45 protein-coding genes and 3 pseudogenes are annotated in these 47,833 nt (G+C 44.4%); 18 read left to right on the plus strand and 30 right to left on the minus strand.

Annotated elements, in window-relative coordinates; translation table 11 throughout:
• The first annotated feature begins 269 nt into the window (after positions 1-269).
• Complete coding sequence (locus tag F6J99_RS04135) at positions 270-1,508, plus strand: DUF445 family protein (RefSeq protein ID WP_293111829.1); 1,239 nt, start codon at positions 270-272, stop codon at positions 1,506-1,508.
• Positions 1,509-1,591: 83 nt separating this feature from the next.
• On the opposite strand, the gene F6J99_RS04140 is transcribed toward F6J99_RS04135, so the two are convergent.
• The gene (locus F6J99_RS04140) at positions 1,592-2,590 is read right to left on the minus strand and encodes a glycosyltransferase (protein ID WP_293111830.1); all 999 of its coding nucleotides are present in this window, start codon (positions 2,588-2,590) and stop codon (positions 1,592-1,594) included.
• 789 nt (positions 2,591-3,379) lie between these two features.
• Here F6J99_RS04140 and F6J99_RS04145 point away from each other — a divergent pair.
• Both F6J99_RS04145 and chlP read left to right on the plus strand, forming a co-directional pair.
• Positions 3,380-5,176, plus strand: coding sequence for a serine/threonine-protein kinase (locus tag F6J99_RS04145; protein WP_293111831.1), 1,797 nt, complete (start codon positions 3,380-3,382; stop codon positions 5,174-5,176).
• A 383-nt stretch (positions 5,177-5,559) separates the two neighbouring features.
• On the plus strand, positions 5,560-6,783 hold the full coding sequence (gene chlP / locus F6J99_RS04150) for a geranylgeranyl reductase (protein WP_365972581.1): 1,224 nt from the start codon (positions 5,560-5,562) through the stop codon (positions 6,781-6,783).
• 135 nt (positions 6,784-6,918) lie between these two features.
• On the opposite strand, the gene F6J99_RS04155 is transcribed toward chlP, so the two are convergent.
• The gene (locus F6J99_RS04155) at positions 6,919-7,656 is read right to left on the minus strand and encodes a response regulator transcription factor (protein WP_070394338.1); all 738 of its coding nucleotides are present in this window, start codon (positions 7,654-7,656) and stop codon (positions 6,919-6,921) included.
• A 331-nt stretch (positions 7,657-7,987) separates the two neighbouring features.
• Positions 7,988-8,809 carry a fatty acid desaturase gene (locus F6J99_RS04160; RefSeq protein ID WP_293111833.1) on the minus strand — a complete coding sequence of 274 codons (822 nt, stop codon included), beginning with the start codon at positions 8,807-8,809 and terminating at the stop codon, positions 7,988-7,990.
• Between the two features lie 76 nt (positions 8,810-8,885).
• Between F6J99_RS04160 and F6J99_RS04165 the strand changes: the two genes are divergently transcribed.
• Positions 8,886-10,121 carry a methionine gamma-lyase family protein gene (locus tag F6J99_RS04165; protein WP_293111864.1) on the plus strand — a complete coding sequence of 412 codons (1,236 nt, stop codon included), beginning with the start codon at positions 8,886-8,888 and terminating at the stop codon, positions 10,119-10,121.
• Between the two features lie 77 nt (positions 10,122-10,198).
• Here F6J99_RS04165 and F6J99_RS04170 read toward each other — a convergent pair whose 3' ends face one another.
• From F6J99_RS04170 to F6J99_RS04190, 7 genes are all read right to left on the minus strand, one after another.
• Positions 10,199-11,464: a tetratricopeptide repeat protein gene (locus F6J99_RS04170; RefSeq protein ID WP_293111834.1), complete on the minus strand. Its 1,266-nt coding sequence runs from the start codon at positions 11,462-11,464 to the stop codon at positions 10,199-10,201.
• A 151-nt stretch (positions 11,465-11,615) separates the two neighbouring features.
• Positions 11,616-13,295, minus strand: a complete 1,680-nt coding sequence (locus F6J99_RS04175) for a S8 family serine peptidase (protein WP_293111835.1) — start codon at positions 13,293-13,295, stop codon at positions 11,616-11,618.
• Positions 13,296-13,603: 308 nt separating this feature from the next.
• Positions 13,604-13,792, minus strand: a complete 189-nt coding sequence (locus F6J99_RS04180) for a hypothetical protein (protein WP_293111836.1) — start codon at positions 13,790-13,792, stop codon at positions 13,604-13,606.
• 115 nt (positions 13,793-13,907) lie between these two features.
• Positions 13,908-14,810, minus strand: coding sequence for a reverse transcriptase domain-containing protein (locus F6J99_RS04185; RefSeq protein WP_365972567.1), 903 nt, complete (start codon positions 14,808-14,810; stop codon positions 13,908-13,910).
• Positions 14,755-15,141 carry a reverse transcriptase domain-containing protein gene (locus F6J99_RS45410; protein WP_365972569.1) on the minus strand — a complete coding sequence of 129 codons (387 nt, stop codon included), beginning with the start codon at positions 15,139-15,141 and terminating at the stop codon, positions 14,755-14,757. Before F6J99_RS45410 ends, F6J99_RS04185 begins: the two co-directional genes overlap by 56 nt.
• Positions 15,098-15,241 carry a reverse transcriptase N-terminal domain-containing protein gene (locus F6J99_RS45415; protein WP_365972583.1) on the minus strand — a complete coding sequence of 48 codons (144 nt, stop codon included), beginning with the start codon at positions 15,239-15,241 and terminating at the stop codon, positions 15,098-15,100. Before F6J99_RS45415 ends, F6J99_RS45410 begins: the two co-directional genes overlap by 44 nt.
• A 71-nt stretch (positions 15,242-15,312) precedes the next feature.
• Complete coding sequence (locus F6J99_RS04190) at positions 15,313-15,537, minus strand: reverse transcriptase N-terminal domain-containing protein (RefSeq protein WP_365972571.1); 225 nt, start codon at positions 15,535-15,537, stop codon at positions 15,313-15,315.
• A 787-nt stretch (positions 15,538-16,324) separates the two neighbouring features.
• Here F6J99_RS04190 and F6J99_RS04195 point away from each other — a divergent pair.
• From F6J99_RS04195 to F6J99_RS04205, 3 genes are all read left to right on the plus strand, one after another.
• A complete protein-coding gene (locus F6J99_RS04195) occupies positions 16,325-16,957 on the plus strand; it encodes a DUF4340 domain-containing protein (protein WP_293111837.1) in 633 nt (210 codons plus the stop codon).
• A gap of 147 nt (positions 16,958-17,104) precedes the next feature.
• Positions 17,105-18,421 carry a transposase gene (locus F6J99_RS04200; protein ID WP_293111838.1) on the plus strand — a complete coding sequence of 439 codons (1,317 nt, stop codon included), beginning with the start codon at positions 17,105-17,107 and terminating at the stop codon, positions 18,419-18,421.
• Between the two features lie 73 nt (positions 18,422-18,494).
• Complete coding sequence (locus F6J99_RS04205) at positions 18,495-19,292, plus strand: stomatin-like protein (protein WP_293111839.1); 798 nt, start codon at positions 18,495-18,497, stop codon at positions 19,290-19,292.
• A 284-nt stretch (positions 19,293-19,576) separates the two neighbouring features.
• Here F6J99_RS04205 and folP read toward each other — a convergent pair whose 3' ends face one another.
• The 4 genes from folP to F6J99_RS04225 form a co-directional block, all read right to left on the minus strand.
• Positions 19,577-20,422 (minus strand): dihydropteroate synthase, encoded by an 846-nt coding sequence (gene folP / locus F6J99_RS04210; protein ID WP_293111840.1) that lies wholly within the window; start codon positions 20,420-20,422, stop codon positions 19,577-19,579.
• Between the two features lie 145 nt (positions 20,423-20,567).
• Entirely contained in the window at positions 20,568-21,293 is a 726-nt protein-coding gene (tpiA, locus tag F6J99_RS04215; protein ID WP_293111841.1) for a triose-phosphate isomerase, read from the minus strand.
• A 259-nt stretch (positions 21,294-21,552) separates the two neighbouring features.
• Positions 21,553-23,703, minus strand: a complete 2,151-nt coding sequence (locus tag F6J99_RS04220) for a polyribonucleotide nucleotidyltransferase (protein WP_293111842.1) — start codon at positions 23,701-23,703, stop codon at positions 21,553-21,555.
• 27 nt (positions 23,704-23,730) lie between these two features.
• Complete coding sequence (locus F6J99_RS04225; RefSeq protein ID WP_293111843.1) at positions 23,731-24,021, minus strand: hypothetical protein; 291 nt, start codon at positions 24,019-24,021, stop codon at positions 23,731-23,733.
• A gap of 505 nt (positions 24,022-24,526) precedes the next feature.
• Between F6J99_RS04225 and F6J99_RS04230 the strand changes: the two genes are divergently transcribed.
• Positions 24,527-24,673 (plus strand): hypothetical protein, encoded by a 147-nt coding sequence (locus F6J99_RS04230; protein WP_293111844.1) that lies wholly within the window; start codon positions 24,527-24,529, stop codon positions 24,671-24,673.
• Positions 24,674-24,990: 317 nt separating this feature from the next.
• Here F6J99_RS04230 and F6J99_RS04235 read toward each other — a convergent pair whose 3' ends face one another.
• The gene (locus tag F6J99_RS04235; protein WP_293111845.1) at positions 24,991-25,434 is read right to left on the minus strand and encodes an Hsp20/alpha crystallin family protein; all 444 of its coding nucleotides are present in this window, start codon (positions 25,432-25,434) and stop codon (positions 24,991-24,993) included.
• Positions 25,431-25,709, minus strand: coding sequence for a hypothetical protein (locus tag F6J99_RS04240; RefSeq protein ID WP_293111846.1), 279 nt, complete (start codon positions 25,707-25,709; stop codon positions 25,431-25,433). The genes F6J99_RS04235 and F6J99_RS04240 overlap by 4 nt, the downstream gene beginning before the upstream one ends.
• 225 nt (positions 25,710-25,934) lie before the next feature.
• Between F6J99_RS04240 and F6J99_RS04245 the strand changes: the two genes are divergently transcribed.
• Complete coding sequence (locus F6J99_RS04245) at positions 25,935-26,123, plus strand: hypothetical protein (protein ID WP_293046753.1); 189 nt, start codon at positions 25,935-25,937, stop codon at positions 26,121-26,123.
• 213 nt (positions 26,124-26,336) lie between these two features.
• On the opposite strand, the gene F6J99_RS04250 is transcribed toward F6J99_RS04245, so the two are convergent.
• The 6 genes and pseudogenes from F6J99_RS04250 to F6J99_RS04275 all read right to left on the minus strand — a co-directional run bounded on the left by F6J99_RS04250 (position 26,337) and on the right by F6J99_RS04275 (position 29,702).
• Complete coding sequence (locus tag F6J99_RS04250; protein ID WP_293111847.1) at positions 26,337-26,897, minus strand: hypothetical protein; 561 nt, start codon at positions 26,895-26,897, stop codon at positions 26,337-26,339.
• A gap of 240 nt (positions 26,898-27,137) precedes the next feature.
• Positions 27,138-27,404 (minus strand): annotated as a pseudogene (locus F6J99_RS04255) (transposase); the annotation flags it as partial.
• An 11-nt stretch (positions 27,405-27,415) separates the two neighbouring features.
• A pseudogene (locus tag F6J99_RS04260) lies at positions 27,416-27,526 on the minus strand (transposase); the annotation flags it as partial.
• A 181-nt stretch (positions 27,527-27,707) separates the two neighbouring features.
• On the minus strand, positions 27,708-27,983 hold the full coding sequence (locus F6J99_RS04265) for a hypothetical protein (RefSeq protein WP_293111848.1): 276 nt from the start codon (positions 27,981-27,983) through the stop codon (positions 27,708-27,710).
• 623 nt (positions 27,984-28,606) lie between these two features.
• Positions 28,607-28,798 (minus strand): hypothetical protein, encoded by a 192-nt coding sequence (locus F6J99_RS04270; RefSeq protein ID WP_293111849.1) that lies wholly within the window; start codon positions 28,796-28,798, stop codon positions 28,607-28,609.
• Positions 28,799-29,354: 556 nt separating this feature from the next.
• Positions 29,355-29,702, minus strand: a complete 348-nt coding sequence (locus F6J99_RS04275) for a hypothetical protein (protein ID WP_293111850.1) — start codon at positions 29,700-29,702, stop codon at positions 29,355-29,357.
• A gap of 571 nt (positions 29,703-30,273) precedes the next feature.
• On the opposite strand from F6J99_RS04275, the gene F6J99_RS04280 reads away from it, so the two are divergent.
• Positions 30,274-30,528 carry a restriction endonuclease gene (locus tag F6J99_RS04280; protein WP_293111851.1) on the plus strand — a complete coding sequence of 85 codons (255 nt, stop codon included), beginning with the start codon at positions 30,274-30,276 and terminating at the stop codon, positions 30,526-30,528.
• A 2-nt stretch (positions 30,529-30,530) separates the two neighbouring features.
• Here F6J99_RS04280 and F6J99_RS04285 read toward each other — a convergent pair whose 3' ends face one another.
• From F6J99_RS04285 to F6J99_RS04295, 3 genes are all read right to left on the minus strand, one after another.
• Complete coding sequence (locus F6J99_RS04285) at positions 30,531-32,168, minus strand: acetolactate synthase large subunit (protein WP_324611088.1); 1,638 nt, start codon at positions 32,166-32,168, stop codon at positions 30,531-30,533.
• A 471-nt stretch (positions 32,169-32,639) separates the two neighbouring features.
• Positions 32,640-32,834 (minus strand): hypothetical protein, encoded by a 195-nt coding sequence (locus tag F6J99_RS04290; protein ID WP_293111852.1) that lies wholly within the window; start codon positions 32,832-32,834, stop codon positions 32,640-32,642.
• Between the two features lie 121 nt (positions 32,835-32,955).
• On the minus strand, positions 32,956-34,323 hold the full coding sequence (locus tag F6J99_RS04295; protein ID WP_293111853.1) for an NAD-dependent succinate-semialdehyde dehydrogenase: 1,368 nt from the start codon (positions 34,321-34,323) through the stop codon (positions 32,956-32,958).
• Positions 34,324-34,866: 543 nt separating this feature from the next.
• Here F6J99_RS04295 and F6J99_RS04300 point away from each other — a divergent pair.
• The 3 genes from F6J99_RS04300 to F6J99_RS04310 all read left to right on the plus strand — a co-directional run bounded on the left by F6J99_RS04300 (position 34,867) and on the right by F6J99_RS04310 (position 37,686).
• Positions 34,867-36,474 carry an adenylate/guanylate cyclase domain-containing protein gene (locus F6J99_RS04300; RefSeq protein ID WP_293111854.1) on the plus strand — a complete coding sequence of 536 codons (1,608 nt, stop codon included), beginning with the start codon at positions 34,867-34,869 and terminating at the stop codon, positions 36,472-36,474.
• A gap of 684 nt (positions 36,475-37,158) precedes the next feature.
• Positions 37,159-37,518 (plus strand): hypothetical protein, encoded by a 360-nt coding sequence (locus F6J99_RS04305; protein WP_293111855.1) that lies wholly within the window; start codon positions 37,159-37,161, stop codon positions 37,516-37,518.
• A gap of 21 nt (positions 37,519-37,539) precedes the next feature.
• Positions 37,540-37,686 (plus strand): hypothetical protein, encoded by a 147-nt coding sequence (locus F6J99_RS04310; protein WP_293111856.1) that lies wholly within the window; start codon positions 37,540-37,542, stop codon positions 37,684-37,686.
• A gap of 135 nt (positions 37,687-37,821) precedes the next feature.
• Here the strand turns inward: F6J99_RS04310 and F6J99_RS04315 are convergent, their stop codons facing one another.
• From F6J99_RS04315 to F6J99_RS04325, 3 genes and pseudogenes are all read right to left on the minus strand, one after another.
• Positions 37,822-38,031 (minus strand): HAMP domain-containing protein, encoded by a 210-nt coding sequence (locus tag F6J99_RS04315; protein WP_293111865.1) that lies wholly within the window; start codon positions 38,029-38,031, stop codon positions 37,822-37,824.
• Between the two features lie 102 nt (positions 38,032-38,133).
• Positions 38,134-38,310: pseudogene (locus F6J99_RS04320) on the minus strand (DUF3365 domain-containing protein); the annotation flags it as partial.
• A 119-nt stretch (positions 38,311-38,429) separates the two neighbouring features.
• Positions 38,430-38,612 carry a hypothetical protein gene (locus tag F6J99_RS04325; protein WP_293111857.1) on the minus strand — a complete coding sequence of 61 codons (183 nt, stop codon included), beginning with the start codon at positions 38,610-38,612 and terminating at the stop codon, positions 38,430-38,432.
• Positions 38,613-38,760: 148 nt separating this feature from the next.
• On the opposite strand from F6J99_RS04325, the gene F6J99_RS04330 reads away from it, so the two are divergent.
• The 4 genes from F6J99_RS04330 (at position 38,761) to hetR (ending at position 41,543) form a co-directional block, all read left to right on the plus strand.
• A complete protein-coding gene (locus F6J99_RS04330) occupies positions 38,761-38,982 on the plus strand; it encodes a hypothetical protein (protein ID WP_293111858.1) in 222 nt (73 codons plus the stop codon).
• A 20-nt stretch (positions 38,983-39,002) separates the two neighbouring features.
• On the plus strand, positions 39,003-39,626 hold the full coding sequence (locus F6J99_RS04335; RefSeq protein WP_293111859.1) for a PhnD/SsuA/transferrin family substrate-binding protein: 624 nt from the start codon (positions 39,003-39,005) through the stop codon (positions 39,624-39,626).
• 474 nt (positions 39,627-40,100) lie between these two features.
• Positions 40,101-40,346, plus strand: a complete 246-nt coding sequence (locus tag F6J99_RS04340; RefSeq protein ID WP_070393434.1) for a hypothetical protein — start codon at positions 40,101-40,103, stop codon at positions 40,344-40,346.
• A 297-nt stretch (positions 40,347-40,643) separates the two neighbouring features.
• Positions 40,644-41,543 (plus strand): heterocyst differentiation master regulator HetR, encoded by a 900-nt coding sequence (gene hetR / locus F6J99_RS04345; protein WP_070393435.1) that lies wholly within the window; start codon positions 40,644-40,646, stop codon positions 41,541-41,543.
• Positions 41,544-41,759: 216 nt separating this feature from the next.
• Here hetR and F6J99_RS04350 read toward each other — a convergent pair whose 3' ends face one another.
• Entirely contained in the window at positions 41,760-42,524 is a 765-nt protein-coding gene (locus F6J99_RS04350) for a TIGR00297 family protein (protein WP_293052596.1), read from the minus strand.
• Positions 42,525-43,315: 791 nt separating this feature from the next.
• On the opposite strand from F6J99_RS04350, the gene F6J99_RS04355 reads away from it, so the two are divergent.
• Positions 43,316-43,747, plus strand: coding sequence for a VOC family protein (locus F6J99_RS04355; protein ID WP_293111860.1), 432 nt, complete (start codon positions 43,316-43,318; stop codon positions 43,745-43,747).
• A 309-nt stretch (positions 43,748-44,056) separates the two neighbouring features.
• Here F6J99_RS04355 and F6J99_RS04360 read toward each other — a convergent pair.
• Positions 44,057-47,833 (minus strand): Calx-beta domain-containing protein (locus tag F6J99_RS04360; protein WP_293111861.1); only part of this gene is annotated, 3,777 nt, incomplete at its 5' end.

The raw sequence follows: 47,833 nt of genomic DNA on the forward strand, positions 1-47,833 counted from the left end.
TCCCTATTCCCTATTCCCTATTCCCTATTCCCTATTCCCTATTCCCTATTCCCTATTCCCTATTCCCTATTCCCTATTCCCTATTCCCTATTCCCTATTCCCTATTCCCTATTCCCTATTCCCTATTATATACTCCCTAAACCCCCAAGGCCGTCGTACTTCACCTATTTAATAAATGCTATTACTAGTGTAAACTTCTGACTTTTTCCATCATACTTTAAACTTGCCGATTACCTGCTTTTTAAGTTCTACACAACTCGATTTTTGTTTTGGATCTGTTTAACTTGTTCTTGTTGTTTGTTCCTCCTATAGCTGGGGGAATTATTGGCTATTTCACCAATGATTTAGCCATAAAAATGTTGTTCCGTCCCTACAGACCAATTTACCTCGGTAAGCGTCAGCTACCTTTTACACCAGGTTTAATTCCCCGCAACCAGGAACGGCTGGCTAAGCGAGTGGCTGACACTATTATGGGGTCTTTGCTGACGCCAAAAGAGTTACAGCGTTTGGCAAAGCGTCTGCTGCATACTGAACGTGTGGAAGCAGCGATCTTGTGGCTATTAAACTTAGCGCTAGATCAAGTCCGGTCGGATAAGCAACAGAAAACAGCTCATATTCTTGCTGGGATTCTCCGAGACTTGATCGGGGAATCGTTGCCACGTATGCTAAAAGTCTTAGCCCGTCGTAAGGATTTTCTAGAAGCCCAACTTAATCATGTTTTTGACCAGATTTTATTGGAGTTTCGACTGGATCAAGAACAAGCTCGGAAGCTTTCTGAGTGGATATTAAAAGTAGTACTCCCCCCAGATATTTTGCGACAGGCAGTTATTGATTTCCTAACTGACCGCAACATTCAAATCATTGATGAAGACTTTCGGGAAAAGTCCAGTGGGACATACTGGGTAGTGGCAAATTTATTTGGTCTGCGCAATGCTTTGATCCGCCTGCGAAGCTTTTGCCTTGACGAAAAAGAAGCGACTAATGCTCGCATCGAAGAGTTAATTGTGGCTCTAGGAACTCGCGATCGCTTGCGGGAATGGTTGCAAAATGTTTCATTGCAAAATCTGCCTTTGTCAACAGTGAGACAGCTACGGAAAACTATGCGGGATTCGGTGCGTGCTTATATTCAAGAGGGTGGTGCTGGATTTATACAAGGATTAAATCAATCTATTGACTGGGAAAAGGTGTCTGTGTTAATTGTTAATCGGCTCCGAGAGTCAGCAATTATGACTACATCGTTAACAATGATTAGCCAAGAACTTGCTTTGGTTATAGAGCGCTACCTGGAGGAGGATTTGGAAAAAATTATGACTGAAGTGATTCCGATTTTATCTATTGATGAGGTGATTGTTGAACGGGTAAACGCTACTTCTCCAAAAGATATGGAAATCACGATTCAGACTTTAGTAAAAAGTGAATTACAAGCTATTGTGAATTTAGGGGGTATTTTAGGGGTAATGGTAGGACTATTTCAAACAGTGTTGCTGCTGTTGACAGGAGGAATTTAATCAGGAATTTAATCAGGATACTCTCTAGAATTTATCCTGAGCCTGATCCTAAGGAAGAAACGGGACGTTTATCCCAGTTTATGCTAAGCTCGACGGCTAATGATGGATAAAAGTTTACGAGAACGGGGACCTCGGTATCTTTCGTATAGTAAAAAGTTTGGTGTCATCGTTCGGATGGAATAGAGTAAATTTAATAACCAACGATGATTAACTTTAATTTTGCCATTGAGCAGATACACTGGTAATTCCACTAATTTAGCCAGTCTAGTAAAACTTTCCTGGTCTTTTTCTTCAAAACTTTTTTCTATCAAATACTTAATACTTTTCTGGCATAATATAACTAAGTTTTTGTGATTTGTCAAGACAATTTCAAAATACTTAATGTAAGACTCCCGCATCAGTGAGCTATTATCGGTGAGATTGAATCGGTGTTTTCTATAATAGGCTCCGATGATTGGAGTATGGACAAATCTGACGTTCCGTTGCAGAAGTTCCAATACCCATTCTCGATCCTCACAGGCTTTCAAGCGAGTATCAAAGTTTCTTTGGTCTAAGAGTTTTTTCTTGAACAGCATCGATTGCTGTAACAATGGAAAAGGAGAGTCTGCCAGAAAATCTGGACAAATTAGCAGTCGTTCGATGAGCTGTTCTTTGGTGAGAGCACCAACAACATGAGGCTTGGTTTCAATAATGTTTTCGTCTTGATCAACATAGACCCGTTCATAGTCGGAGTAAAATACTACATTATCACCAGTTCCCTCTAAACAGCTCAATTGGAATCTGATTTTATCTTCATGAATCCAATCATCAGCATCTAAGAATTGAATCCATTCTCCAGTGGCTTTATCAGCGCCAAAATTACGAGCAGATGATACCCCTCCATTGTCTTTATAAAAGTACTGTATCTGTGGGTAGTACTGGATTAACTTATCAGCAAATTGGCGGGTATTATCAGTAGAGCCGTCATCGACAATAATGCATTCAACCGGGGAAAAGGTTTGGGCTAGTACACTCTTTACTGATTGTTCGAGGTACTGGGCTTTATTAAAGGTGGTGATAACTACTGAGACAGATGTATTCATGAAATAAATTATTTATACCATAGGTTAAAAGTCAGTAATGACCAAATTTTTTTTGCATTATCCGGTTGGTAGTCTTGGATTCAGTTATAAACGTCTGCTCGGAAAATACTGGTTTCAGGTAATGATTTAAGCGACTGACATACATTTTCCCAGAGATAATCTCTGAGCTAAGAGCCAAAAGGCGATCGCAAGCGGTACTTTTTAAGCTTTTGCACCACTTCTCAAAGAAGAGCTCACAAAGTAGAACTCAGTAACCCCTTGTCTTCCGGCCAAGCTAATTTTCTGGCAAAAGGGTATAGCCATAGCATACTCGACGAACTGGTAATTTTCAAAGGGGGTGGGGGGTTTCAAGGCTGCTTTAATACTGGTCTTATGGGGGATTCTGCCCCCTGATGGGATTTTGTTCAGCTATAGTCAAATTCAAATCCATGTAGAGCAGCGCATTTTGGTGGCTGATGGGTGATCTGATGTTTGTTAAAACATCATTAATAAAGAATCATAGTAACTATTAACAGATAATTAGCAACAGTTTTGGGTTGGTGAGATTAATGAGTATAACCCTCTTGAAAAGGCTGATTTATTAACATAAATTAGCTGCAGTCGCTGTCTTGATGCAAAGGGGGAGTGCTTTGGGTTATGTGTGGGTCAACTGACTGCACTTTGTAAGCCCCGTGGGAACTCCTTTGGTAATGTTAACTTTCGTTGTGATATAACTAGCTTTAGGATCCAAATCAATGGTATATTTACTTAATTTGGAATCATAATTAAGTAGTCATCACTAACCCTTAGATGAGCCGCTTATCTGCACAGACAAAACCCGCAAAAGCCCTAGTAGGCGGACGCTACAAAATTATCAACCAACTGGGAGCTGGTGGGTTTGGTCGAACTTTCCTGGCACAAGATATACATTTGCCAAATCAACCCCGATGTGTGGTTAAACATCTTTTGCCCCAAACCGCACAGACGGCAACGCTGCAAATGGCAAGACGCCTTTTCGATAGAGAAGCTCGATTTCTGTACCAGCTAGGTAATCATGACCAGATCCCTCGCCTACTAGCACATTTTGAGGAAGATCAGCAGTTTTATCTGGTTCAGGAATTGATTGAAGGACAACCTTTGAATCGAGAACTTCTCCAGGGTAATCCGTGTTCACAAGAGCGAGTTATTGCTTTATTAACAGACATTCTACAGGTATTGGCCTTTGTTCATCAACAACAGATTATCCACCGCGATATTAAGCCCTCTAACCTGATCCGCCGCCAAGGGGACGACAAAATCGTGCTGATTGACTTTGGTGCTGTTAAGCAAGTCAGTAGCCAAAAGATTAATCCTGAAACCGGGGAAACTCATTTAACGGTTTCTATAGGCACCCAGGGCTATATGCCCCATGAGCAATTGGCAGGAAGGCCCCGCTTTAGCAGTGATATCTATGCTGTCGGCATGGTTGGTATCCAGGCATTAACTGGGGTTCATCCCAAAAACTTTAAGGAAAATCCCATAACTAGTGAAATTGATTGGCAACACTACGCAAAGCAGGTTAGCCCAGAGTTGGCGCATATTCTTGACATTATGGTGCGCTATGATTTCCGTGACCGTTATCGGACAGCAGCTGAGGCTCTAGAGGTACTGGCTAGTTTAGCAAAACCGCAACTGTTGTCTGAAGCTGAGGAAGAAATCCCTACTCAGGAAATCACCAGGGAAAGCGAGTCTGGGATGGAACTCCCAATTCCGGATATTAGGAAGCTAGCAAACACTACAGTCCCCTCGTCAATGATAACCAGGAGTCAAAGTAGAACTACGCCTCAACTTGACCCCCCCCAACCTTCGAGAGGTTCAGCACCTAACCTGACAACACTATCTATTCCGCAACGATTGGTGAAGTTGGGCTTAATTACTGTATCGATAACTATGTTGGGGGTGGGCTTGCTGCTGTGGAAAACGTTTCTATCCGCCCAACCAACTGGTGAAAATACTAACTATAAGACTGACTATAAGACTAACTATAAAACTGAGGCTACGGTTACAGGGGAGCAAGTTTTAGAGGAAGCTGACCAGTTGCGGAAATCTCAACAGTACCAGGAAGCTCTAATACTATATGACCAAGCGATCGCTAAAAAAGCAGATTTTGCGGAAGCCTATTGGGGCAAATGCTACAGTCTGAATAAACTCCAACAGCCGGAGATGGCAGTTGTTGCTTGTAATGATGCCTTACATTTCAAACCTAACTATCCAGAAGCTGTGTGGAGCCTTGGTCAAGCCTTTGACCAACAGCAACGGTCTGTAGAAGCCCTAAGACTCTATAACCAAGCCCTTACCCTCAAGCCAGATTTAACGGAAGCTTGGCTTTCACAGGGAATAACCCTCCAAAAGTTGGGTCGTTCTGTTGAGGCGATTACGGCTTTGGAGAAAGCGATCGCACTTCAACGAAATTTGGCACAGGCTTGGATGACTAAGGGGGAAGCTCAGATGACACTAGGACGCTTTAATCAGGCAATCACTTCTTTAAATAAGGCACTCCAGATTGAACCTAACCACCCGAATGCCCTGAAGCTACGTCAGCAGGCACGGCAGAAACTGCAACCCTAAATTCAGTAGTTCCAAAACTTGACTCTCGCACCATCTGCATCTGTAGTCCTACTTTGACGAATTGGTATTACTTTACCGATTTGCCTACACTATCGATATTTTCTCTTATTTTCCAACAGGTTTAATAAAGGTCTAATAATTAAGAATTAACCATTAAGAATAACAATTCCTAACAATTACATAATAATTAACAATTCATTATTAATCTTAACAATTAACCGTTAACGATTAAAATGACCAATCACAGCGGTAATCATTAAGTAATGTTACGAACTTTTGTTAAGGTGTATTGCAACTTGACCCCAAATATTAGGGAAGCTTCAGATCACAGGAAAGTCCATGATAGTATGCTTTCCGTAGCTTAAAAAACCATGGGAGAAAACATGCCAGCACTAAGGGTTGCAGTAGTTGGTTCGGGACCAGCAGGCTCTTCTGCTGCCGAGACGTTAGCTAAAGCAGGAATCGAAACCTATTTGTTTGAGCGTAAGCTGGACAATGCTAAGCCCTGTGGTGGTGCGATTCCACTATGTATGGTCAGTGAGTTTGACCTGCCACCAGAAATTATTGACCGGCAAGTGAGAAACATGAAGATGATCTCACCGTCTGATATTGAAGTTGATATCCATATAGAAAAGGAAAACGAATATATTGGGATGTGCCGTCGCGAGGTGCTTGATGGGTTCATGCGCAATCGTGCGGCTGAGTTGGGGGCTAACTTAATTAATGGCACCGTTTATAAACTCGATATTCCCACCAGTAACTCTCAACCCTATACCATCTATTATTCTGACCATTCTGATGGCAGTGTCAAGGGAATCCACAAAACCTTGAAAGTAGATGTGGTGATTGGAGCTGATGGGGCAAATTCCCGGATTGCCAAAGCAATTGATGCTGGGGATTACAATTATGCGATCGCATTCCAAGAGCGCATCAGTCTGCCAGATAACATGATGAATTACTACCAAGACCTGGCAGAAATGTATGTGGGCAATGATGTCTCTCCTGATTTCTACGCTTGGGTCTTCCCTAAATACGACCACGTTGCCGTTGGAACCGGCACTATGAGGGTAAACCAATCCCTGATCAAAAAGCTACAAGCAGGGATTCGTGCCCGTGCGGCTAAAAAACTTGTGGGTGGGAAAATCATCAAAGTGGAAGCCCATCCTATTCCTGAGCATCCCAGACCTAGACGTGTAGTTGGTCGGGTAGCTTTGGTAGGTGATGCTGCTGGAACAGTCACTAAATCCTCTGGAGAAGGGATTTACTTTGCGGCTAAATCAGCTCGCATGTGTGCTGAAACCATTGTGGAAACCTCTAACGGCGGTAGCCGTATCCCCACAGAGAGTGACCTCAAGCTTTACCTGAAGCGCTGGGATAAGAAATACGGCATGACCTACAAAGTCCTAGATATTCTACAACGAGTTTTCTATAACTCCGATGCTAGCCGAGAAGCCTTTGTAGAGATGTGTGCTGACAAGGATGTGCAGCGGCTGACTTTCGATAGCTATCTCTATAAAACCGTTGTACCTGCTAATCCTCTTATCCAAATGAAGATTACAGCGAAGACAATTGGTAGCTTGTTGCGGGGCAATGCTTTGGCTCCCTAGAACTTGATCTATTTCTGATCAGAAGTAGCCAACTGAGTAACGGTGAGAAAGCTTACCCCCGGCTTAAGGGCGGGGGCTTTCCCATCTAGGTTAACAAAGTCGATTTGTAGTAGATCTGACATCACCAAGTTCATCCTAGGCAGTCGCCGAATTCACTTCTAGGGTCTTTTCTGTATTGGGCAACTCTAAGCAATAACCTGCTCCATAAACGGTTTTGATGTACTTAGGATGGCGGGGATCAGGTTCTAGCTTGGTTCTCAGGTGACGAATATGTACTCGAATGGTTTCGATATCATCGTCAGGGTCATACCCCCAAACCTCTTTAAGGATTTCGCTGGGAGAAACAGTTTGACCATGGCGCTGGAGTAAACAGTGCAGTAGTTCAAACTCCAGATGGGTCAGTTTCACGGTTTTATCAAACCAAATCGCCTCAAACCTTTCTGGAACCAGGGTCAAAGGACCATAGTTCAGGATTTCCGTATGCTTAGCAGCTTGGGGAATTCGGTCTGTGCGCCGTAGTAATGCTCGCACTCGCGCCAGCATTTCTTCGAGTTCAAAGGGTTTGGTGAGATAATCATCGGCACCAGCATTAAAGCCTTCTACCTTATCTTGGGTTTGACCTAGGGCAGTCAACATCAATACTGGAATATCGGAAGTGCGTTCATCCCGACGTAACCGTTGGCAGACGGTGAAACCATCTACCTTGGGTAGCATCAAGTCTAACATAATCAGGTCTGGCTGCAGTTGCAGAGCTAGAGCCTGACCCTTGATGCCATCCATTGCTTGACTAACATCGTAGCCAGCCATCTCCAAATTGATGGTGACTAATTCTGAAATTGCGGGGTCGTCATCGATGACCAGTATCCGGGGCATCACTAAGGAGTTGTTGGTAAGGTGTATCCGTTAACGTTCGATAAGAACAATTTGAGATTAGTAACAATACTTATATGATTATAAAGGCAGACTTTACGTTTGTTGTAAACAAAAGCTAAGAATTTTTAAGATTTTTGAATTTTCCGACAAACTCCCTAAATCTCAGTGCTAGAGTCATAAGTCCGTCAGTAGACAGGATCAATTCATAGTGCTTGGACTGTTGAAACCGGAGTATACTCTTCTGCTTTGCGAGGGTTTAGCACTTAGCCCTGAGAACTGAATCCGCTCGGCAACTAGCAGGGTAGTACTCAAGGTACCACCCTAGGGTAACTTACGTCTGTTCAGGACTAATCAGTTTCACGTTTTTGGCTAAACCCAGCTGTTGTAGGAACTGAATCGTCATCCAAGTCAGGTCAATTTCCCACCATTTAATGCCATGCCTTGCAGAATACTGATAAGCATGGTGATTGTTGTGCCAGCCTTCGCCATAGGTTAGTAGGGCTACCCACCAGCAGTTTTTTGAGCAATCATTAGACTCATAGGTGCGATAACCAAATTTGTGAGTAGCACTGTTGACAAACCAGGTACAGTGAAACACTAGTACTAGCCGGACAAAAATCCCCCACACTACAAATGGCCAGCCACCGAGGGCATACAGCAACAGTCCTAGAACCACTTGAACAAGCACAAAATACTTATCCAAAAACTGATAAACCCGATCTCCAGAAATATCTTTAGTGAATTTAGAAATTTGCTCATCAGCAGGAATTTTATGTAACATCCAAGCCATGTGACTCCACCAAAAGCCTTGATGGGAGTCATGAGGATCGGGTTGGGTGTCAGAGTGCAAATGATGGATGCGATGTAGTCCTACCCAATGGATCACTCCTCCTTGACAGGAAATGGTACCACACAAAACTAGGAAGTATTCTAACCACTTGGGTGTCTGAAAACTGCGGTGGGTCACTAAGCGATGCCATCCCAGAGTTACCCCCAAGCCCCCTGTCACCCAGTGGAAAAAGATCATTAAGCCTACTGCTGTCCAGTTAAAGTTGCTCGGAAGTAAGGCAAACAGCGCTGTTAGGTGAATAAAGGCCATATAGGTAATAACGACCCAATCTAAACGAAGATTATCTGAAGTAGCAATTGTCATGCAGTAAGTCTAATAGGATACAAATTGTTATAACCCGCTCTCTTTGATCTAAAATTTCGAGGCGCGAATTTTGGGAATGAACAGCTCTCAAAGGCTGCAAGCAGCAGAAAAAGCACTATTTCCGATCTTTTATGGTATTGACACCGTCGTCAAGCAAAATCTCAAAAAGGTACTGAATTCTTTTCGAGCACATCGTGTAGGAGTGCATCACTTTGCTAGTGTTTCAGGCTATGGCCATGATGATTTAGGACGTAAAACTCTCGACATGGTATTTGCTGATGTCATGGGAGCTGAAGCGGCAGCTGTGCGCGTACAATTTGTGTCCGGAACCCATGCGATCGCATCTTGCCTGTTTGGGGTATTGCGTCCTGGTGATGAAATGCTAGCGATTGCCGGTGCCCCTTACGATACCTTGGAAGAGGTGATTGGTTTACGGGGTGATGGTCAAGGTTCCCTACTAGAATTTGGGATTCGTTACCGCCAGTTGTCCCTAACTAGTGACGGAAGTTTAGATTGGTCAGCCTTGGCAACAGCGGTAGGAGAGAATACCCGCCTGGTTTTCATTCAGCGTTCCTGTGGGTATTCTTGGCGAAAGAGTATTTCAATATCAGAAATAGAAAAAATTGTCAAGCTTGTCAAACAACAAAATCCTGATACTATCTGTTTTGTCGATAACTGTTACGGAGAATTTGTAGAAGAGCAAGAACCGACAGCAGTAGGAGCAGATTTGATGGCGGGTTCCTTGATTAAAAATCCTGGGGGAACGATTGCTACTGCTGGAGGCTATGTAGCTGGAAAAGCTGACTTAGTTGAAGCGGCGACCTGTCGTCTGACTGCTCCAGGGATTGGTAGTTCAGGTGGGGCAACTTTCGATCAGAATCGATTGCTGTTTCAAGGATTATTCCTAGCTCCCCAAATGGTTGGTGAAGCCCTCAAAGGGAGTCATGTAATCGCTCATACTCTTTCAGAACTGGGTTATCCTGTAAATCCCCCACCGATGCTACCCCGTCGGGATGTGATTCAAGCCGTTGAGTTGGGTTCAGCGGAAAAATTAATTGCTTTCTGTCGAGGGATACAACAGCATTCTCCCGTAGGTTCCTACCTCGACCCTGTCCCAGCCGCAATGCCCGGTTATGAGAGTCAGTTAGTGATGGCTGGGGGGACTTTTATTGATGGCAGTACGTCAGAATTTTCTGCCGATGGTCCGCTTAAGGAGCCTTATATTGTGTTTTGTCAGGGAGGAACCCATTGGACTCATATTGCGATCGCATTAGAAGCTGCCATTGAAGCCATCGGAACACCTGATAGCTGATAGCTGTTGGCGTAGCCTGCACGTAGCGCATATGCTTTCTTGTCGCTAGTGTTATCAATATTTCATTTATTATAGCGCTATCGTTCTAAATCTTTGATCACCTTCTCCCAATACCACTTTTCTGACATTCCTGGGTATTTTCCTTTAGCCAAGTCAAGTAGGCGTGTTGCGATATCCGATTGTCCTCCTACCAGTCTCAGTAGTCTTTGTTGCAACTCCCTACTAGGTTTGGTATTTGATGGTGCTTGTGATTCTTGATTGCTCGACCCCTCGGTCAGTTGTAATGGCTGTAGCTGTTTGAGTTTATCGAGCAGTTTCCGATAATTAGTCCAGTCTTGTTGATCGAAATACAGGTTTGCCGCTTGTTGATAATCTTCAAATGCTCCCCGTAGATCCTCAAACTTTTCACGAGCGGTTGCCCGATAACGATATGATTGAGCATCATTGGGTTTAAGAGTAATAACTCGGGAATAGTCTTCGATGGCTTGCCGATAGTCTCCCATCTGGATATAGGCATTACCCCGATGAATCAAGACATCCCGATTTTCCGGATTGCTTTGTAGTAACTTGGTCAAGTCATCAATAGCTCCCCGGTAATCTCCCAGTTCAATGCGGACTAATCCTCGATGGTAAAGGACCTGAGCATCTTGGGGATTTAGTTCCATAGCTTGACCAAGGTCTTGAATGGCTCTGCTGTAATTACGAAGTTTGCAGTGAACAATACCTCGATAGCAATAGGCTTGAGCATTTTTGGGGTCAACCTCAAGCAGCCAGTTGAAATCCTCCAAGGCTTCTCGGTACTTGCCTGTGTTAACTTTATTTATTGCTTGATTGCAAAAATCGTTAGTCTGGGCTCGACCCAAAGCTAATAGTTGCTGTTGTTGAATTTGATTGATACTCTCAAGACAACGACGACAATTCAATTTATCTTTTTGGTCTAGGTAGAGCTGAGCTGCTTGTTTAAATGATGCGATCGCAGCCTGATTATCTCCTAACTTACGGTAGGCACTACCTTGAAGCTTACAAGCAGCAGGCTGGTTAGGATTAATTTTAAGTATTTGATTGGCATCTTCTATTGCTCCAGTGGCATCTCCGAGTGCCAATCTAGCTAAACCCCGCCCGAAATAAACTTCAATACTTTCAGAATTGATTTCTAAAGCCTGAGTATAATCGGCGATCGCACCTTGTTGATCCCCTAAGTCAAAGCGAGCCATAGCTCTTTTATAGTAGGCTTCGGCGAAGTTCGGATTAATCTCTAAGGCTTTGTCAAATTCCTCAATTGCTTCGTTCAAGTCTCCTTGACGAATTTTATCTATTCCTCGGTAGTAAAACTCTGCTTCCATTCCTTCTCACTCTGAATCAACTACCATTCTTACTTTAGTTACTTTATTATTGTTTTTTTTGTGATTTTGATGAGTAAAATTTGTAAAAATTCATGAGTTTCCCGGATGTGAGGAAAGTTTAGAACTTTCCCTATCTTCCCCATCTTGCTTCTCATTGGGCATCTGGAACTGTCCACCAAGCTAAAGCATAAGCTTGAGACGGCTGATTAAGCTGTTGTTGATACTGAACCCGAATTTTATAGCGACCCGGAGCAGGGACTTGGCAGAAAATATGTTCCACAGCATCCGCTTCACTGATAGAAGCACAGACACTTTTGGTAGTGTCCTCTTCTCCCACTGGCATTAAATAGAGGTCAAGATTATTCAAACCGCGATCGCGAAAACTCTCCCCAACATCATAAGCATCATTATTATTCTGATCCTCTAACTCCACCAAACGGTCCCAAGCCAGAGTTAAGGAGATAAAACTTCCTTCTGCTAGGGGTTTTGTTAACACATAGTCCCGATAAGATGATTTTTCCACAGTACGGTAATCCCAACCTATTGGTGGCACTCCAATGCCACTGGGGCTCCATTGACCGAGTTTAAATTGCTGGTAAGCTCGAAACCCATTTAGATGTCCTGTCCCCATCTGCATATCCAGAGGAATTTTGGGGTCTTGGTAAGCATCAGACTCTAACCAGTGGTGATTATCCTTTGCCCGAATCGTGCGGCTCATGCCTAGTAGCATCCCATCACCGAGATCTTGGATTTTGTCAGCAGAATTAAGCAACACTGCCTTCATTACTTCATGGCGTCGGGAATCTGTACTCCAATTCATCCACAAGCGATGCAGCCCGGTATTGGAGGTTTCCGCCCTGAGGGACTGCATCAAGAATAGTTTTTGTTGTCTTGAGCGCAGCTTGCGCAAAGCGGAATCACCAAATTCCTGTAGCAATGCTACAACACCAGTGATATGGGGAGCAGCAAAACTGGTACCACTGACCTTAGTCACTTTACCTTTGAGGTCATACAACGATATCTTGTTGCCAGGAGCTACCAAATTAATGGAGCGGCGGGAACCAACATTAATTTCTTGCCGAATCAGACGACGACCAATACCAACTGGTAAAGCACTCAAGTTAGCAAAGTCTACTTTATTAAAAACTCCCTGACGCTTGGCTGTGTATGCTGCATTAATACCATTAAAATTATCTGTTGGGATCGGAATGCCCCCTTTCCCTTGGTTGCCAGCAATCACATACAAGACATCATGCACCCTAGCTGACCAATCGATACATAGAGTTAACAGCGCATTGCCATCCAGCAACGCTTCCTCCCTGGGGTCCCGCTGTAGGGATTCACCAAAACTAAAATTAATTGCCCGCACATCTGAGCCATTTTGCTGAGCAATATGCTGAGCCGCCAGGCACTCTTCTGGTTGTCCACTCCTAGACAGGGAGCCAACTGCTGAAGCGTAGAGTTTTGCATCAGGTGCTACTCCCCGCAACCCTTTGTCTCGACTAACCATCACAGCTGCTACCATAGCCGCATGTTCATCAACATGAGTATTAGGTTGTGCTGGGGTGTTACGATAAAATACTCCGGCAGGAGTTACTGTCCGATTCTTGATAGCGGCCTTATCCTTACCAAATAATCCAGGTCTACCAATTTCTACTTGCCCAATGGCAATTTTGCGACCGGTTAAATTATAGGGAGGTTGGTGTAACCGATAGACATTAATACCAGCTTCTGAGATTGATGTATCTAATCCCAAGGCTGGGGCGATTACCCCTGAGATGCTTAAACCACCCAATAGCCATACCAGTGTTTTTTGGATCGGAATTTTCATAATTGTTTACACAGAGCAGGTTGATTGATGTCCGACTACTTAGCAATCTCCCAAACGCTTAGCTAGATCTAGCTATAGCATTTCTCATATTTGTGAGCTACACAAGATTTTTTCCCTATTCCTTAATTAAGGGCGGATTCCTCTTCTGACTTCCGTACTCCCTACTGCCGCACACCCCCAAGCTCATAAGGGTAGGTTTTTTACTTTGACCTCAGGTGTGGGGTGTAGGGGGAACGGGTGTAGGGTGTGGGGCATAAGAAAGCGATGCAGAGGTGCGACAATCAAGGGAATTTAATAATTAGATTCGATCAGCGCACCAAAGCCCGACCTGCGGGGGTTTCCCCCACTCGCGCGGGTGTATCAAGATAATGATGATTTTTAGCGATGCAGCTTCGGAACAGGGGAGGCAGCGCCTTCATGCGGGGGTTTCCCCCACTCGCGCAAAGCATGGCTGACAACGACAAGCGATGCAGTCGGCCAAAGGGGGTTTCCCCCACTCGCGCTTTGCATCAAGACAATTAAGTATATTGTCTTAATTACGGTCGATGCCCGGTATTATCCGGGGCACCTCCGCTCCAAATCCGTGCGTGAAACTTTCGCCTCACACGGCTCCTAGGTATCTTTTTGGCTCCAATGTAATTGTTGATGACAGCTCTGGTGTATGGCCATAAGATTGGCTTTCTTCCAGTTGTCGTGATTTCCATCAATGTGGTGTAGGTGTACCTTCTCCTCATCAATGAATTTCATTCCGCAATGTCCACAGGAATGGTTTTGCTTCTTCAATGCCTCTGCTGTAGCATCAGAGTAGAGTTCTGAGTTTCTCTGACTCCAATAGACTAAGTCTCCATCATTTGGGGACTTAGTCCCTTTTACCATTACGTGTTTATTTTGTTCATACCCAACTGCGGGGAAGCTTTTCTTGCATAGTTTTTCGGCCTGATATCGGTTCACCTTTTTTTCCTTGCGGAACTTTCGGTTTGCCGCTATGTTCATGAACCATAAACTATCTCGGGAACTGCTCATATCACAGTATTTATGGTAATTCCTCCATCCGCGTACGATAGGCGCTAGCTTTTTGGCTTTGACTTGTGCACCATAATTCGAGTTGTTCACTACGGTCTTGATTTTCTTCCGGATAGCTCTGTGGTTCTCCACTGAGGGAGTACAATGGAACTTTCCGTTTTGTTTGACACGCATGTGCCACCCTAGGAAGTCAAATCCGTCTGTCGTTTTGGTTATCTTAGTCTTTTCAACGCTTATTTCCATCCCGCGTTCGGCCAGAAATTTTTTGATTTTATTCAATACTTTTTCGGCATTATCTTTTGGCTTGAGAAATATGACCATATCATCCGCGTACCGGACGCTTGGGTGAATATTTTCTATTCCGTCAAGTGCGATATTGGCGAGTAGTGGACTAACTACACCTCCTTGTGGGGTTCCTTGCTCAGGAAATTCCAGGTCAACTCCTGCTTTTAGGCATCGGAATATCCCAGTCTTCAAACAAGCGGCGTGCAATTAACCTATCCATTATGGACTTATGGGAGATGCGGTCGAAACACTTTTTGATGTCTAGTTCGATTACTCTTTTCCTGATGCCATTTGCACCAGAGTTCAGGTTCTGGAATACGTATCTTTGGACATCATGGGCGCTTCTGCCGGTTCTAAACCCGTAGCTTCGAGCGTGGAACGTGGCTTCATGGGCAGCTTCGAGAGCAAATTTGGCGCTTACTTGCCATGCTCTGTCTGAGATTGTCGGTATCTTGAGCATTCTTACTTTCCCATTCTTTTTGAGAATTGGGATTTCACGGAGACCGGAATGATGCCAGTCGAGGGCGCTTTGCCTCATGGTTTCTTGTACTTCGAAGCCATCCTTTGTAGTTCAGTGTAATTTTTCCGTCGATACCGGCGGTTTTCTTACCCTGATTGAGCTGTGTTACTTGACGGATGGTTAGAAGTTACCGCAAGAAGAGTGGAGCCTTTACAGTTTGAGGTTCTTGCGCAAAAGGGTTAAAAATTATTAATTAAGGCTCCACTCTTCTAAGGTTTCATCTCCGGCCAAAAGCTGTGCTGAACGAGACTTCAGTATCAGTTTCTGTAGCGACCGAGCTTTCCTCAAGTCCCCAACTTGAACTGCTTTATACACACGCCTCTGTAGGCGGAAAAGATTTTTCCGGATTTGTTTCCAGTTTTGCCCTTTCCAAAGGTCACTAGATTTCTGTCTGTGTCTACCCATACTCTCCATTGGTTTGTATATTCTGAATACCCGCCCCCAGTTTTGGGGACATCTTACCCGATGATGGGGATTAAGCTTGGCAGTTGCTTACTGAAGTTACGACCGTTCTTCAGACCCATTGTGTATTGCCATCGTTTTTACTCGTTCCATCTTCCAGATTGTTTTGATGATTTAGGGCAGTCCGGAGATGAAACCTTAGAATAGTGGAGCCTTACACCAAAATTTTTAACCCTTTTACCCATAGCCGACTAACTATAAAGGCTCCACTATTCTTGCGGTAACTTCGTTCCCATTTTGCCTATCCTCTTCTCGGAGATTACGAATAACAGGAGCAGCTTTCGTGAGAATGAGAGGATGAAATCCACATGTTTTATTCAGATTGTGGCTTGGGTGTTAGACACTTTTCTAGGACTTGTTTACCCATGTCATCTCCTCGTTAGCGGTAGGGAACCTATCTGTTTCAGTCCTAATTCCGCCCTGGTGCCAGCTTCACTCTATAGGTTGCCGCCTACTCGGTGTGGCCAAGGTAGAGAGTCACTTGTCTCCTCAAGGGGTGGGTTTTCACCACCATCTGGTAGATAGTTAGGATTTTGCGATGTTTGTCTCGCGAATCCCCTAGCTTATACCCCTCTAGTCTCTAGAGGCTCCTAGCTAGAACGAGCCGCACTCCCCCACACCCCACACCCGGTCACCCCACACCCCACACCTCACGTCTTTGTTAAAAACCTACCCCTGTGAGACACCCCCAAGGGGGGCGTACCTCACCCAATTGAGAATCCCTATAACGTATTAAGCTGTGTTTAGATCGATGCAGTTTAATCCCATGAAACTACAACGGACAACTCTGATTTTAGTCATTTCTGCCATCCTCCTCGGGGGAGGTGTATATATTTATGAAATTCAGGGTTCTGAAAAGCGAGAAGCTGCTAAAATCCCTAAAAAACCTATATTTAATTTCACTCAAGACGAGATTCAATCGTTTACTGTTAATAGTGATGACAAGACCTTAGTATTTGAGCGAGCCAGTGAGCCAGAATCGGGTTGGCGGATGAAAAAGCCGAAAGAGGGGATAGCTAGTGATGCGGTTGTTTCCTTTTTGTTGAACTTGCTGGCTCAGGGTAAAAGCGATCGCATTCTTACGGTTAGCCCTGACCAACTTCCAGAGTATGGATTGGACAAGCCCTCAGCAACTATAACAGTGAAACTGAAAAATCAGGACACTCCGAAGCTGATCTTAGGCAACTTGGACTTTACTCGCAGTTTCCTATATGCTCAAGTCCTACCACTGGATTCCAAATCTGAGCAGTTGGATGTACTGTTAGTGCCAGTGGACTTTCAGTATGCGGTCTCACGCCCCCTCTCAGAATGGCTGGTTAATCAGGAAAAGGCTGAAGAAGAGAAGCCATCTGCTGCTGAAAAAACTGACTAGTACCAAATCCACAGAAGTTAGGTTCTCCGTAGTTTTGATAACAGCTTTGACAGTCAACCGAGGGGTCGCTAGAGTGAAAGTTATCTATACACACGAGCAGCTAATCACGGCCTTAATGTATGTCCAAGGCGCAAGTACAATTCACTTATGGTAAAAGAACAATCCTATTGGGGATGCCAACAGAACCTGATATCCCCAGAAAAAGAGCTTTTAGCCATCCTTAAATACATCTGCACTGAGTCCAATAAAATCTACAATTGCGCTGTCTATTACGCTAGGCAGATCTGGTTCAAGACCAAGCGAATTGTGGGTAGAGCTGAAATTTGTGCCCAGATGAAACATAATCGGCACTTTACGGCAATGTATGTGAGTGCATCACAGCAAGTCTGTAACGGTGTAGCTGAGTCATTTCGGTCATTTCAAAAACTCAATAAGTTGTTCTGGACTGGATTTCTTGACCAGCGACCCAAACCACCGAGTTACCGTAAGGCTGGACTATTCACTGTTTCATATCCCAAGCGATGGTTGAAATTAGTTGGCGAAAAGATACGCTTACCACTTGGTAGGCAGGTAAAGACATGGTTTGGGTTAGCTGAATTTTTCATTGATATGCCGTCTAACCTAGACTGGGCATCTATCAAAGAGGTTCGTATCCTTCCCAGGAATGGGGCATTCTATGCCGAATTCGTCTATAAGATGGAGCCTCAAAAGATTGACGTAAACCTAACCAAAGCGCTGGGCGTTGACCATGGGATCGATAACTGGCTAACATGCGTCGATACCTTGGGGAATAGCTTCATCGTTGATGGGAAGCACATCAAAAGTATGAACCAGTGGTATAACAAGCGCGTGGCAACCCTTAAAGAGGGGCACAATGAAACCTACTGGACAAAGCTACTCGCGACCATCACAGAGAAGCGTAACCGACAGATGAGAGAAGGCATCAACAAAGCCGCTCGAATAGTCATCAATCACTGTTTGGAGCATAGGATCGGGACTATCGTCTTCGGGTGGAACGAGGGACAAAAAATCGGTGCCAACATGGGTCGCAAGACTAACCAGAAGTTTGTACAGATTCCCACCGCACGGCTCAAAAAACGCATCGCCCAGTTATGCGACCTGTACGGCATTCAGTTTATTGAGACTGAGGAAAGCTATACAAGTAAAGCATCAGCCCTAGACAATGATGATATTCCCGTATTCGGTGAAAAACCCGATAGTTGGAAACCATCGGGGAAAAGGTTGAAGCGTGGCTTATATCGCACAGCTCAAAACTGGTATGTGAATGCCGATTGTAATGGAGCCATGAACATTATCAGGAAAGTAGCGGGAACCATGGGCATTGACCTGATGGAACTCAGTAGGGGCGCTTTGACTACGCCTGTGAGATTACGATTATGGAATTCTCACGAATCCCCGCGTCTAAAGACCCGGGGAGTGTCAAATTTTGTGCTCTTCTATTGATAAAGTTATTTCTAGCAAACGCTAGCCGCAACATCAGTTAATTGATTAATCTCCTAATAGGAGCTCAAACACTATGGATATTCTTCTTAGCATACTCGCCCCAGTTGTTTTAGTAGCTTTTGGATACAGCGTCGGTACGACAAAGGTTGTCCAAGAGGGAAATGAAGCTCTAGTAGAACGCTTTGGTAAGTATCGTAAAAAACTAGACCCTGGTCTTAACTTCAATGTAGTTCCGTTTATAGACAAGATTGCTGTAGAAGAGAGTACCCGTGAACAGATTTTAGACATTGAACCTCAGCAAGCAATCACGAAAGATAATGTTCAGGTAGAAGTCGATGCCATCGTGTATTGGCAAATTTTAGATATGTACAAAGCGTTTTATGCTGTAGACAATGTTCATGAGGCGATTGAAAATTTAGTGATGACCACCCTGCGTTCTACCATTGGTCAGTTGGAACTAGATGAGACTTATGCCTCTCGAGACAGAATCAATCAGAACTTATTGCAACAACTAGATGATGCCTCTGCTGATTGGGGAGTCAAGGTGATGCGGGTTGAGGTACAAGAAATTAAACCACCCCAAACTATTATCGATGCCCTAGAGAAGGAGCGAGCTGCTAAGAGTGAGAAACAAGCCAAAATTTTACAGGCTGAAGGTACAGTGGAGTCAATCCAAATGATCTCCAAAGCTCTTCAAGAGCAAGCTAATACTCAGAAAGTCCTACAGTTTCTGATCGCTCAACGCTATGTAGAAGCGAATGAAAAATTAGGTGAAAGCAGCAATTCTAAAGTCGTCTTTATGGATCCAAAAGCACTGAGCGAAGCCATGACTGATTTGCTTCAAACTGAATCTGTGGGCCAGAGTAATTAGGGCAATAATAATGTAAGCATTCAGTCGTCAGCTGTCAGCCGTGAGCTAAAGGCTCACGCGTGCGCGTTCAGCAGACGAAACAGAGATTAAACCAATGCTTACCTCTTGTCTTGATACAGTCGCTCATGGGGGAAACCCCCTGTTCCGAAGCTGCATCGCTTATTCAAAAGCACCGATCTAGTAGCGTGTGCGTAGCACATTAGCTGAATGCTGTTCGCGTAGCGTGCGCGTAGCGCTTTAGCTGAATGCTGATAACTGATAGCTGAATGCTGATAACTGAATACTTATACACGCCAAATCGCATCAGCAACACGGCAGACATCATGGAGCTGGCGAACATCGTGTAACCGCAGGATGTCTGCTGAACCGGCAATGGCACTGCAACAAGCCGCAGCAGTTCCCCAAATTCTACCCTTGGGGTCTGGTTGATTGATGATTCGTCCAATAAAGCTTTTCCGAGATACTCCGACTAACATCGGTACACCAAGGGCATCAAACCTAGGGAGTTGCCGCAGAATCTCTACACTTTGCTCAGCGGTTTTGGCAAAACCAATGCCTGGGTCAATAATAATATGCGATCGCTTAATTCCTGCTGCGATTGCGGCATTGACCTGCTGCTCCAGAAAGCTATAGATTTCTCCAATTAAGTCTTGATAGTCAGTTAGTTTTTGCATGGAAACGGGGGTGCCTCGAATATGCATTAAGACAATGGGTACCCCCAACTGGGCTACGACTGGCAACATGTCTGGGTCAAATGTGCCACCGGAAATATCATTGACCATATCCGCACCAGCTTCTACGGCAGCCTTAGCCACAGATGCTCTAGTGGTATCGACAGAAATGGGTATCTTCACCACTGAACGGATTGCCTTTACCACAGGCACAACTCGTTTCAGTTCTTCGGGTAGGGAAATTTGCTCGGCACCAGGTCGAGTCGATTGACCACCAATATCGATAATATCAGCACCAGCATCTACTAGAGCCTGAGCTTGCTTTAAGGCAGCTTCTGGGGTATAATACTCTCCGCCATCACTAAAACTATCGGGGGTAACGTTCAAGATACCCATGATATAGCTTCGTTTGCCCCACTCAAAAGAATAGTTCTGGATGGTTAGTTTTCCTTTATCCATCGCTTATAGATCATGGCTAATTGCACATTGAAAATTGCAATTAGCAAATTAACTAATTAATAAGCTAAGAACAATTAACCCATCAACAATTAACAATTAACAATTAACAATTAACAATTAACAATTAGCCAATGACTAATTACAACTACTGATAATTGACAATCCTGGCAAAGCTCGCAGGTTCCAAGCTTGCTCCGCCCACCAGTACTCCATCAATTTCTGATTGAGCCATAATTTCATCAATATTCTTGGGTTTGACGGAGCCACCATATTGAATTGGGACATTAGCTTCCTTTAGCTTAGAGCGAATCAATCCAATGATTCGATTCGCTTCTGATGCATCACAAGTTTCGCCAGTACCAATTGCCCAAATCGGTTCGTAAGCAATCACTAAATTTTGCTGGTCAACGTTGACTAGGTCTTTTTCCAACTGCTTGGTAATAATGTCTTCTGTTTCACCAGCATCCCGTTGTGCTTTCGTTTCCCCAACACACAGAATCGGAATCAAACCATGACGCTGAGCAGCGTGAAGGCGTTTATTCACGGTTTCATCCGTTTCGCCGAAGTATTGACGCCGTTCACTATGACCAACAATGACATAGCGCACACCAATTTCCTTGAGCATTGCACCAGCAATTTCACCCGTGTAGGCTCCAGCATTTTCCCAGTGGATATTCTGAGCCCCGATCTGTACAGGAGTATTTTGTACATGCTCAGACATCACACCCAAGTCGGTGAAGGGAGCACACAGAACAACCTCCCGTTCTATGGGAGTTTGCTCCAGCTCAGGCAAAAATCCCTTTAAAAACTCAGCGGTTTCCGCTTGAGTTTTGAACATTTTCCAGTTACCAGCTATAACAATTTTCCGCACAGCTTAACTAAATCATCTCTAAACCATAATGCATTATTTAGTGTAAAGCTTTTACTTACGCCAATATCAGAAATGTTAGACTTTTGCTGTTCACTGAGCTGATCAGACGATACTCCTAGGGTAAGTTCAGGGAAGCATCATCAGAGTAAGGTCAATTTATTCCCCCAACTCCCCAGACGCTTCTTACATCTGTTCTCTACAGTCTTGAGAAGCTTCCCTGCTCCTGACGCTTCACCATGATCTAGCTAGCCTAGCTAGGTTATAATGCTGCTGCTTCCCTTGCTGCGGCAGCTTCGTCGGGATGAATGTTCAAACGGGTTAAATTAAGACGACCCTTGTTGTCAATTTCCCGTATTTTGACAACTACCTCATCTCCTACCGCTAACTCATCTTCCACTTTGCCAACTCGATAGTCAGCTAGTTGGGAAATGTGAATCATGCCTTCTTTGCCAGGAAGTATTTCCACAAAGGCACCAATGGGAATAATCCGGGTGACACGACCAACATAGACATCCCCTTCATTCAGCTTGCGGGTTAAGCCTTGGATGATACTGATAGCTTTGGTGGCTCTGTCCCCATCCATAGCAGATACGGTAACTGTACCGTCATCTTCAATATCGATTTTTGCCCCAGTTTGCTCGGTAATTCCTTTAATTGTCTTACCCCCTGGACCAATGACTGTACCGATGAACTCCGGATCAATCCTCATGGTTAAGAGGCGAGGAGCAAAGGGTGACATGTCTGTGGAGGGTGTGTCAATCACCGCCAGCATCTTTTCTAGGATATGCAGTCTGGCCGGTTTGGCTTGCTCAATGGCCTGGGCTACGGTATCCATGGACAAACCAGTTATTTTCATGTCCATTTGCAAAGCCGTGATGCCAGTATCGGTACCAGCGACTTTGAAGTCCATGTCACCCAAAAAGTCTTCAATACCTTGAATATCGGTGAGAATGCGGACTTCCTCTCCTTCTTTGATCAAACCCATGGCTGCACCACTAACGGGTTTGGTAATGGGTACACCTGAATCCATCAAGGCCAGTGTTGAACCACAAACCGAGCCCATGGAGGTGGAACCATTGGAGGAGAGCACTTCCGATACCACTCGGATCACATAGGGAAACTCGTGTTGAGGGGGCAACACTGGCACTAATGCTCGTTCAGCTAAAGCTCCGTGACCAATTTCACGCCGTCCGGGCGATCGCAATGGCTTGACTTCCCCTACAGAAAAGGGTGGGAAATTGTAGTGGTGCAGATAGCGCTTCTCATCTTCTGGGTTAAGGTCATCTAGAGTTTGGGCATCTCCAGGTGTTCCCAAGGTAACAGTGGATAGGACTTGGGTTAGTCCTCGGTTGAACAAAGCGCTACCATGAACTCGCTGAGGTAATAGACTGGTTTGACAAGACACAGGACGCACTTGGTCTAGCTTGCGACCATCTACGCGCACTCCGTCTTCCACAATCTGAGTACGCATCAGTTTTTTGGTGAGGCTTTTGAACAGCTTATCGACTAATGCGCTATTTTCAGTAACCGCTACACGGATTGGGTCATCCTCTTTGAGTTCGGCAATTTCTGCTTTGACAGCAGTGTCCTTAACTTCATCTAAGGCAACATCTCGACCCTTTTTGTCCAGGTCAAATTGGGAGAGGATAGCTTTAATTTTGTCAGTGGCGCGATCGCGAATAAATTCTTCTAGATTCGAGTCTACGGCTGGGGGTTCGGCAATCACTATTTCAATTCCCAACTCCTCAAGCAGGTCTTGCTGGGCTTTGATCAAGTCTTGTACCGCTTCGTAGCCGAAGTCAATGGCCTCGATTATATCTTGTTCCGGTAATTGATTGGCACCGGCTTCTACCATAATTACCCCTTGTGGGGAACCAGCCACGACTAAGTCCAAGTCGCCGTTTTCGATTTCTTTGTAGGTGGGATTAATCATAAAATCATCCCCGAGTAACCCTACCCGTACAGCTGCCATTGGTCCATAGAAGGGAATGCTGCCCTGCAAGACAGCAATCGATGCACCAGTAACTGCCAAAACATCTGGCGGTACTTGTTCATCCATAGACAGGGTAGTTGCTACAATCTGTATATCATCTCGTAGCCAACTGGGAAATAACGGACGCAAGGGACGGTCAATGAGACGGCTAGTTAGGATAACTTTTTCTGGAGGACGGCCTTCCCGCCTGAGGAAACCACCTGGAATCCGACCTGCTGCGTAGAGTCTTTCTTCGTAGTCAACTACCAAGGGCAGAAAATCGACCCCTTCTCGACCAGGGGCACGAGTTGCTGTCACTAAAACTGCTGTATCCCCCGACTGTATCATTACTGAACCACCAGATTGAGGGGCAAGTAGACCTACTTTGAGTCGAATATCCCGTCCATCAAAGGATATTGACTTGTCTATCTCTACCATTTCGGTACTTTTTCCTTCTTTGTTTGATCACTGTTCTCGTTCTGTCGCAATCGTAGCATTTATCACTCGGGGGGAGTGGGGAGTAGGGAGTCGGGAGTAGGGAGTGGGGAGTCGGGAGTGGGGAGTAGGGAGTAGGGAGTCGGGAGTCGGGAGTCGGGAGTCGGGAACAGGGAACAGGGAACAGGGAACAGGGAACAGGGAACAGGGAACAGGGAACAGGGAACAGGGAACAGGGAACAGGGAACAGGGAACAGGGAACAGGGAACAGGGAACAGGGAACAGGGAACAGGGAGCAATGAAAAAATTTATATGATGCACCTGATTAGACTAGTAAACGCTATACTTTTTTATGGTGTTTGGCGAATGGATCAACTCCTCTACGCCTACGGTTACTTTCTTTTTGAAAGTGGCCAGTTTTATTGTGGATTTACCTCAAGGTTTTTTTTAGACTTTAAATATTAAGCAGGTGCACAAAATTAATTACACATTTTACAAAAATCAAAACCTTACAATGTAAGGGTTATAGAGATTGCGACTAGGCAATTAATTCTGTGTAGGTGCTTACTGAATACTATCAATAATAGCCATAGAGTTTAATTCATAAATAACCATTTATTTTAGTTATATATCCAAATTATTTATCGTTTAATATCCTAAAAAATAGTAACTAAAAATCGGATATATCCAGTTTTTTTGAAGAAGCGAATAAATCTTAATTGATCGGTGAATTATCTAGAGCGAATTTTGCCTAATAAGCTAAACTAATAATTTGGCTTACTTCATTATAATAACCTCAATTACCTATAGCTAGCCTAAATTAATTGTGATAATTTCTGTTCCCTACTCCCTACTCCCTACTCCCTACTCCCTACTCCCTACTCCCTACTCCCTACTCCCTACTCCCTACTCCCTACTCCCTACTCCCTACTCCCTACTCCCTACTCCCTACTCCCTACTCCCTTTGTTATAAAATCTATTAATCAGATATGAAGAGCACACGTCTGAAGTGTGGGCTTCTTACCAACTCCACCCAACGGTTCGGATACTCGGTAAGCTTTATTAACGACACGGGATGCCCCTCCGCGCCGGAACAATACAATAAGTTGTATTTTTGATTAGTAGGTGGCTGACAAACCAGCATTTAAGGCCTTTGGCCACGCTACGCGAACGGCTTTGTTTATCAGTACATATATTATAGCAATTTTATAATACCCTGTGCAAAATTCATCCCACACCTATGCTACGCATAGGTGTGGGATGAATTTTGCCGGACAGCTAACCAGGGAGTTAGTTCAAGTTAACCTTGACAACTTTGTTTTTTTCCTCTTCCGCTTTGGGCAAGGTCAGATTCAAGATACCGTCTTTGTACTCAGCCTCAACTTTGGTATTTTGAACCCGAACCGGTAAAGGAATTACCCGCTGGAATTTACCATAACGGAATTCAGACCGCTTGACGCCTTTTTCGTCAGTATTGGTTTCCTCTTTCCGTTCTCCACTGATAGCAACAACAGTATCTGTGACTTCTACATTCAAGTCTTTGGCTTCCATTCCTGGAACTTCCAATTTCAGAGTGATAGCATCTTCAGTTTCGGTTAGTTCAGCAGCAGGAACATTTTTGAAATGACCAAATTCTCGCAAAGTAGTGGGCACAAAACTATTGTCAAATAGCTGGTCAATTTCCCGTTGTAGGGTGTTGATGTCTTTCCATGGGTTCCAACGAACTAGAGTCATAGCTCTTCCTCCAAGTTGTAATTGCTTAATTGATTTAGCCTTGTTTTTTTGCCTTTGATTATTATGGTAGGACTTGAAAATAGTAGTGACAATTCGGTTTTTATCACTAACTTTATAGGGATTGCCGTTATGAATAAATGTTCAATAGGGAACAGGGAACAGGGAACAGGGAACAGGGAACAGGGAACAGGGAACAGGGAACAGGGAACAGGGAGCAGGGAGCAGGGAGCAGGGAATAGTAAGAAAGAGATCTGATGATTTTTTGGTGTAATCATAAATCAGCTTTGGGTTTTATGAACTATTTAGAACTGCTATAGTTAACGTTGAGCTAAATTACGGTAAACTGAATACAATTGGGTTCGGTAAACTCGAATTCAGTGGTCAGCTAATGCGCTACCTCACAGGCTAGAAGCCTGTGCCACGCAGGCCACTTGAGGTGCTAATGCGCTACGCGCACGCTACGCGAACAGGTATCAGATAAGGCAATTCAGTTAAGTCCGATGATGGAATCCACAGATTTTACCCATTCAGTCAGCTACCAAAAAGAATTGATTCTGAAATTACAGGAACTGCTGAAAAAGGAAATTGAAGGTAAAGCTCACTCTGACCGCATTGAAGAATTAGCGTCGGCCATTGAAAGTGCGACAGAGGCGCTCAACAACCTAACCCAGTATTTTAGAGAAACTTAACCTGTACTTTTCTCGATTAGACACTAGGCACTAGGTATTAGGCGTTAACTCCTAACTAACACCATTAACCTAACACTTAACTCCTAACACCATTAACCTAAGCCTCAACACTATATTGACTGATTACTAGGGCAAAGGTCGAAGCGATGCAGCGCGGTCTTGGGGGTTACCCCCATGAGCGACTGCATCAAGACAGTGATGCCCACAAATTGCTCAAATAAGCGAACGACTCTGGTCAAGATCAATCCCAGAACTAGGAAAACCTAGAGATGAAGTCAACAGAGATGAAGTCTGGAAGGAATCAAGTAGGGAATCAATGGGATTGGTAATAGTACCAACGATGCTCTCAAGGAGATTGTCAGGTTCATCGGTAACACCATCCGGATTACTAATCGGGTTCTCCTCACCAATGGTGGCACTGGCGGCACCAGTAACCTGATAATTATTGGTGTTAGGGTTAATTATGGTGCTGGAAACCATGGCTGTGCCATGGATACTGGAAATGCGATTCCCTAAATCCCCTGAGGTATTGTCACTAATGGTACTGGTAGCCGTGCTGCTACTGCTGACCATTACCACACCGCCACCAGAGTCGCCTGTTCCGTTAGCCTGGCCATAGGCCTTGGGATTGGGACTAATCCTGTTAGTAGCCGTCGCCCTGCTACTGACCTTGACTAGACCGCCATCTGAGTCTACTGATGGATTACTACTAATTTCAATCTTGGTTATATTCGCGGTTGTTCCATCTTGAGGCTGAATTTTGACATCAAACACTTGGTCAATTTGACACTCCCCATGCCTAGAAGGCAGGGGATTCTTGGCTCACAGACCCGTCTTGCTCAACCAGGCCGGAACCAGGAAGAGTAGAGGACAGATCTCCCCAAGCGTTTTGATAAGTTCCCGTGTGCCGGAAACGAAACCTTAGTAGAGTGGAGCCTTAGTTAATAAGTTTTGACCCTTTTTCTCATAGCCAGTCCCCTGTAAAGGCTCCACTCTACTTACGGTAACTTCAAACCCCACGGTACCCAAGGCTCTGGTTAGGATATTTTTAGCAGCATTGTGTTCGCGAAGCGGTTCCGAAGGAACATCACGATCCAGCCGACACCCGCATTTACAGGCATGGGTTCTAGTCGATAAAGATTTCTTGACCACTTGACCACAGCTGGAACAATTTTGGCTTGTGTAGGCTGGATTAACTGCGACAGTTATCCGACCAAACTTTTGGCCGAAATACTCTAACCACTCTCGAAATTGGTACCAACCTGCATCGTTAATAGACTTAGGGCGTGTCATCAATTAAGCCAGATAACAGTAGCAGCAAGATAAATTGCCCCGAGAAAGTTTATTGCTCGCTTATCATAACGTGTCGCGATTCCTCGATATTGTTTGAGTTGGGCAAAGAAATTCNGTGCAAAGCGGCCATCAACTGTAATTTCTGATGGAAGATGATATCTTGTGAGCTACGAGCACTGTGGACAAACACAACATCCACATCAGCACCGGTATCACAAAGCCATTTCGACATGGACATCATCTTCCCTTTAACCAGGATGTATTGGTAGCAACTAAAAGCGTAAATTGCGATCAGGTAGTGGTACCAGCACGCTTCTTAAAGAAGTCTGGAGATACTAAGAAAATTTGGTTAATAATAACGTCTTGGTCAACAATTGCAGTACCACCGTCCTTAGCGATCGCAAGTCCTTGCAAGTCCACCTCATTAAGGATAATAGGCTCGCCTGTGCCACCAAAATCTTTGGGATCAATAACAGTGGGTTGTCCCTTGTTTTGACCTCCTTCAATCTTTTCGAGCTTATCTTCCGACACATCTGTCATGAAGTCCAAATCTTTGATGGAATCCATGAAGCTTTCCGAAGTTTAAAATAGACCGAAGCAGGACGCTGATTATAAATTTCCATCTCATCCATATTGAAGTAATCTCCTTTTTAAAAAGGTTTAACTTGGGTTAAATTTGGTCTAGATAATCGATCCAGTAATGACGATTATGGGTAGGCATTAAACATCAGGGCAATCATATATAGCGCTACGCGCAAGGCAAAAGGCAAAAGGCAAAAGGCAAGAGTTTACTATAACAGCTTTTCAGCTTTTATAAATGTCCTCAGCTTAATGCGTAGTGCTATATATATCGCCCAAAGCTTAGTTATTATTTCTGCAGCCAGTAAAGCCGTTTCCCTAAGCCTACAGGTTTGGTGAAAGGTAAAGTAGACTTTGTCAATCCAGAGTAAAATCCTTCACCTATTCTTCCTACATCAACTCTCTAGTGCCAAATTCATTGATGGAATGATTGGTTGTTTAAACCAACCTACTTGTATTTAATAAGATAACTATATAAATTCCTGCTGTCTCGCCATTGTGGCCCAAAGGTTTGTTTAAGGTTAACAAGTTTAAGGTTAACAAGTTTAAGGTTAACAAGTTTAAGGTTAACCGGTTGAAAGTGTAAGTATTTAGCCGTCAGCTATCAGCTATCAGCGGTCAGCGATTAGCGCTACAGATGGTGCTACTTGAAGTGCTAGCAGGCGCTTTAACTGTACGGGGTCGGATGAGTAAAACGAGCAGGGATTTTCAAACAGCCGTACCAGCACCTTAAACTTGTTTACTACCTCCCGTTGATTAGCTGACGGCTGACGGCACCTCAAGTAGCATCTCAAGTAGCGCATTAGCTGAATGCTTAGTTGAAGGTTAAGCGGTTGTTCGCTATTGGCATCCCTTGTAGGGTAGGTTGAAAGTTATTCACTGTTGAGGGCACAGCGGATCACCGGAACAGCGGATCACCGGAACAGAGGGTTCACAACTGGAAGATTAGAACCTGCAACCTTTAAATAGTGAGAAATAAAGCCAGGATAATTCTAGTCCTATCAGAGGGTAATTGGTAATTTGGAATGGACAATTGTAAAGCGATGCAGCGCGGTCTTGGGGAGCCAGTGCGGTCTTGGGGGTTCCCCCGGAGACGAAACCTTAGACAGTTGAGCCTTTATGGTTGGTAGGCTATGCAGAAAAGGGGTAAAACTTATTGATTAGCGATGCAGCGCGGTCTTGGGGGTTTCCCCCATGAGCGACTGCATCAAGACAAGGCTCAACTGTCTTACGGTAACTTCTAACCATGAGCAACTGGCGTGGTTTCCCCCATGAGCGACTGCATCAAGAACGGAATCACCCATTCCAAATTCCCTTTAAGCAGGATGTATTCGTAGCAACTAAAACCGTGAATTGGTATTAGCTAGAGCTACCACCACGCTTCTTAAAGAATCCTGGAAGTATGATGATAAATTTGTTGAAAATGTTAACGTTTTGGTTAACGATTGCAGTACCACCGTTCTTAGCGATCGCAATCCCTTCCAAGTCCACGTCATTACTAATGATAAAAGGCTGGCCACCGCCGACAAAGCCTTTGGGCTGAACGCGGCGGCGTCCGCTGTCGCTGCCTCCTTCAATCTTGTCGAGCTGATCTTCCGACACATCTGTCATGAAGTCCAAATCTTTGATAGAATCCATGAAGCCTTCGGAAGTTGAAAACATAGCCGAACCAGCAGGACGCTGACTATAAATTTCCATCTCATCCATATTAAGCACTCTCCCTTTTCAAAAGGTTTAATTTTGGTGAAATTAGCTTCTAGAGAATCGATCCAGTAATGACGATTATGGGTAGGCATTAAACATCAGGGCAATCATATATATATCGCCCAAACATTAGTTATTCTTTCTGCAGCCAGTAAAGCAGTTTCCCTAAGCCTACAGGTTTGGTGAAAGGTAAAATAGACTTTGCCAATCCAGAGTAAAATCCTTCACCTATTCTTCCTGCATCAACTCTCTAGTGCTAAATTCATTGATGCAATGATTGGTTGTTTAAACCAACCTACTTGTATTTAATAAGATAACTATATAAATTCCTGCTGTCTCGCCATTGTGGCGTAAAGGTTTGTTGTTAGCGTAGCGTGGCCTTTTGGCCAAGGTTAACAAGTTGAAGGTTAACAAGTTGAAGGTTAACCGGTTGAAAGTTAACCGCTTGAACGCGCACGCGTGGCCTTTTGGCCAAGGTTAAGCAGTTGAACGCGCACGCGTGGCCTTTTGGCCAAGGTTAAGCGGTTGTTCGCTATTGGCATCCCTTGTAGGGTAGGTTGAACGTTATTCACTGTTGAGGGAACAGCGGATCACCGGAACAGGGAACAGAGAGTTCACAACTGGAAGATTAGAACCTGCAACCTCCAACCTTAAACCTTCAACAACCTTAAACAACCTTAAACCTTCAACAACCTTCAACCTTCAACAACCTTCAACCTCCCACCTCCAACCTTCAACCTTCAACAACCTTCAACCTTCAACAACCTTCAACCTCCAACCTCCAACCTTCAACCTTCAACCTCCAACCTTCAACCTTCAACCCAAATAACCTTAAATCTTGCAAGTTAAATCACCAGTCTTTTGACTAAAGCGCAGGTTTTCGCCATAGTCCACCGGACAATCAATCACCGCAGGCACATCTTGAGCTAATGCTTCTCGTAGGATAGGAATCAACTCATTTACTGAATTGACACGATAGCCTTTTAGTCCCATACTTTCAGCAAATTTAACAAAATCTGGATTGCCAAAATTCACAAAAGCCGACTCACCAAAGTGATTTTGTTGCTTCCAATCAATCAAGCCATAGCCACCATCATTGAAAATCAGTGTCACAAAGGGAGTCCCTACTCTGAGTGCTGTTTCAAGTTCCTGGCAATTCATCATAAAGCCCCCATCACCAGTGACTGCCACGATATTGCGATCCGGATAAACCAGCTTAGCTGCTAGTGCTCCTGGCAAAGCAATCCCCATGGCTGCGAAACCATTAGAAATGATACAGGTATTCGGACAATCACAATGGTAATGACGAGCCATCCACATCTTGTGAGCCCCTACATCAGAGATCACAATATCTTCTGGTTCCATGACCTGGCGTAGGTCATAGATCAGTTTTTGTGGCTTGATCGGAAAGCCTTCATCTGTAGCATACTGTTCGTAGTCCTCTCGGATTTCCGACCGAAGTTCAGCAGCGGATGATATCGGTTTACCTTCCCGGTCTCCCTGCTTCATAATTTCCTTGAGAGAGTCAGAAATATCCCCCACTACCTCCACTAAAGGAATGTAGCTTTTATCAATTTCTGCTGGACTGGCACCGATATGAATAATCGGAATCTTGCCCTCTGGATTCCACTTTTTCGGAGAATATTCAATCAAATCATATCCCACCGCAATCACCAAATCCGATTGCTCAAAAGCACAGGTGATGTGGTCTCGTTGTTGTAATCCAAGGGTCCACAAGGCCAGGGGATGAGTATAAGGAATACACCCTTTACCCATGAAGCTATTGACCACTGGAATATTCATCCGGGTGGCAAATTCGGTTAAGGCTTCAGCAGCACCAGCACGAATTGCGCCATTACCCGCCAAGATTAGGGGATTTTTCGCCTTAGAAATAGCCACAGCTGCCTTACCCAAACTACGGAAAGACGCAAAGCTTTTTTCCCGACCATCTTTGCCTAGGGGTTGGCTATTGACTGGCATGGCCGCAATGTTTTCTGGCAAATCTATGTGTACCGCTCCTGGTTTTTCGCTCTGAGCGAGTTTAAACGCCTTACGGACAATTTCTGCTGTCGTGTCAGGGCGAACAATTTGCCGGTTCCACTTAGTCACTGGAGCAAACATTGCCACCAGATCCAAATACTGGTGGGACTCAATATGCATGCGGTCCGTTCCCACCTGACCAGTAATGGCTACTAGGGGTGCTCCATCCAAATTGGCATCAGCCACCCCAGTCATTAAGTTAGTTGCCCCTGGACCGAGGGTTGACAGGCAAACTCCAGCCTTTCCTGTCAGCCGTCCGTAAACGTCTGCCATAAAGGCTGCTCCCTGTTCATGACGAGTGGTAATAAATTGAATTGAAGAATGTCTAAGAGCTTCTAGAACATGGAGATTTTCTTCTCCAGGTAGTCCAAAAACGTACTCGACTCCTTCGTTTTCTAAGCAATGTACCAATAGTTCAGCGGTATTCATGTCACCCATATCTAATCATCCCTGGTATATAGGTTTTTGGTATCAAAATAATCTTTGATTGTAAAAAATAATTTTTAGATTTATTTTGAGATTCCTTTTTAGCTTTTTCTATTAGCTTTCGTCCATAGTTGTTATTAGTTCATGACAAGCGATGCAGCGCGGTCTTGGGGAGGCAGCGCGGTCTTGGGGGTCTCCCCCATGAGCGACTGCCGTGGTTTCCCCCATGAGCGACTGCATCAAGACAAAGATTTAGCATTTGATATCCGGTGTATGCCAATTTATCAGAAGTTAAGTGGGGTTGGGGCAATGTTAAAGTAGCTTTTGATAAGCTTTTGATAACCATGAAAGAAGCAGAGTACTGAGTTGTATGGCCATTCTGGCTTCTATCTGGGTTACTTTAACAAAAAGTAACAGTAAAAACTTGATGGCAAAAAGTTAAAAATGTTACAGAAAAACTTTTTATTTTCCCCTTCACCAGAACCACAGGGATAGAGACAGATACACAGATAACTTCACCAACAAGGTGAATTTCAAGAATAGTGCTGAGTCCTGAGTCGGAGAATCCGTCAGTAGTAACTGTATAGCGCTACGCGCAATGGCATTGGCAAGAGGCAAGAGGCAAAAGTTGAGTACAACAGCTTTTGAGCTTGTATCAATGTCAAACACTTTAATGCGTAGTGCTATAACTGTTCAGGATTCAAATAGAATTGCTATAGGCTAATGAAATCTAGGGTAATGGTATTAGGCTAATGGTTTTAGCCTGGTTTTAGCCTAATACCTAGAATTTTTACTTCACCCAAACAGTTTTGATATTGACGAACTCATGTATCCCTTGAATGCTTAGTTCTCGCCCATACCCAGAACGTTTGATCCCACCGAAGGGTAAACGGGGGTCGGATTTGACTAAGCCATTGATAAACACTGCTCCAGCTTCAAGTTCATCAATCAGCCTGGGGATTTGCTCCTCATTGGTTGTCCAGGCACTGGCTCCTAATCCAAATACTGTGGAATTGGCAAGCTTAATAGCAGCATCAATATCCGGAACTCTAAACAATAGAGCAACAGGGCCAAAAAATTCTTCGTTATCGGCTGGAGTGCCTGGTGGGAAGTCAGTTAGAATTGTGGGGGGGTAGAAGTTACCAGCGCGATCGCTTAAAGGATGGCCACCGGTAAGAACCTTTGCCCCTTGTTCAATGCAGGCTTGTACCTGTTGGTCTAAATCTCTAAGAATACCAGGGGTTGCCAACGGACCAATATCAGTATCTTCCCCCATAGGATCTCCCACTTTCAGGGCTTGGAATTTGTCCAGTAGGCGTTGCTGGAAGTCATCGGCTACTGCGTCCACCACAATAAACCGTTTCGCTGCAATACACGATTGACCGTTATTGAGCATCCTAGCAGTCACACCCGTGGTAGCTGCTGCTTCTAAATCGGCACTGTCTAGGACAATAAATGGGTCACTTCCCCCTAGTTCCAGGACAGTTTTCTTGATTTGTGTCCCAGCCGCAGCCGCTAAAGCAGCTCCTGCTAGCTCACTACCAGTTAGGGTGGCAGCTTTGACCCGTGGATCCTGAATTACTGCCTCTACTTGGTCAGCACCAATCAGTAAGGTCTGAAACACCCCTTCGGGAAATCCTGCTTCAGCAAAGATTTGCTCAAGGGCTAAGGCGCATTGAGGCACATTAGAGGCGTGTTTGAGCAACCCCACATTTCCCGCCATCAATGCTGGAGCAGCAAAACGGAAGACTTGCCAAAATGGAAAATTCCAGGGCATGACTGCTAGAATGACACCTAGAGGTTGGTAGCGCACAAAGCTTTGGGTGGCATCGGTAGAGGCTGGGACATCTGCCAGGAATTCAGCTGCGTGTTCAGCGTAGTACCGACAAACCAAACCACATTTTTGCGCTTCTGCGATCGCACTTTTGAGGGGTTTTCCCATCTCCGTGGTCATCAGCTGGCCGAATTTTAATCGATCCCGCTCTACAATCTCCGCCGCTGCGTTTAGCCACTCTGCTCTTTGCTCCATTGATGTTTGGCAGTATTGCTCAAACGCCTCTTGGGCAACTGTTAGCTTGGTCGCAATCGACGACGGACTCTCTGGCTCAAAGGTTTTGATGGTTTCCCCGGTTGCTGGGTTAACTGTAGCGATCCCCATGGCTTCCTCCTCCCCCCAATGGGGATAGTACTTCCAATCCTTTGATTATAACTAATTCTTTAGACTATGACTTATTTATGCCAAAATGGCTTAATAGTTTGATATACTCTGGAATATCCTCAACCCATTCGCGAGCCAAACTAGCAGTCAAGCAAGTATTAACCTAATATCAAGTTTTCTCCTACTACCACGAAATTTCTCTCACCAGTTTTTAAAACAGTTATCAACCCAATTCTAGGGATTAGAGGTTAGGGCTTAGGGATTCGGCATTAGCTACAATACAAGCATTTGACAGCATCACTGCTTGACACGGAGCTAGGAAACTAGGTCAGACTCGAAAATCTAGGTATTAGCTGATAGGTATTAGGTATTAGTTACAACAGGGGCATTTGATAACCTCCTTGCGAGCATAGGCTTGTCATAACCCCCTTAGCCATTCAACCTAGAGCCATTCAACCATTAACCTAGACCCTTAAATTAGTAGTTTGATAATTTAGTCGATTATACTTGTCTGAGATAAGAACTAATGACGAGAGCTAAATTGTGCCTTATTTAATTGCTAAATCAGAGCCGAATAACCAAGAAAGTTATAAATTGATCAGTGGCTCCAATACCATAGGACGGGAAATAAATAATAGTATTACCGTAATTCATAAAAGTCTTTCCCGTCATCATGCTCAGGTGACAATCACGAATGATCGGGTTATCCTAAAAGACTTAGGTAGCCTAAATCACACGTTTGTTAATGACGCCAAAATTGACCAGTGTGAACTCAAAGACGGAGACTTAATACGTCTGGGCAGTGTAATCTTTGAATTTGTGAGTGATGATGACAGAATAACCCCAAATATTCTTAAGGATAATGATTCAAACTTTTCGATTGTCAGCCGGTTATCCCCAGAACAAACTCGTGTCGAAATTCAGGAATTACTGCACCATGACAGTTTAGCTTATCAAGGCTCAGCCCTGAAGCTGCGAGAGCAAGAGACAGGTCAACGCTCAGTAGACAAGTTAAAAATCTTATTGGAGGTGAGTAAGCAACTTTCCTCTCCCGATGAGCCGGATCACTTGTTGAGAAAAATTCTTGACCTGCTGTTCGAGATTATGAATGTAGACCGGGCAATCATCCTCATGGTTAATCAAGAAACGGGATTGCTAGAGGAAAAAGCTGTCAACTCCCGAACAGGCATACCTACCCATGAGCGATTTTATAGCAAACGAATCACCAATTTCGTACACCAGAAAGGGGATGGGGTTTTAATTGCTGATGCTGCCATTGACCAACGATTCAGCAATTCCCAGTCAGTACTCCAGCAAGAAATCCATGCCTCCATGTGCGTACCCCTAAAACCCAGAGAGGAAGTGATTGGGGTATTGTATGCGGATAATCTCTCTAGAGCCAATATTTATTCTCAAGAAGACTTGGAATTTTTGACGGCTCTGGCTAACCAAGCTGCGATCGCAATTGACAATGCTCAACTTTACCAGAAGATGCAGGCAGAAGCAGTAATCCGGAGTAAATTTGAGCGTTTCTTTCCGGAAGCTGTGAGTAAAAAGCTCAAGGAAGAAGGCAACTTAGAAATTATAGATACCGAAGTAACCGCCCTCTTTGCCGACATCAGTAAATTTACCCAAATGTCCTCTCGTATGAACCCACGGCAAGTGATTGAGATGCTCAATGAGTACTTCCAGGTGATGGTAGAGGATATTGTGTTTAAATACGAAGGCACTTTAGAAAAATATATTGGGGATGCCTTACTGGCTGTGTGGGGAGCCCCCTATTCCCAACCAGACGATGCTGACCGAGCCGTCCAAGCTGCAATCGCAATGCAACGAGCAGTTATTCACCTGAATCAGGATTGGTTCAAGCGGCGCAATTTAGAGATTGAAATCCACATTGGACTCAATACTGGGAAAGTAGCAGCAGGTAATATCGGTTCACAGAAGCTGATTCAATACGCTACTATTGGTGACACTACCAATGTTACTAGCCGCATCTGTAGTGCCGCTCAGGAGGGAGAGATTCTAATTTCCCAAAGCACCTTAGACAAGCTGAGGAATAAAACTCTACCGTTGGAAAAAATGTCCCCGGTTAAGGTTAAAGGTAAAGACCAGCCCCTGCAACTGTATCGGCTACGGTGGGATACTTAATTCCAGGGAAGCTAGAAAAGTTACAGGTTGAAGGTTGAAGGTTGAAGGTTGTTTGGTTGAACGCGATTGCGTGGCCTTTTGGCAAAGGTTGAAGGTTGAAGGTTTAAGGTTACAGGTTACAGGTTACAGGTTACAGGTTACAGGTTACAGGTGAGTGAAGTACCCCAACCTGCTTGACCTTTGGTCACCCTACGCGAACGCTGAGGTTGGGGCTTCCAATTCTCAACTCAAATCAGGGACGGTCTTATTCGTCTTATCGGCTAAGCCGACGCTACGCGAACGGGTTTCCCGCGCGCGTCCCCGACGCCTCAAAAAGCTGCGCTAGAATTGGTCTTACTCAGCGTCCACAGGCAGACATCCGCCTTCTATCGATGTATAGTTTGACGACAGACTCACCTTGGAATTACAGCATCTATGGCTAACCAGCCGGGGCAAGTCTCTTCCCGGAGACGAAACCTTAGTAGAGGGTCGCCTTTATGGTTGGTCGGCTATGAATAAAAGGGTTAAAACTGTCTGATTAAGGCGACCCTCTACTTACGGTAACTTCAAACCCTGAGCTCTGAAGCGTACTTTTACACCTTTAAGGTAGCCTTTTAGTCAGTCAGGCGGGTCATCGACCAAGTTTATTATATCACGAATCGTTGTAGGTTATCGTCTCGCTATCCATGCCCACCTTTAAAGAAGGTGGGGAATTCCGCGAGTTTTGTTAAACCTTCAACCAAACAACCTTCAACCTTGGCCTATTGGCCACGCAATCGCGTTCAACCTGCAACCAAACAACCTTCAACCTTCAACCTTGGCCTATTGGCCACGCAATCGCGTTCAACCTTCAACCAAACAACCTTCAACCTTGGCCTATTGGCCACGCAATCGCGTTCAACCTTCAACCAAACAACCTTGGCCTATTGGCCACGCAATCGCGTTCAACCTTCAACCAAACAACCAAACAACCAAACAACCAAACAACCATCTCGTCAGATTGAAAACGTGATAGCTCCCACACTGACCTTTCAGTTTCAGTGTGGGCAACAAGCGCCAAAGTAACTCGCTGAGTTAATTGGTCCGATGGCTACCATTGTCTGCCAGCGTACTCTTATCCAGAATCCTAACTCTTCCGCCCAAGAATTTGTAAAAGCTTTATCTCAAAAAATTCCCAATCAAAAATATGCCCAAGACTTTCAACGGCGTTTCCTGTCATCGGGTCAGTTATAAGTACTACTTTATAAGTACTATTTATAAGTACTAGTTGAGAAGTAATAATTAGTAATACTTCAGCCATCAATTGAGCAAGCAATTAGTAATTTGGGATTACTAATTAGTTTCTGAATTCAGCATATTCATCGCCATTTATAAACTAACTTTCATCCGATTCATAGATTTAGCTAATATACCAATTTCGTCCTCTGAATCATGGTCAAATTCTCCACCAATATTGCCAGTACTCACTTCCTTAGCTAATTGAGCCATCTGCTTAAGAGGTTTGGTCACCGATACCTTAATGAAACGATTAATCAACAAAATCGCTACTAGGAAAAAACCAGTAATAATCCCAATCACCAATACCTGTAACTGCTTAGCCGAATTAAAGATTTTAAACCCTGGAACTGATACAATTTTGGCACCAACAATTTCATCGAGCTTCCAACCAAAACCATGCTCATCACCGTAGGTAGCAATTTGGCTAGCAGGGGCGGCTTCAGGAGTACTATGGCATCGTAAACAGCTTTTTTCAGAAATGGCGAGAGGACGGGCAACATAAAAAATTTTTCCACTAGGAAGGGAGCGAAAACCGTTTTTTTATGTTAGCTCTGGCTGCTGTCGAAAACTCTCCACAATTTGGGTCTCGAAACTATCAGCCTTATCTCTGAGATTAGTTGGATTAAGGGTCGCTTCTTTGTCGCTTCTTTATAGAATAAATCACCATATTGATCACGTTTACGTAAATTATAAAAAACTTACCGAGCTGAATAAGTAGGTACTGTTTGAGGTAAAAATTGCTCTTCATTTTCTAGTCGATCAGCTAATTCTGGATTCACTTGATTATTGGTATACTCCCGAACCGAACTCATGGTTTCGATCAGAATTAGGGCTTGGTCAGTGACCACTTTTTCCCCATAGCCTTCTAAAACTTGAGACAAAACCAACCCACCAGTAAGTACAAGTCCTATAAAAATGGATAGCAATAGTAAGTTTAGTTTGATTCCTAAATTAAGTTTTTTTTAACATTAGCCATCTACCATAGTATCATTAGTGCCACAGCTGTTTTATTTCTTAAGGTAATTAATTATGTTTTACCGCCGTCTATTCTTGTTGAATCTTATATTAATTTTGACAGCTTGTAACTCACCCGATACGCCTAGGCTCGGGAAATTAAGTATTGGGATGGTGAGTTACGGGGAAAGCGATCGCATCATAGAGCGATACTCAAAGCTAATCGAATATCTTGGTGCTCGACTTAAGATGATTATAGAATTAGAACCGATTTACAACGCGAGCGCAGAGCACTAACTTTGATTAAGCAGAGCAAGTTGTCTATCATTTTTGCTCCTCCTGGTTTAGCAGCCATGGCCATTGCTGAGGCACAGTACATACCACTGCTACCTCTTGAAGGAGTGAAAAAGTCACGCTCAGTGATCGTAGTAAAACTCGAAAGCCCCATCCAAGACTTGAGTGGACTAGCCGGTGAAGTCATTGCTTTAGGTCAACCCGGTTCTGCCACAGGATATTATCTGCCAATCTACAATCTCTACGGTCTGACCCTAGCAGAAGTGCGTTTTGCCCCCACACCAAAACAAGTCTTACAGTGGATTGCCTCTGAGGAGGTTGTCGCTGGAGCTTTGTCTTTAGAAGAGTTGGAACGTTACCGCAACGACTTCAGTCAGACTAGGTTCCGGATTTTATATATAGATTCTCATAAAATTCCCAGTGGTTCTATCCTGATCGGACCAACAGTCGAGAGAAATCTACAACAGGAGATCCACAAGGCACTAGAATCTGCCTCTAGCAGCATGGCAGCATCAGTAGGATACATCCCCAATGCTAAAGCACCTGATTATGATTACTTAATTGAGGTGGTTCAGAAGGTTAGACCGATTGCCGAACGGATTCAAGAAAAACCATTCCCTTTATACAGCCTTCCATTTGAGTTGTAAAACTTCCAAACAAGGTGAGAGACCGGCAGTAGCATAAGAGAATTGAATAGATCACCATTGGAAATTTTTAACAAATAATTTAGGATTGGTACATAAGCGGTTGCAAATGTCAAGGGTTGCTAGGTAATCGCCTTTGCATACTTAGCAAGTTGGCCGTTCTTTAAAGACCACTAATCCCCAGGATTACCTCTTCTTATTTTTAGTAAAGGTAATTGGGATCAGAATTTGCTCAATAACAGTAATGGCGGTAACTAAATAACTTATTAACATCAGAGCAATCCTTATCGAATAAGGATTACAGTCGCTAGATTGACACGATTTCGTCAACTAGTTTTTTTTTGAATAAAGAATTTAAAGAGGGATTTACAATATCGGTATTTTTTTTAAAATTCGCTTATAGTTTATATTTTTTCCTGAACCATTAGCGAGCCATCTGTATCAGTAATTAGAGGAACATTGATACGGATATCGGTTATGCGAATTTACACTCCTATTGCTTTACTTACTGTTTTAACCATCTGGTTTGGGGTTAATTTACCGATGATTGCCCATGGCTCAAATTCACCACTAAACTATAGTAATGATTGTCCCAGTGTAGTAAAGCAAACAGGACAAATTTTTTCTTATGGGAGAAAAGAAAACCACAAATTTGTCTCATCACCAGTAATTCCAACTACCCTGATCGCCCATCGTGGTAGCGGACGTCTGTCTCTTGTGTGAGAGTCAACTGACTGGATTCAGTGTGAGGGCATATCTGGCTGCATTTCAATCCCACTGTTGGGTACGAGTAGCGGGCTACAGTGGGAAAGTGCTAATTCAATATAGTGTACTTGTAGTTGGCTTATTATTTTATATAATATATTGGAAAAGACATGATTAGGGTGCCTCTTAATTCGTCAATTTTCTGCCAAGCAACCTCAGCTCGCTTTCTTCGATGACAGTGAGATTGTTCTAGTGTGGAAAAATGAAACTAAATAAGCTTGATAACCAACGGAAGTAGATGTGATTGCCCCTAAGATGATCAACCAATCCGATCTGATCAAAACCCTAAGCCCCAGTGCAATGGATCAGATCATGCTATACCTGGCTTTCAGCGCCCTGCGGACGAGTGGACACCGACATGGGGCGTTTTTAGATGCAGCAGCAACCGCTGCCAAATGTGCCATTTACATGACCTATCTGGAGCAAGATGGCAATATCCGCATGACTGGGCATTTGCATCACATTGAGCCAAAGCGGGTAAAGGTCATTGTTGAGGAAGTTCGACAAGCGTTAACAGAAGGGAAACTGCTCAAGATGTTGGGGTCTCAGGAACCTCGCTATCTGATTCAGTTTCCCTATGTCTGGATGGAACACTATCCCTGGCAACCAGGGCAATCTCGTATCAATGGCACCAGCCTTGACCTGGAAGAAAAGCGCAATCTTGAGATCAAGCTGCCAGATCACCTGCCGGATGCCCAGATCATCAATTCCTTACAATTCTTTGAATTAATAGAATTTCTCCACCGGAGATCCCAAGAAGACTTACCACCAAAGCGACGTCTGCCCTTGAGTGAAGCTCTAGCTGAACACATCAAGCGTCGCTTAACCTATTCAGGAACTGTCACCAGAATCGATCACACCGGTGGCTTACCCTACTACGCTCTAACCAGTTCATATTACTCACCAGTAGATGACAAAGCCCGCACCTACACCATGATTGACGAAACAGCGCGATACTTCCGGTTAATGAGAAACTGGGCAGAGCGTCAGCCGCAAGTCATGCGAGGGTTGGAGGAACTAGATATCCCGCCAGAGAAAATCAATCAGGCCATGGAAGAGTTAGATGAAATTATCCGCCAGTGGGCAGATAGGTATCACCGTGATGATGGTGAACCAATGGTTCTACAGATGGTCTTTGGACCACTATCTGAATAAAGTATGAAGTATGAATTATGAATTATGAATTATGAAGTGGGAAGTGGGAAGTGGGAAGTGGGAAGTGGGAAGTGAGAAGTCTAACGCTATCTTAATTTATTGGTTGCTTAGCAACTTGTATGTTTTCATCCTTTATCCTTTATCCTTCAAAATTAACACTTCATCCTTCATCCTTCAAAATTAACACTTCATACTTCATGCTTCATGCTTCATGCTTCATACCTGGCTGATCCACTGCCATGCTAGAGCTAGCAGCACAACAGCGATCGCACCAATCATCGTATTAATAATATTCACGACTTCATTGGTCAGCCATTCCAATTTCGATTGTAGTGTCGCACCAATCACACTCTCCAGATTGGTGGCGATAAAGGCAGCAATAACACAAAAAAATACTCCTGTCAAGTTAACCAAACCAACGCCCCAACCCACAAATGCGATCGCAGCTGATGCAATTACTCCAGCTAGGGTTCCCTCCAGACTTACAGCTCCTTCTGTTCCCCGAGCTACTGGCTGTAAAGTAGTAATCAGGAAAGTCCGTTTGCCGTAAGCCTTACCCACCTCACTGGCAGTGGTATCGGACAGCTTAGTAGCAAAACTAGCGACATAACCTAGTAACAATAACTGCTGATAAGGAGCATCAAGTAGTAGTGTACCCAAGGCACAAATCGCTCCAGTCAGTGCTGAACCCCAAACATTCTCTGGTCCCCTAGCACCGGAACGCTTTTCCGCAATTCCTGCCGCTTCCTTTTGCGCCATGCCAATGCGGGTGACACCAGACCCTACCAAAAAGTAAAATCCGACTACTGTGTAACCCGGCCAGTTCAGAGTACCCCAAATCAGTACCCCTAATATCCAAGCGTGGACGATCCCAGCAGGGGTGAGTAACTTTTTGGGAGCAATCCATACCATGGCGAGGAAAACTGTGTTTACTCCAACAGCAACTAGCCAAGGATTTAAAGAAAGACTATCATAAAGCATAGCAAAATAGTTATATAGGTAATTGGTAATTGATAATTGCTCTATCAATTATCAAATTTGTGAGGTACATTACTGGGTGTTAGGGAGTAGGGAGTAGCAATTTATGGATTCTGTTAGGTAGGTAGTGCTAAACAAACATGTGTACCTCATCATTATGAGAATTGATAGAAGTGGTAATTGGTAATTGGTAAGTGGTAATTGGTAATTGTGATTGTTTCTGACCCATTACCCCACTACTCATTGCCTATTCCCCATTCCCCATTATCCAAAAAACCAATCACAAAGCACACTACTGATGCAACCGGATACCAGATTACGTCAGATTATCCTTAAATAAAGGGCTCTATCGAACTGGCTATGTAAAACTTTTAAAAAATAATTAGTCTAATCCTTATGGGGTAAGAGTTTTAGTTTTTGATAGAATGATTTTTTATAAATAGACTTCCCAATCAGATTTAGTGGTAAATAAGCGCGTTTTTATGCATACTAGGTTCGGTAGAGCCAAATAAAGTTGAATTTATTTAAAACCTTGGCCAAAAGGCCATGCGTTCGCTGAAAGCGGGACTCTCGGCAGAGCCGTTCGCGTAGCGGAGGCCGTAGGCCACGCTACGCGAACGTCCATGGCGTTCAACCTACCCTAAAAGAGATTCCTGGGCAAAAAAACCCTTCAACAGTCAAAACCTTCAACAGTCAAAACCTTCAACCTTAAACCTTCAAAACCTTCAAAACCTTAAACCTTCAACCTTGGCCAAAAGGCCACGCAATCGCGTTCAACCTTCAAAGCAAAACTTATGAAACCAGTCCTATTTCATCTCGCATTTCCCGTTACCGACATTGAGCAAACTAAAGTTTACTACGGTGATGGACTTGGCTGCGAAATCGGTAGAGAATCTCGCCATGCGGTAATTCTAAATTTATACGGTCATCAACTCGTGGCTCACCTAACCAAAGAAACCCTGACACCTCAGCGGGGTATTTATCCTCGACATTTCGGATTAGTTTTTACATCCCTGGCTGATTGGGAAGCCTTACTGTCGAATGCTCAACAAAAACAATTACCCTTCTACGAGCAACCCAAGACCCGCTTTCCTGGTCAACTGACAGAGCATCGCACCTTCTTCCTCCAAGATCCATTTTATAACTTAATGGAGTTTAAGTTCTACTCTGATAGTTCAGCAATTTTTGGTGGACGTGAGTTGGCAGAAATTGGCGATCGCATTTAAGCCAAATCCTTTTCAGCAATTTTAAAACGGGAAACACACCCAAGAAGGCTTGATCAACACGAAGGTTGAGAAACATAGAAAAACCCCTTACTGAGTAAGGGGTTTTTTCGGCTCAGCTCACTGGAACTACTGATATAGCACTACGCATTAAAGTTAGGACATTGATACAAGCTGAAAACCTTGTGTAGTAAACTTTTGCCTCTTGCCTATTGCCTCTTGCCTGGCGCGTAGCGCTATACCAATTCCGCTGTTTTGGGGTGCTAGTTCTGATGTTCAATCAGCTCAAGTTATGACCCTGTGGAGTATAGCTTAAATAAGGTTGGGGTTGAAGCCAGCCTCGGGTGGCTGGTCAATGACCATTGCATCCCTTAATTCAGAGCCATTCAAGTGCCAAAAAGCAATAGTATTACTGTTGTTCCAGACGATATCATATTTGCCGTCATTATCTACGTCTGCAACACCCTGAATACTCCATCCAGTTGAGCTTAGTATTCCTAAGGGCTCACCATCCCGTGTGATGATGTCACCTTTGACTAGTTTCTTATCAGACATCTGCCATGTGGCAATCTGTCCAGTCTCCGAGTGGTACCACAGAATCTGCTCTTGGCCATCGTCGGTGAAGTCCGCCACACCTTCGATTTGCCATCCAGTTGATGATGGAGCTAGTACAGGCTCATCGTCTCGTGTGACCACTGCAGCATCGACTAGTTCGTTGCCATCTATCTGCCATATGCCTACCTGTCCAGTATTCTGGTTGCGCCAGAGAATCTGATGTTGATCCCCACCACTGAAGTTCCCCGAACCCTCGATTTGCCATCCAGTGTCTTCGGTTATCAGTAAAGGCTGACCATCCCGTTCAATGATCCCCTGATTTACCAGCTTGTCAGCATCTATTGTCAAGATAGCAAGCTCTCCAGTATCTGGCTTGTAGGCGAGAATATCATCTTTGAGATCACCGTTAAAGTCAGCAAACTCTGTGAGTTCCCATTCCAAGGGGTTGACCTCACCGGCATCAAGCACCATCTCCTTGATCTCTTCACCTTGCCCTTGCCAGTATTGAATCGCTCCGGTTACTTTGTTAAGCCAGAATACATCATCCATTTCACCGTCGCCATCAAAGTCTCCAGTACCTTGGATTTCCAAATTGAGATCCGTTTGCGCAGGAAGGCTAACTGTATTTACCTGGTGAGTATCATCTATCTTCCACAGGATATTATTTCCTGTCAGTGGATTACGCCAGACAAACCTGGTACTTTTGTCAGGAACTGACGAGATGTCATCAGCAATGGTAATCTGAGCAAAGGTTTTGCCAACTAAGTTATAATCTTCGCTGGTGTTTAAGACCAGGTTAACAGTTTCATCACCTTCATCGATTCGGGAGTCGATTTCTGGAGTAATTTTCAGCTCAACGGAGGACTCACCAGCGGCAATAGTGACTGACCCATTGAGGGTTTCACTGTAGTCATCTGCGGTAGCAGTGCTACCAAAGGTCATGTAACTGACAGTGAGTTCTTCACTCGTGTCTCCAGAACGAGTGATGGTGATGCTGCCTGGGTCTTGGTCTTTTTCCGCTGCCTCAAGGTCACTAGCAGTGATCGTGACAATGGGGATGTCATTATCAAAAATACTGGCAGTGACTAATCCAACATCCCCCAGGGGATAGTTCACACTGTCCTCGGATTTGGTAATCTCGTGGCTGATGGTACTTTCGTGATCCCCTTCAACCTCTTGATCATCCAGCCCTCGCACTGTGATAGTTTGAAGTTTTGCCTCATTGAAGGTAAGCACTTGCTCTGAAGCAAAGGTAGTTCCATCTAAACTGATTTCAGTTTGATCATCAGCTTTGATAGTAATTTCTACTTCACCGGTGGGAGTCTTAGTTAACGCAACAGTGTAGATACCAGTACCACCCTCAAATAGTATCGGGCTCTCACTGATAATAATCTCTGGGGTTGTGGTAACACTCTCATTATCAGTGATGGTAATCTCTGTAGATGGGATATTGAGAGTATCAGGATATTTGACCTCATCCCCGGTGTTGGTAATGGTATAACTGATCGTGGTATTATGGTCACCTTCGAGGAAATTGTCATCCACCGCCATTACCGTAATGGTTTTGGGGGTGAGATCGCTCAGGCTCACCATCACTTCGTTCTCGAAGCTCTGCCCATCGAGACTGATTTCACTGTCCTCATCCGCCATAATCTTGATTTCTACTGCTCCGGCTGGAACAGTGTCAAGAGCAATGGTATAAGTGCCAGGCTCTCCCCCTTCCGTGAGACCAGAAATCTCGGTGATCAGAACTTGACCAGCACCATCTGCATCATTATCAGTAATCTGGATCTCGGTGGATGGGATCTCGAGAGTCAATGGATATGTCTCGGAATCCTCAGTGTTGGTAATCTCGTAGCTGATAGTGCTGCTGTGGTCACCTTCCGGTACCTCGTCATCCACTGCCTTGACCTTAATGGTTTGTTGGCTGGTATTGGTGAGACTGACCATCAGTTCAGTCTCGAAGGTCTCCCCATCGAGACTGATTTCACTGTCATCATCGGCAGTAATCTTGATCTCTACTGCCCCGGCTGGAACAGTGTCGAGATTAATGGTAAACTCTGCAACCTCTCCCTCTTCCACAGGAGCGGAAATCTCGCTAATCTCAACTTTACCAGGGGTGACTGGGTCATTATCAGTAATGGTGATCTCGGTGGATTCGATATTGAGAGTCAAGGGATATTTCTCGGAATCCCCAGTGCTGGTAATCTCGTAGCTGATGGTGCTGGTCTGCTCACCTTCCGGTACATCGTCATCCACTGCCTTGACCTTAATGGTTTGCTGGCTAGTATTGGTGAGACTGACCACCAGTTGGTTTGAGAAGCTCTCTCCATCGAGACTGATTTCACTGTTGTCATCAGCTTTGATAGTAATCTCTACTGCCCCAGCTGGAACAGTGTCAAGATTAATAGTAAACTCCCCAACTTCTCCCTCTTCCACAGGAGCGGAAATCTCGCTAATCTCGACCAGACCAGCAGCATCTGCGTCATTATCAGTAATGGTGATCTCGGTGGATGGGATCTCGAGATCCAATGGATATGTCTCGGAATCCTCGGTGTTAGTAATCTCGTAGCTGATAGTGCTGCTGTGGTCACCTTCCGGTACCTCGTCATCCACTGCCTTGACCTTAATGGTTTGTTGGCTGGTATTGCTGAGGCTGACGATCAAATCCGTGTCAAAGGTTTCCCCATCAAGACTGATTTCACTGTCTTCATCAGCTTTGATAGTGATCTCTACTGCCCCAGCTGGAACAGTGTCGAGATTAATGGTAAACTCTGCAAGCTCTCCCTCTTCCACAGGAGCGGAAATCTCGCTAATCTCAACTTTACCAGGAACAACTGGGTCATTATCAGTAATGGTGATCTCGGTGGATGGGATCTCGAGAGTCAAGGGATATTTCTCCGAATCCCCGGTGTTGGTAATCTCGTAGCTGATGGTGCTGGTGTGCTCACCTTCCGGTACCTCATCATCCACTGCCTTGACCTTAATGGTTTTGGAGCTGAGATCACTCAAGCTCACCATCAGTTCAGTCTCGAAGGTCTCCCCATCAAGACTGATTTCACTGTCATCATCGGCAGTAATCTTGATCTCTACTGCCCCGGCTGGAACAGTGTCGAGATTAATGGTAAACTCCCCAACTTCTCCCTCTTGAAGAGGTTCTGAAATCTCGCTAATCTCAACTTTACCAGGGGTGACTGGGTCATTATCAGTAATGGTGATCTCGGTGGATTCGATATTGAGAGTCAAGGGATATTTCTCGGAATCCCCAGTGCTGGTAATCTCGTAGCTGATGGTGCTGGTCTGCTCACCTTCCGGTACATCGTCATCCACTGCCTTGACCTTAATGGTTTGCTGGCTAGTATTGGTGAGACTGACCACCAGTTGGTTTGAGAAGCTCTCTCCATCGAGACTGATTTCACTGTTGTCATCAGCTTTGATAGTAATCTCTACTGCCCCAGCTGGAACAGTGTCAAGATTAATAGTAAACTCCCCAACTTCTCCCTCTTCCACAGGAGCGGAAATCTCGCTAATCTC

Source organism: Moorena sp. SIO4G3 (assembly GCF_010692305.1).
Taxonomy (GTDB): Bacteria; Cyanobacteriota; Cyanobacteriia; order Cyanobacteriales; family Coleofasciculaceae; genus Moorena; species Moorena producens_A.

Coding starts and splice junctions, on each gene's coding strand:
- F6J99_RS04140 (WP_293111830.1), bottom strand. CDS start 2,590: ATGAATACATCTGTCTCAGTAGTTATCACCACCTTTAATAAAGCCCAG.
- F6J99_RS04145 (WP_293111831.1), top strand. CDS start 3,380: ATGAGCCGCTTATCTGCACAGACAAAACCCGCAAAAGCCCTAGTAGGC.
- chlP (WP_365972581.1), top strand. CDS start 5,560: ATGCCAGCACTAAGGGTTGCAGTAGTTGGTTCGGGACCAGCAGGCTCT.
- F6J99_RS04155 (WP_070394338.1), bottom strand. CDS start 7,656: ATGCCCCGGATACTGGTCATCGATGACGACCCCGCAATTTCAGAATTA.
- F6J99_RS04160 (WP_293111833.1), bottom strand. CDS start 8,809: ATGACAATTGCTACTTCAGATAATCTTCGTTTAGATTGGGTCGTTATT.
- F6J99_RS04165 (WP_293111864.1), top strand. CDS start 8,886: ATGAACAGCTCTCAAAGGCTGCAAGCAGCAGAAAAAGCACTATTTCCG.
- F6J99_RS04170 (WP_293111834.1), bottom strand. CDS start 11,464: ATGGAAGCAGAGTTTTACTACCGAGGAATAGATAAAATTCGTCAAGGA.
- F6J99_RS04175 (WP_293111835.1), bottom strand. CDS start 13,295: ATGAAAATTCCGATCCAAAAAACACTGGTATGGCTATTGGGTGGTTTA.
- F6J99_RS45410 (WP_365972569.1), bottom strand. CDS start 15,141: ATGAGGCAAAGCGCCCTCGACTGGCATCATTCCGGTCTCCGTGAAATC.
- F6J99_RS04190 (WP_365972571.1), bottom strand. CDS start 15,537: ATGGAGAGTATGGGTAGACACAGACAGAAATCTAGTGACCTTTGGAAA.
- F6J99_RS04200 (WP_293111838.1), top strand. CDS start 17,105: ATGGTAAAAGAACAATCCTATTGGGGATGCCAACAGAACCTGATATCC.
- F6J99_RS04205 (WP_293111839.1), top strand. CDS start 18,495: ATGGATATTCTTCTTAGCATACTCGCCCCAGTTGTTTTAGTAGCTTTT.
- folP (WP_293111840.1), bottom strand. CDS start 20,422: ATGGATAAAGGAAAACTAACCATCCAGAACTATTCTTTTGAGTGGGGC.
- F6J99_RS04220 (WP_293111842.1), bottom strand. CDS start 23,703: ATGGTAGAGATAGACAAGTCAATATCCTTTGATGGACGGGATATTCGA.
- F6J99_RS04235 (WP_293111845.1), bottom strand. CDS start 25,434: ATGACTCTAGTTCGTTGGAACCCATGGAAAGACATCAACACCCTACAA.
- F6J99_RS04240 (WP_293111846.1), bottom strand. CDS start 25,709: ATGATTACACCAAAAAATCATCAGATCTCTTTCTTACTATTCCCTGCT.
- F6J99_RS04245 (WP_293046753.1), top strand. CDS start 25,935: ATGATGGAATCCACAGATTTTACCCATTCAGTCAGCTACCAAAAAGAA.
- F6J99_RS04265 (WP_293111848.1), bottom strand. CDS start 27,983: ATGGATTCCATCAAAGATTTGGACTTCATGACAGATGTGTCGGAAGAT.
- F6J99_RS04270 (WP_293111849.1), bottom strand. CDS start 28,798: ATGCGCTACTTGAGATGCTACTTGAGGTGCCGTCAGCCGTCAGCTAAT.
- F6J99_RS04275 (WP_293111850.1), bottom strand. CDS start 29,702: ATGGATGAGATGGAAATTTATAGTCAGCGTCCTGCTGGTTCGGCTATG.
- F6J99_RS04285 (WP_324611088.1), bottom strand. CDS start 32,168: ATGAATACCGCTGAACTATTGGTACATTGCTTAGAAAACGAAGGAGTC.
- F6J99_RS04295 (WP_293111853.1), bottom strand. CDS start 34,323: ATGGGGATCGCTACAGTTAACCCAGCAACCGGGGAAACCATCAAAACC.
- F6J99_RS04310 (WP_293111856.1), top strand. CDS start 37,540: ATGGCTACCATTGTCTGCCAGCGTACTCTTATCCAGAATCCTAACTCT.
- F6J99_RS04330 (WP_293111858.1), top strand. CDS start 38,761: ATGTTTTACCGCCGTCTATTCTTGTTGAATCTTATATTAATTTTGACA.
- F6J99_RS04340 (WP_070393434.1), top strand. CDS start 40,101: ATGCGAATTTACACTCCTATTGCTTTACTTACTGTTTTAACCATCTGG.
- hetR (WP_070393435.1), top strand. CDS start 40,644: ATGATCAACCAATCCGATCTGATCAAAACCCTAAGCCCCAGTGCAATG.
- F6J99_RS04350 (WP_293052596.1), bottom strand. CDS start 42,524: ATGCTTTATGATAGTCTTTCTTTAAATCCTTGGCTAGTTGCTGTTGGA.
- F6J99_RS04355 (WP_293111860.1), top strand. CDS start 43,316: ATGAAACCAGTCCTATTTCATCTCGCATTTCCCGTTACCGACATTGAG.